This window comes from Paracoccus acridae (assembly GCF_014642735.1).
Lineage (GTDB): Bacteria > Pseudomonadota > Alphaproteobacteria > Rhodobacterales > Rhodobacteraceae > Paracoccus > Paracoccus acridae.
Window position 1 is genome coordinate 1 of record NZ_BMIV01000018.1, and the last position, 41,333, is coordinate 41,333.

The window sequence follows — 41,333 nt, forward strand, 5'->3', positions numbered from 1 at the left end:
CGATAAAGGTCCGCCCCGCGCAGAGCAGCACCACCGCCTGCACGGCATCGTCCGCGTCCAGCGAGGCCACCGCGTCCCACAAGCCCTGCCGCAGCGCCTGCGACAAGGCATTCACCGGCGGATTGTCCACCGTGACAAGGGCAACCGCGCCGTCCCGAGTGATGCTGATGACCGACATGCTATATCCCCAAGTAAGCCGCACGGATGCGGGGGTCGGCGATCAGGTCCGCCGCCGCGCCCGACATGGTGATGCGCCCGGTTTCCATGACATAGCCCCGGTCCGCGATCTTCAGCGCGCCGAAGGCGTTCTGTTCGACCAGCAGCACGGTGACGCCAAGCGCCTTCAGCCCGCTGACCACGTCGAAGATCTGCTGCACGATGATCGGGGCCAGGCCCATCGACGGCTCGTCCAGCAGCAGGCAGGACGGGCGCCCCATCAGCGCGCGGGCCATGGCCAGCATCTGCTGCTGCCCGCCCGACAGCCCGCCCGCCGCCAGGTTGCGTTTCTCGCGCAGGATGGGGAACATCGCGAAGGCGTCCTCCATGTCCTTTTCCACGCGGTCGTCGGTGAACAGGTATGCCCCCAGGCGCAGGTTTTCCTCGACCGTCAGGTTGGTGAAGATCTGGCGGCCTTCGGGCGACTGGGTCAGCCCGCGCGCGGGGCGGCGATGTGCCGGAACGCCGGTCAGCGTCTCGCCCCGGAAGGTGATGGTGCCGCCCGATACCGGCTGGGTGCCCGACAGGCATTTCAGAAGCGTCGTCTTGCCCGCGCCATTGGCGCCGACGACTGTGACGATCTCCCCGGAATCCACCGTCAGGTCGATGCCGTGCAGAACCTCGATCCGGCCATAGCGCGACCGCAGCCCTTCAACCGTCAGCATGGGCGGCCTCCGTTTCTGCATCCGTGCCCAGATAGGCGGCGATCACCGCCGGGTTGCGGCTGACGCTGGCAGGATCGCCCTCGGCGATCTTTTCGCCATGGTCCAGCACGACGATGTGGTTCGAGATGCGCATGACCATCTTCATGTCGTGTTCGACCAGCAGGATCGCCACGCCCGATTTCGCGACCTCGGCGATCAGGTGGTCGATCTCCTCGGTTTCCACCGCGTTGCAGCCTGCGGCGGGTTCGTCCAGCAGCAGGATCTTGGGCGACAGGGCCAGGGCGCGGGCGATCTCCAGCCGTTTCAGCGCGCCATAGGACAGGTTCCCGGCCTCTCGCTCGGCCGCGCGGTCCAGGCCCACGCGGGCCAGCAATTCGCGCGCGCCCGCCTGCGCGGCGGCTGCGCGGCGGCGGGACGAGGGCAGGTTGAACAGGTCCGCCAGCACCGGCCCGCGTTCCTTGAGGTGATAGCCCGAAATCGCGTTTTCCAGCACGGTCATGGACTGGAAGATCTGCAGGTTCTGGAAGGTCCGCGACATGCCGCGCCGGGCCAGCAGATGCGGGGCCATGCCGGTCACATCCTCGCCGTTCAGGACCACGCGGCCCCTGCCGGGCTGATAGACGCCCGAGATCATGTTGAACAGCGTCGTCTTGCCCGCGCCGTTCGGCCCGATCACGGACACGATCTCTCCAGGGCGGACGGTGAAGCTGACATCGTTCACGGCCTTGAGGCCGCCGAAGGTGATGCCCAGGCCTTCGACTGACAAAAGCGCGGTCATTCGTCTTTCCCCCGGACCTTGCGCAGGATGGACGGCAAAAGCCCCTGCGGCAGGAAGATCATCACCAGCATCATCACCAGGCCCAGCACAAGCTGTTCGTATTCGGCGAAGACCGTCAGCACCTGCGGCAGAAGCGTCAGCACCGCCGCGCCGAAGATCGCGCCCAGGACCGATCCCACGCCGCCCAGGACGGCCATGGTCACCATCTCGATCGAGTGCATGAAGCCCGCGACATCCGGCGTGATGAACTTGTTCTGCAGCGCCAGCAGCGACCCCGAGACCGAGGCATAGACGGCCGAGATCACGAAGGCCTGCAGCTTCAGCCGGGCCACGTCCACGCCCACGGTGCGGGCCGCGACCTCGGACCCGTGCAGCGCGCGCAGGGCGCGACCGGTGGGGCTGTTGAACAGGTTCAGCGCCAGCCATGCGGCCGCGATCAGGACGATGCCGCAGAAGAAATACCAGAACTGGCCGTTCGTCAGGTCAAGCCCCGCATCCCGCAGCAGCCCGCGCAGGCCCAGGTCCGGCACCTCCATCCCGTCGGGGCCGCCGGTCAGTTGGCGTTCGTTGTTCAGGATCATCGAGATCAGGATGCCGAAGCCCAGGGTGGCGACGCCCAGGTAATAGCCCTTGAGCCGCAGGATCGGACGGCCGACCAGCCAGGCCAGCACGGCGGAAATCGCCGCGCCCAGCACAAGCGCCAGCGAGGGATGCAGCCCCAGATGCACGGGCGCAAGCGCGCAGGCATAGGCGCCGATTCCGGCGAAACCGGCATGGCCCAGGCTGATCTGGCCCGCATATCCGGTCAGGATCACGATGCCGGTGACGGCGATGGCGTTGACGAAGATCAGCGCGCCCACGCGGTAGTAATAGCCCGAGGGGAACAGCACCGGCGATAGCAGGATCAGGACGACCAGGACCAGCAGGGTCGAGGATTTGGCGGAAAGCTTCATCGTCACACCCGATCCACGGACTTGTGGCCGAACAGGCCCTGCGGCATGAAGAACAGCACCAGCAGGATCACCACAAAGGCCGCCGCGTCCTTGTATTGCGACGACAGGTATCCCGCGGTCAGCGCCTCGATCAGGCCCAGCAGGAAGCCGCCCACAAGCGCGCCCTTGGGGTTGCCCATCCCGCCCAGCATGGCGGCGGCAAAGCCTTTCAGCGCGAAGGCCAGCCCCACGTCATAGGAGGTCAGCGTGATTGGCGTCACCAGCACGCCCGCAAGCGCGCCGATGCCTGCCGACAGGGCAAAGGACAGCGTCATCACGAAATTGGTGTTGATCCCCACCAGTTGCGCGGCCAGGCGGTTGTTGGATGTCGCCAGCACCGCGCGGCCCGTCAGGGTCCGGGTGAAGAACAGCCACAGGCCCACGAAGACGACCACCGCGCCACCGATCACCCACAGGCTTTGCGGCAGGATCGTCGCACCGCCGATGCGCAGGGGCGTGTCGCCGGAAAAGGCCGGGAAGCTGTGGATCTGCTTGCCGAACAGCAGTTGCGCGCCGCCCCGGATGAAGATCGACGCGCCGATGGTGATGATGATCAGCGACACCACGGGCGCGCCACGCGCGGGCTCGATCGCCAGCTTGTTCATGGCGACGCCGATGGCCGAGGTGACGACGATCGCGATCAGCGCCGCCAGCGGCAGGGGCAGGCCCGCCGCGTGGCAGACAAAGGTCAGCATACCGCCCAGCATGACGAATTCGCCCTGGGCAAAGTTCACCACGTCGGATGCGTTGTAGATGATCGTGAAGCCAAGCGCGACAAGCGCATAAACCGCGCCCACCGTCACGCCCGAGAAAATGAACTGCAGCAATTCCGGCATGATGACCCCCAAGGCTGGCAGGTGGTGCCGCGCCCCCGCAAGGGCGCGGCGGTCAGCGGATCATTCCACCACGGTCCATTCGCCGCCCTTGATCTCCAGCATGCGGAAGGCGGAGAGGTCGAGGCCCAGGTGGTTGTCGGCGCTCATGGTATAGACGCCGGTGGTGCCGGCCAGGCCCGAGGTCGTCTCGATGGCGTCGCGGATCGCCTGCGGCTCGGCGCTGCCGGCGCGGGTGATGGCGTCGGTCAGGATCAGGAAGGCGTCATGGGCATAGCCGCCGAAGGTGCCGACCGAGGTGCCGGTCTTTTCCTCGAAGGCGGTCTTGTAGGCATCGACGACGGGCTTCTGGGGATCGCCCTCGGGCAGCTGGTCCGCGATCAGCAGGGCGGTGCCGGGCAGGCGCACGCCCTCGGCGGCCTCGGCCCCGGCCAGTTCGATGAAGCCGTCGGACGCCACGCCATGCGACTGATACAGCGGCAGGTCGATGGCAAGCTGGCGATAGTTGCGCGTCACAATGGACGGGCCCTGGCCGAAGCCGGGGTTCAGCACGGCCTGCACGCCTTCGGTGTTGCGGATCTTGGTCAGCTGCGTGGTCATGTCCGCGTCGGTCGGGTTGTAGGTCTCGTCCGCGGCGACGGTGATGCCGTATTCGCCGACCACGTCCTTGCACTGGGCCTGCATCGACGCGCCGAAGCCGTCGGTGCCCGAGATCATGCCGATGGTGGTGATCTGGCGCTTCTGCATGTCCTCGAAGATCTTCTGGCAGGCCATGCGGTCGGTATGGGGCGTCTTGAAGGTGAAGGGCTTGACCGGGTCGATGATCTCGATGGCGCCGGCAAGCGAGATGAAGGGGATCTCGTTGTCCTCGGCGACCGACAGGATCGACATGGAAGTGCCGGTGGTGGACCCGCCGATGATCGCCACGACCTCGTCATCCTCAATCAGGCGGGTGGCGAAGGTGCGCGCCTTGTTCGGGTCGCCGCCGTCGTCGTAAAGCGTCAGAGCGATTTCCTCGCCGTTGATGCCGCCGTTCTCGTTGATCTGCTCGACCAGCATTTCCAGGGTCTTGGCCTCGGGATCGCCCAGGAAGGCGGCGGGGCCGGTGGCGGATACCGATGCGCCGATGCGGATCTCGGCGGATGCGGCGGTGGCGCCCAAGGCCAGCAGCGTGGCAAGGGCCGTGGTGGTCAGGGTCTTCTGCATTGTCGTCTCCTCCCCAGAGAACTTGGTCAAACGGTAACAGCGGCGGGCCTGCGCCACATCACGCGGCGAAAGCGGGTCGCGACAAAGGCGGTGTCGGTCAGGCTGGCATTTCCGGCAGGGTTGGCCCCCGTCACGTGGAAATCGCTGAAGGCCGCCGACTGGTTGACGAAGATGTTGCCGGTCAGGTTGACCGACAGGTTCACGCCCGCGCGGGCAAAGGCGCGAACGGCGCGCCCGATGCGGGCATCGTCGGTGTCGTAGAGCGCGGCTGTGATGGCACCCTTGCGGACGGCCAGGTCGGCTGCGCGGGCGATGCCGTCATCGGCGTCCCGGCAGGGGATGACGAAACCCACCGGGCCGAAGCATTCGTCCTGCGCCACGGGGGCATCGGCATCCACCGCCAGCAGCAGCGGCGTGCCGTCGCGGAGGACGCGGCCCTGCGCGCGGGCCTGTTCCACCCGGTCGCGCGTGGCGGGATTGGCGATGGCACCGCAGATGCCCGCTGCCTGCTTGGGATCGGCCAGCAAGGTGTCGATGGCTGCGGCGAGGCCTTCGGCCACCTGATCGAAGGACTTGTGCCCCTGATCCGTCGCGATCCCGCCTTGCGCCACATAGATGTTCTGCGGCGCGGTGCACATCTGCCCGGAATAGAGCGACAGCGAGAAGGCCAGGTTCGCGCACATTCCGTCGAAATCGTCGGTCGCGGCGATGACGATGCTGTTGACGCCGGTTTCCTCGGTGAACAACTGCGCCTGCCTGGCATTCTCGCGCAGCCAGGTGCCGAAGGTGGACGACCCGGTATAGTCGATCAGCCGAACGGCGGGATCGATGGCAAGCTGCTTGGTGATCTCGGCCCCCGGTTCGTCCACGGCCAGCAGGATCGCGTCGGCGGGCAGACCCGCTTCGGCCAGGACGTCGCGCGCGACCTGCACGGTCAGGGCCAGCGGCAGGATCGCCGCCGGGTGCGGCTTCACGATGACCGGGTTGCCGGTCGCAAGGCTTGCGAAGATGCCGGGATAGCTGTTCCAGGTGGGGAAGGTGTTGCAGCCGATCGCCAGCGCGACACCGGCAGGCACCAGCGTCCACTGCTTGTCGATCACCAGGGCCGGGGCCTTGCCCTGCGGCTTTTCCCAGCGGGCGGAATCGGCGAAGCGGGTCATTTCCGTCCAGGCCACGGCGACCGCCTCGAGCCCGCGATCCTGCGCGTGGGGCCCGCCCGCCTGGAAGGCCATGGCAAAGGCCTGGCCCGTGGTGTGCATCGTCGCATGGCCCAGCAGGAAGCTGATCCGGTTCAGCCGCGACAGGATCTCCAGGCAGGCACCCACGCGCTGTTCCACGCTGGCCGCCGCCAGATCGTCCGCTGCCGCCTGGGCCGCCGTGATCAGCGCGGGCGCATCCGCCGCCGGATAGGTGATGCCCAGCGAATCGCCCCAGGGCGAAACCTCGGCCCCCAGGCGGCGCTGTTCGGGATGGCCGGGCAGGGGGAAGGGCTGCCCCATCAACGCCGCGTAAGCCGCCTCGCCATCCGCCTTGGCCGTTTCGCCATAGATTTTCCCGCTGGGAATCTCGGGGAAGGGGGTCCAGAAAGCGCGCGTGTGAAGCGCCTGAACGGCGTCCTCCAGCATCTGGCGATGGCGGGCAAAGAAATCGGTCATGGGCTCCTCCGCCGGTTCCTCCTCCGGCTTGCAAATATCATTGACCGGCCGGTCGGTTTATGCAACAGATTTCTTCGAGGAGCCCGAGAAATCGTGGCGAAAGGGAGAAGACCATGACCGCATCCCCGACGGTGCTGTCGGCCTTGGCCGATGGCGTTCTGACGCTGACGTTGAACCGCCCCGACAAGCTGAATTCCTTCAACGAGGACATGCACCTTGCCTTTCGCGAAGGCATCCAGCGGGCGCATGACGATCCGGCGGTCCGGGCGGTGCTGCTGACCGGGGCGGGACGCGGCTTCTGCGCCGGGCAGGATCTGGGCGACCGCGATCCCCGCAAGGGCGGGCCTGCGCCCGACCTGGGCAGGACGCTGGAAACCTTCTACAACCCGACGCTGCGGCTGATCCGGTCGCTGGAAAAGCCGGTCGTCTGCGCCGTCAACGGCGTGGCGGCGGGTGCGGGGGCCAATATCGCCTTCGCCTGCGACATCGTGCTGGCGGCGAAATCGGCGAAGTTCATCCAGGCCTTTGCCAGGATCGGCCTTGTCCCCGACGCGGGCGGCACCTGGTCGCTGGCCCGCACCCTGGGCGAACCCCGCGCCAAGGCGCTTGCCCTGACGGCCGAGCCGCTGATGGCCGAAAAGGCCGCCGACTGGGGCCTGATCTGGAAGGCGGTCGAGGATGCCGACCTGATGACCGAGGCGGAAGCCCTGGCCCGGTCGCTGGCAGCAGGCCCGACCCTGGGCCTTGGCCTGACCAAGCGGCTGATCCAGCAGGCCGCGACCAACAGCCTCGACCAGCAGCTTGACGCCGAACGCGACTGCCAGCAGCAGGCGGGCCGCAGCGCCGATTACGCCGAGGGCGTCACCGCCTTCCTGGAAAAGCGCCCCGCGCGGTTCAGCGGCAAATGAAACCCGTCGGCGACATGACCCCGCAGGAGATCGCCGAAGCCTCGGCGCGCGCCATGTGGAACGACGATTCGGCCAGCCAGCGGCTTGGCATGACCCTGGACCACATCGCGCCCGGCCGGGCCACGCTGTCCATGACCATCACGGACGCCATGTCGAACGGGCATGGCAACTGCCACGGCGGCTATATCTTCACGCTGGCCGACAGCGCCTTCGCATTCGCCTGCAACAGCTACAACCAGATGGCCGTGGCGCAGCATTGTTCCGTCACCTACCTGATCCCCGGCCGCATCGGGGATCGCCTGACGGCCACCGCGACCGAGGTGTCGCGCCGGGGCCGGTCGGGCATCTACGACATCCGCATCACCAACCAGGACGGTGACCACGTGGCCGAGTTCCGCGGCCATTCGCGCACCGTCAAGGGCACGCACTTGCCTGCCTGACCGCACCGAGAGGGAGGAGACCCATGGAAGACCTGACCCCGAACCCCAAGGATCTCGACCCGATCGAGACCGCCTCGCGCGACGAAATCGAGGCGCTGCAGTTCCACCGCATGAAGCGGTCGCTGAAGCACGCCTTCGAGAACTCGCCCTTCTACCGCAAGAAGTTCATCGAGGCCGATGTCCACCCCGAGGACCTGAAGACCCTGAAGGACATCGCGAAATTTCCCTTCACGGTGAAGCAGGATCTGCGCGATTGCTATCCCTTCGGCATGTTCGCCGTGCCGCAGTCGAAGCTGGTGCGGATCCACGGATCGTCCGGCACCACCGGCAAGCCGACCGTGGTGGGCTATACCCAGGCCGATATCGACCATTGGGCGAACCTGATCGCGCGGTCGATCCGGGCGGCGGGCGGGCGGCCCGGCGACATGCTGCACAACGCCTATGGATACGGGCTGTTCACTGGCGGGCTTGGCGCGCATTACGGCGCCGAGAAGCTGGGCTGCACGGTCGTTCCCATGTCGGGCGGCATGACCGAACGGCAGGTGACGCTGATCAACGACTTCAAGCCGCGCATCATCATGGTGACGCCGTCGTATATGCTGTCGATCCTGGACGAGTTCCGGCGTCAGGGCCTGGACCCGCGCGAATCCTCGCTGCAGGTGGGCATCTTCGGCGCCGAGCCCTGGACCAATGCCATGCGCCAGGAAATCGAGGAAGCCTTCGACATGCACGCCGTCGACATCTATGGCCTGTCCGAGGTGATGGGGCCGGGCGTCGCCATGGAATGCGTCGAAACCAAGGACGGGCTGCATGTCTGGGAAGACCACTTCTACCCGGAAATCATCGACCCGGTGACCGGCGAAGTCCTGCCCGACGGCGAGATGGGCGAACTGGTCTTCACCACGCTGACCAAGGAAGGCCTGCCGATGGTGCGATACCGCACCCGCGACCTGACCCGCCTGCTGCCCGGCACCGCCCGGTCCATGCGCCGGATCGAGAAGATCACCGGCCGGTCCGACGACATGATCATCCTGCGCGGCGTCAACGTCTTCCCGACCCAGATCGAGGAGCAGATCCTGAAATGCGCCGGCCTCGCCCCGCATTTCCAGATCGAACTGTCCCGGTCGGGCCGCATGGACACGATGACCGTCTGTGTCGAATGCGCCGAGGATCATGCGGCGGCCGATGCCCGCGCCCTGTCGGCCAAGGAACTGGCCCATCACATCAAGTCGGTGGTGGGCGTCTCCACCCGGATCGAGGTGCGCGATCCCGGCGGCATCGCCCGGTCGGAAGGCAAGGCCAAGCGGGTGATCGACAACCGCCCAAAGGAATGACCGCGTTCGGGGGTGATGGTGACTTTGCCGCAACCCCCAGTTAAAGCGGCGGATGATTGTCCAGCAGGAAAGTGACCCCATGGCGCGAACACGGGCACAGGACTTCGAGGAAAAGAGCCGCATCATCCTGGATCATGCGGCGCTTGTCTTTGCCGAACAGGGCATGGACAAGGCGTCCATGTCGCAGATCGCCCAGCAGGCCCAGGTCAGCAAGGCCCTGCTGTATCATTACTATCCGTCCAAGGACGCGCTGATCTTCGCGATCATCATGACGCATCTTGAGGAACTGCAAGGGGCCATCGAGGCCGCCGACGACCCCGAACTGCCGCCGCAGCAGCGTCTGCGCAGCCTGGTCGGCGCGGTGCTGGAAAGCTATCGCGGGGCGGACAACCAGCACAAGGTGCAGTTGAACGCCACCGCCGCGCTGACCGACGACCAGAAGGCCCGGATCATGGAGGTCGAGCGCGACATCGTGAAACGGTTTTCCGCCGTGCTGGACCAGATCAACCCCGACCTGAACACCCGCGAGCGCCCGCTGCTGATGCCCGTCACCATGTCGCTGTTCGGGATGATGAACTGGGTCTATATGTGGTTCAAGGACGGCGGGCGGATCAGCCGGGAAGACTATGCGGATGTGGCGACCACGCTAATCCTGGAAGGGATCAAGGCGGTGCGGTGACAAGGCGCGGCGGCTGTGGTATGAATTCCCCATACCTGCCCGGAGAGACCCATGGCCACCGTCGAAAAGCGCACCGTCAGCCTGCCCCCCGAACATGCGGCCTTCATTGACGACCTTGTCGCCTCGGGCAGCTATGCCTCGGCCAGCGAGGTTGTCCGCGCGGGCTTGCGCGCCTTGCAGGAACGCAACGCCGCCGTGGACCGCTGGCTGCGCGAGGAAGTCGCGCCCGTCTATGACGCGATGGAGGCCGATCCCGCGCGTGGTCTGCCCGCCGACTGGGTGTTCGAGGCCATTCGTGCCCGTCACGCCAAGGCGCTTGCAGGCCGTTCGTGAAGGAACGCCGGGTCGTCTTCGCGCCCGAGGCGGCCGAGGATCTTGCCGCGCTTTACGACTGGATCGCCGACGCGGCATCGCCCCAAACAGCCATCGCCTATCTTGCGCGGGTCGAGGGGTTTTGCAGGCGGCTGAGCATCGGTTCCGAACGCGGGCATCTTCGCGCCGACATACGCCCGAACCTGCGGATCATCGGCTTCGAGCGCCGGTTGACCGTGGCCTTCACCGTGGGCGACGAAGCGGTGACGATCCTGCGGATTTTTACGGCGGGCCGGGATTGGGAAGGCGTGCTGTAGGGTGCGTGCTTGCACGCACCATCCTTACGCCTTGCAAAGCGGTGCGTGCAAGCACGCACCCTACCGATCAAACCCCTTCCGCGCCGTCACCAGCGGATCATAGCGCGGCGCCTCGGCCCGCCGCCGATCCGGTTCCACCTGGGTCAGCGGGACCGCCGGGGCCAGCTTCACCTTCGCCTCGATGGCAAGCTGCTGATAGACGCCGGTGCCCTGGCGTTTCCAGGCGATCTCATCCGCCGACAGTTCGCGCATGACCTTCGCGGGCGAGCCCACCGCCAGCGAGTTCGGCGGGATCCGCGCGCCGGCCTTCACGAAGGCCATGGCGGCGATGATGCTGTTCTCGCCCACCACGGCCTCGTCCATGATGACGGCGTTCATGCCGACCATGGCGTTGCGGCCGATATGGCAGCCGTGCAGCACCGCCCCGTGGCCGACATGGCCGGATTCCTCGACCACGACGTCCTTGCCGGGAAAGGAATGGATCACGCAGGTTTCCTGCACGTTCGATCCTTCGTGCAGCAGGATGCGCCCGAAATCGCCGCGCAGGACAGCGCAGGGACCGACATAGACGCCGGGTCCCACGATCACGTCGCCGATCACCACGGCCTCGGGGTGAACGAAGGCCGAGGGGTCGATCACCGGCACGATGCCGTCCCAGGAATAGATCCTGGCCATCACGTCCCCGGCGTTTCGACAGGCGGCCATTGCTTGGCGACCATGGTCAGCACGTCATATTGCGCGACCACGGCGCCGTTCTGGTTCGTGACCTGGCAGTCCCAGCGGACCTCTCCGTGGCCGGCGTTTTCGCGCGGGTTGATCTCCTTGCAGGTCAGGCGGACCTGCAGCGTGTCGCCGAAATAGACCGGGGTCAGGAAGCGCAGGTTATCGACGCCGTAATTCGCCAGCACCGGGCCGGGATTGGGTTCCACGAACAGCCCCGCCGCGAAGCTGGCGATCAGATAGCCATGGGCCACGCGGTCGTCGAAGAAGGGGTTGGCCTTGGCGGCATCGCTGTCCATGTGGGCATAGAAGGTGTCGCCGGTGAAATGGGCGAAATGCTCGACATCCTCCTGCGTCACCTGGCGCGCCGCCGTGACCAACTGGTCGCCGATGCGCAGTTCGGCCAGCGACTTGCGGAAGGGATGGTCGCCCGCCTGGGTATCCGCGCCTTCGATCCAGCGGCCCGTGACCGCCGACAGCAGGCGGGGCGTACCCTGGACAGCGGTGCGCTGCATGAAATGCTTGACGCCCCGGATGCCGCCCATCTCCTCGCCCCCGCCGGCGCGGCCGGGGCCGCCATGGACCAGCGGCGCCAGGGGCGAGCCATGCCCGGTGGACGACTTGGCCGAGGCGCGGTTCCCGATCAGCACCCGCCCATGGAAGGGCGCCACGCCCAGGACCACGCGTTCGGCCACATCCTTGTCGTCGGTGAAGACCGAGGACACCAGCGATCCCCGCCCGCGTGCGGCAAGCGCCACCGCTTCGTCAAGGTCGTCATAGGCCATGACGGTGGACACCGGGCCGAAAGCCTCGCAATCATGGACCGGCGCGGCCTCGAAGGGCTTGTCCGCGTAAAGCAGGACCGGGTTCAGGAAGGCGCCCTTTTCGGCGTCGCCCGATCCGATACGCACGTCGTCGGGGTTGCCCGCCACGATTTCCGCCACCGCCTGCAATTCGCGGATGCGCGCCCGAACCTCGTCCCGCTGGCCCAGGCTGGCAAGCGGGCCCATGCGCGTGCCTTCCTCGCCGGGCAGGCCAAGCGCGGTCTTGTCCAGGCGGTCGCGCAGGGCGGCGATCAGCGCGTCAACCTGCCCGCGCGGCGCGATGACGCGGCGGATGGCGGTGCATTTCTGGCCCGCCTTGCTGGTCATCTCGCGCGCGACCTCGCGCACGAACAAGTCGAACTCGGGCGTGCCCGCCACCGCGTCGGGGCCCAGGATGGTGGCGTTCAGGCTGTCGGCCTCCATCGTGAAGCGGACGGAATGGTTGACGATCGCGGGATGCGTCTTCAGCTTGCGGCCCGTGTGGGCGGACCCGGTGAAGGTCACGGCGTCCTGTTCGGTCACATGGTCCAGCAGGTCGCCCACCGATCCGCAGACCAGTTGCAGCGCGCCTTCGGGCAGGATGCCGGTGTCGATGATGCGGCGCACCACCAGTTCGGTCAGATAGGCGGTCTGGCTGGCGGGTTTGACCAGGCAGGGCACGCCCGCCAGCAGCGTGGGCGCGATCTTTTCCAGCATCCCCCAGACGGGGAAGTTGAAGGCGTTGATGTGGATCGCCACGCCATGCAGCGGCGACAGGATATGCTGGGCGCTGAAGCTGTTGTCCTTGGACAGGGGCTCCACGTCGCCATCGGTCAGCACGCGGGTGTTGGGCAACTCGCGCCGGCCCTTCGATGCGAAGGTCAGCATGGTGCCGATGCCCCCCTCGATATCCACCCAGCCGTCGGAACGGGTCGCGCCGGTATGCAGGCTTTCGGCGTAGAAGTCTTCCTTCTGCGCCATCAGCGCCAGGCCAAGCGCCTTCAGCATTCCCGCGCGTTCGTGGAAGGTCATGGCCCGCAGCCTTGGCCCCGCCTTGGCGCGGCCATGGTCGAGCGCCGCCCGGAAATCCAGGCCGGTCGAGTCGATGGTCGCCACCGGATCGCCGGTGGCCGCGTCCAGCAGCACCTGGCCTTCCTTCGCGCCGGGCACCCATTCCCCGCAGAGATAGCTTTCCAGCCGGCGCGGCGCGCGAAGCGTGATGGTCATGGCTTGTCCTTCCAGTGATCGAAAGCCGCCGGGTCAAAGACCCAAGGCAGCCAGATGTTCGTTCGTCAGCTGTTCCCAGCGGGCCAGCAGCGTTTCATTCGGGGTGCGGCGGATGCCAAGGCGCGCCTGCGTCTGATAGCGGGCCGAGTTGGCGACCCCAAAACCCGCCGCGACACGGGGCCGCCAATAGGCGATGCTCGTTTGTGCCTGCGCGCGGCCCGCATCGCTTTCCACGATCCGCGTCAGCCCCTTCAGGCCCAGTTCGGCATGGCGCGCCTCGCGCGGGGCGATCTCGCGAAACACCTCGGCCAGGGGGGCATAGGAGATGCGGGTCAGTTCCTGCATCTGCACGCCGGTCGCCAGGCCCTGCAGCACGTTCATCACGACCGCGTCGGTCCAGCCGTTGATCGGGTAATGGAACACCGACAGCCGCATGTCGCCTTCGCGGCGGGTCGCGCCCAGGTCGGTGTCGCGGTCCACGCGGGCGGCCCAGTCGTGCTGCGTCTGATAGCGGCCCGTGTCGGTGCCGAAATCGCCCATCACCGCCAGGACGCGTTCCGCATGGTCGGCCTTTTCCAGCGTGATCCGGCTGGCGGCAATGCGTTCGCGGATGCCGGGCGCGAAGTTGATGGACGACGCGAAGCCGGCCGATGCCGCCAGTTCGCTGTCCACGAAGGACGACATCAGCCGCATCAACTCGCCGCGATAGCGGGCGGGCACGTTGCCGGGCGCGGTCAGGACACCGCCCTGGGCCAGATAGTCCTCGATGTTCATCGTGTCAGACATGAGCCACCCTCATTCGTCATAGGTCACGACCACGCGGTCGGTCAGCGGATAGGACTGGCAGGACAGGACATAGCCCGCGCGCACCTCGTAATCCTCAAGCGCGTGGTTCACGGCCATCTCGACCTCGCCTTCCAGCACCTTGCAGCGGCAGGTGGAACAGACGCCCGCCTTGCAGGAATAGGGCGCGTCCATGTTGCTGGCGATGGCGGCGTCCAGGATCGTCTGGCCTTCGCGCGGCATGGTGAAGCTGCGGGTGGCGCCGTCCAGCGTCACCGTGGCCTGCGTTCCCTCGCCCGCTTCGGTGGCCTTGGACACCGGGCGGGCCTTGGCGCGGCCCGGCTGGCTGGAGGCGAAGAGTTCGAACCGGATCTGGTCGTCGCGCAGCCCGTGGTCGCGCAGGGACTGCGCCACGGTCAGCATCATCGGTTCCGGCCCGCAGATGAAGGCGGCATCCACCGATGTCGGGTCGATCCAGCGCTGGAACAGCTGGGTCATCTTGTCCGCGTCGATGCGGCCGGTGAACAGGTCGATCTCCTGCGCCTCGGATTCCAGCACATGCAGGACCGAGAAGCGGCCGAGGTAAAGGTTCTTCAGATCCTCCAGTTCCTCGCGGAACATGATGCTGCTGATCTGGCGGTTGGCATAGACCAGCGTGAAGCGCGACCGGGGTTCCCGCCGCAGCACCGTCTTGACGATCGACAGGACCGGCGTGATCCCCGATCCTGCGGCGAAACCCACGTAATGGCGCGCGGCATCCGGGTCCAAGGGCAGGGAAAACTTGCCCATCGGCGGCATCGCCTCGATCTCGTCGCCCGGTGCCAGGTTCTCATTGGCCCAGGTCGAGAAGGCGCCCCCATCGACACGCTTGATGCCCACCTGCAGGCAGCCGTCGTCGACGCCCGCGCAGATAGAATAGGACCGGCGCAATTCCTCGCCATCGAAATCACGGCGGAAGGTCAGGTATTGCCCTTGGGTGAAGTCGAACAGGGCGCGATCCTCGTCGCGGGGGGCCAGGGTCACGACGACCGCATCGCGGGTTTCGCGGCGTACATCGGTGACCTTCAGGGGCAGAAAGCGTGCCATCGGGGTGTCTTTCCTTGGGCGTGCAGTCAGATGCACTTGAAATAGTCGAAGGGTTCCAGGCAGTCGGTGCAGCGATAGCTGGCCTTGCAGGGGGTCGAGCCGAACTGGCTGACCTTTTGCGTATGGGTCGATCCGCAGCGCGGGCACTGGATGGTCAGGTTGTTGCCCATCAGCCGCGACACCCGGCCCGCCAGAACGCCATCCGCCGCCGTGCCATCGACAGGGGGGGCAATGCCATAGGCGCGCAGCTTCTCGCGGCCCTCGGCGGTGATCCAGTCGGTCGTCCAAGCGGGGGCAAGCTGGCGCTTCAGTTCCAACTTCTCGATGCCGTGGCTGCGCAGCGCGGTCTCGATGTCCAGGTTGATGACGCCCGTCGCGGGACAGCCGGAATAGGTCGGCGTGACCGTGACGACCAAGGTGTCGCCCTGCCATTGCACGTCGCGGATGATGCCCAGGTCGGTCAGGCTGATGACGGGGATTTCCGGGTCCGGCACCTGCGACAGCCATTCCCAGATCTGGTCGGTATGGGGCAGCGTGGTGACGGACATGGCATCACCACCTGGCGCCGGGATAGGCGCGCTGCAGGAACTGCATCTCGGCCAGGATATAGCCCAGATGTTCCGTGTGGACGCCCTTCTTGCCGCCGGGATTCCTGACCCCGTGCTGCCAGGCCTCGGCCGGCGCGGCCAGCGTCGCCTCGTCCAGGACCGCCGCCACGGTCTTGTCCCAGGCGGCTTTCAGCGAGGACGGCAGCGGCGCGATGCCCGCGTCGGACATGGCCTGATCGACGGCGTCGTCCACGAACATCTCGCCCGTATAGGACCACAGCTTCGTCAGCGCGGCCTGCATCCGGCGGCGGCTTTCGTCCGAGCCGTCGCCCAGCCGGATCACCAGGTCGGCAGACCGTTCCAGATGATAGGCGACCTCTTTTTCCGCCTTGGCGGCGATATCGGCCACGCGGCTGTCGGCCGAAGCCTTCAACGCCCGCAGCAGTTCGATATGGAAGGCGTCGAACAGGAACTGACGCATCAGCGTGACGCCGAAATCGCCGTTCGGAAGCTCGACCAGCAGCAGGTTGCGGAATGCCCCCGCGTCGCGCAGATAGGCCAATGCGTCGGCGTCGCGGCCCCGGCCCTCGACCTCGCCGGCAAGGCCCAGCCAAAGCTGGCATTGGCCGATCAGGTCAAGCGCCTGGTTGGCAAGGGCGATGTCTTCTTCGAGGGCCGGGGCGTGGCCGCACCATTCCGACACGCGATGGCCCAGGATCAGGCAGTTGTCGCCCAGCCGTTGCAGGAATTCCACGAATTCGGGCTGCCCGGCATCGGGGGCGGGCACCGCCACATGGCCGCTGTCGGCCAGGGCCTGACTGGCAAGCGCGGTCAGGTTCGGGGTGGTCATGTCGGGAAGGGACGGCATCACATATGCCCCACTTCATCGGGAATGTCGAAGAAGGTCGGGTGGCGATAAACCTTGCTGTTGGACGGATCGAACAGCGGGCCCTTTTCCGAAGGCGAGGACGCGGTGATGTCATTGGCCTTCACGACCCAGATCGACACGCCCTCGTTGCGGCGGGTATAGACGTCGCGGGCGTTGCGGATCGCCATTTCCGCGTCGGGGGCATGCAGGCTGCCGACATGGCGGTGGTTCAGGCCGTGCTGGCCCCGGATGAAGATTTCCCAAAGCGGCCATTCGCTGGACATGATGACTCCTCCCAAAGCTGCGGGGATGTGGCGGGCAGGGCGGGCGCGATTGCGCCCGTCGTTATTCGGCGGCGTGGCGGGCGGCGCGGGCGCGTTCGTCGGCCTTGGCGGCATGGGCCATCAGCCCGTCGCGGAACCAGGCGCCGTCTTCCCAGGCCTTGACGCGGGCGCCCAGGCGTTCGGCGTTGCAGGGGCCGTTCCCGGCGATCACGGCGAAGAACTCCGTCCAGTCGGGCTCGCTGAAATCATAGCCGCCCTTTTCCTCGTTCCATTTCAGGTCCGGGTCGGGGATGGTCAGGCCCAGGTATTCGGCCTGCGGCACGGTCTGGTCCACGAATTTCTGGCGCAGTTCATCGTTCGTGTTCATCTTGATCTTCCACGCCATCGACTGCGCGGAATGGACCGAGTCCTTGTCGGACGGTCCGAACATCATCAGCGCCGGATACCAGAAGCGGTTCAGCGCGTCCTGCGCCATGGCCTTCTGTTCCGGGGTGCCCGCGCACATCTTCATCATGATGTCGTAGCCCTGCCGCTGGTGGAACGACTCCTCCTTGCAGATGCGGATCATCGCGCGGGAATAGGGACCGTATGACGTGCGCTGCAGCGGCACCTGGTTCATGATCGCCGCACCATCGACCAGCCAGCCGACCGCGCCCATGTCGGCCCAGGTCAGGGTGGGATAGTTGAAGATCGACGAATACTTCATGTTGCCGCTGTGCAGCTTTTCCAGAAGCTCGTCGCGCGACACGCCCAGGGTTTCGGCGGCGCAATACAGGTACAGGCCGTGGCCCGCCTCGTCCTGGACCTTGGCCAGCAGGATCGCCTTGCGTTCAAGGGTGGGCGCGCGGGTGATCCAGTTGCCTTCGGGAAGCTGGCCCACAATTTCCGAATGCGCGTGCTGACCGATCTGGCGGATCAGCGTCTTGCGATAGCCTTCGGGCATCCATTCCTTCGGCTCGATCTTCTCGTTCCGGTCGATGCGGTCCTGGAAGGCAATCTCCTCGGGCGTCATGTCCTCGCGGGATTTCGACCCTTCGGATTTGACCAGCTGTGCATACATGGCAGTCTCTCCTTCTCAGACGCGTTCGATGATGATGGCGATGCCCTGACCCACGCCGACGCACATGGTGCAAAGGGCGTATTTCCCGCCGGTTCGGATCAGCTGGTACATCGCGGTGGTGACAAGCCGGGCGCCGGACATGCCCAAGGGGTGCCCGATGGCGATGGCGCCGCCATTCGGGTTCACGCGCGGATCGTCGTCGGCAAGTCCCAGGTCACGAAGCACGGCCAATCCCTGCGCGGCAAAGGCTTCGTTCAATTCTATCACATCCATCTGGTCCAGCGACAGGCCCGCGCGGGCCAGGACCTTGCGAACCGCAGGCACCGGGCCGATGCCCATGATGCGCGGTTCCACGCCCGCCGCAGCCATGGCGATGATCCGCGCCCTGGGCGTCAGGCCTTGGGCCTTAGCCGCGTCTTCGGACAGGATGGCAAGGGCCGCCGCGCCGTCGTTCACGCCAGAGGCGTTGCCCGCCGTCACCGTCAGGTCGGGGCCGTTCACGCCGCGCAGCTTGGCCAGCGTCTCGACCGTGGTGCCGGGGCGGGGATGTTCGTCGGTATCGACCGTGATGGGGTCGCCCTTCTTCTGGGGCACATGCACCGGCACGATCTCGTCGCGGAAGATGCCCGCGGCCTGGGCTGCGGCCCAGCGTTCCTGGCTGCGCGCGGCGAAGGCGTCCTGGTCTGCGCGGCTGATGCCGTAATCCGCCGCCACATTGTCGGCGGTTTCGGGCATCGAGTCGGTGCCATGGGCCTTCTTCAGCGCCGGGTTCGGGAAGCGCCAGCCGATGGTGGTGTCATAGACAGCATTCTGGCGCGAAAAGGCGGTTTCCGCCTTGGGCATCACGAAGGGGGCGCGGGTCATCGACTCGACCCCGCCCGCGACCATGAAGTCGCAATCGCCCGCCCGGATCGCCCGCGCGGCCATGCCGATGGCGTCCATGCCCGACCCGCACAGCCGGTTGACCGTGGTGCCCGGCACGCCGATGGGCATTCCCGACAGCAGCACGGCCATGCGGGCCACGTTGCGGTTATCCTCGCCCGCCTGGTTGGCGCAGCCCAGGATCACGTCGTCCACGGCTGACCAGTCCGCATCCGGGTTGCGCTCCATCAGCGCCTTCAGCGGCAGGGCGGCAAGATCATCGGCGCGCACCGTGGCAAGCGCCCCGCCATAGCGGCCGACCGGCGTGCGGATCGCGTCGCAGATGAAGGCTTCGGACATACGGACCCCCAGTCATTTCCAGATGAGGCCGATGATTCTCCCAATTCATCGACCGATTGGTCAGCTTATAGCAGCCGACACATTACATCGTAAACAGAAATGTGCATTATGCTGTAATGTTTCAAGCAAGCGCCGAAAGCCGCGCCTGCGTGCGGGATGTGGCTTCGGGCAGGGGGCCATCCTCGCCCTCCATCACGCGGGCGACATGTGCTTCTGCCAGCGGGGTCAGGGCGGTATAAAGGTCGTGGAACAGGGCCTGCGCATCCGTTCCCGGCCAGCCGGGAGGCAGGGCCTCGGGCGGAAGGCCGGGATCGCGCAGCAGGACGCCGCGATACAGATGCACCAGCAGCAGCCGCGCGATCAACGCGTCCTCGGCCGACAGGTCGGCGGCTGCAAGGGGTCCGAAGCGGTCCAGCACCATGCGATAGCCCTGGGCAAGCGCCTCCAGATCCCAGAACCCTGCCAGCCGGGGCAACTGGTCCGTCCCCGCCACGGGAACCGCGCGCAGGACCAGCCCATTCCCATCCGGCAGATCGTCCCGCGCCGGGCAGATCCACAGATCGCCCCCCATGCGCGCCATGCGGTGGCGGCGGGCCAGCCCCTCGGGCATGTCGGGATGCAGCATCACCAGCCAGTCGCCCGAAGGCCGGGGCCGCGCGTAAAGCAGCCGCGCGGCATCCGCGAATTCGGCGCGGGCAGCAGGGGCCAGGCGATAGAAGCTGCGCCGCCCGACCCGTTCGCCTTCCAGCCGCCCTGCGGCGACCAGGCGCGACACGGCCGTGCGCACCAGGTTCTCGCTGATGCCGATGCGGGCGCAGATGTCGATCAGGCTGCCGATCCACAGGACCTCGCCGCGCGGCACCACCACGTCGCCATAGACGGTGACGATGAAGGAACCGGCGGTGATCGGCAGTCCCGCCGTCAAGCGCTGGATCAGGTCGGTCTGGGTCATCGGCGCATCCGGTAGGGGGGTCGCAGTCCGGGGCCTAGGGGCAGGGCGGCGGGATGTCAAACCGGGTCGGTAGGGCAGATGCCCGCGGTGAACAGAACCTCGCGGGCGATGGCGCGCAGGTGGCCGCGCATGATGATGCCCGCCTGGGCTTCGTCGCGGGCGCAGATCGCCTCGACCAGGGCGCGGTGTTCGTGCCTGGACCGCCGCCAATACTCTGCATGGTCCAGCCAAAGGGGCCAGATCGGCGCCAGCCGCCACCGCAGGTCGCCGCAGACCCGGCCCAGTTCGGCGTTCCTCGTCATCCGGCAGATCCGGTCATGCAGGTCCAGGCCCATCCGCCGATAGGCGTCGGGATCCACATCCTGCATCCTGCCAACCAGTTCCTCGATGGCGATCATGTCGGAGGGGGATGCCCGGCGGGCCGCAAGGCTGGCGCACAGGCCCGAGATTTCGCCCAGGGCCTCGAAGCGGTCCAGCAGCAGCACGGGGTCGGGAACCGTGACCCGCACCCCCAGGTCGGGATGGCGTTCCGCCATGCCGCAGGCGCAGACCTGATCGAGGGCCTTGTCCATCAGGGCATCGGCCGGGCCCGTGCCCTGCCGGCCAAGGCGCGTGCCGGCGGGAAGGCTGCCCCCCAGGATCGCCCGAATGATCTGTTCTGCAAGCCGGGTCGCATCAAGGGACATCATCCCCTTTTGGATCGCAGCGGCCCGGCTTATACAAGCCACGGATCCGCGAAGTCCGAAGGAGTGGTTAATGTCCCTGCGCAGGGCCGAGGCCGTGCTGGCCCGTTTCGGCTTCGACCGCTACATGCTGATGCTGGTGCTGACGGTTGTGCTGGCGACGGTGCTGCCCGCGCGCGGCGTCGGGGCGACGATCCTGTCCCATGTGACCTATTGGGTGATCGCGCTCCTGTTCTTTCTTTACGGCGCCAAGCTGTCGACGGCGACGATCGTGGCGGGGCTTGCGAACTGGCGGCTGCAGCTTTCGGTGCTGGCGCTGACCTTTCTGCTGTTTCCGATCCTTGCCCTGGCGTTGAAGCCGCTGTCGCTGATCTGGCTGCCCACGGCCATCGGGGTGGGGTTCCTTTACATCGGCTGCCTGCCCTCGACGGTGCAAAGCTCGGTCGCGTTCACGGCCGTGTCGGGCGGCAATGTCGCCGGGGCGGTTTGCGCGGCGTCCATTTCGAACCTGATCGGGGTGGTTCTGTCGCCCTTGCTGTTCGCGCTACTGATCCCCCAGGGCACCGGCTATGGGGTCGAGCCTTCGGCGATCTGGAAGATCGTCCAGCAGATCCTGCTGCCCTTCGCGGCAGGGCAGTTGTGCCGCCCGCTTCTGGCAGGCTGGCTGGCGCGATATCGCAAGCCCACGATGATCGTGGACCGCGGGTCGATCCTGCTGATCGTCTATGCGGCCTTTTCGGCCGGCGTGGTGAACGGCATCTGGCAGGTGATCTCGGCCCCGTCGCTGGGCGTGCTGGTGGTCTTGTGCCTGGTCCTTCTGGCCATGGTGATGGGCGCGGCGGTTCTGGTTGCGCGCCTGACGGGCATGGATCATGCCGATCTGATGGCGGTCCTGTATTGCGGATCGACGAAAAGCCTGGCGACCGGGCTGCCGATGGCGGGGATCCTGTTCGCGGGGCAGGACATATCGCTGGTCATCCTGCCCTTGATGGTGTTCCACCTGCTGCAACTGGCGGTCTGCGCGGTGATATCGCAGCGCATGGCAGGGCGGCTGGACCTGAGGGCGGCGGAATGACCCCAAGCATCACCCTGATCACCACCGGCGGCACCATCGCCAGCCAGCAGAATGCCGATGGATCCAGCACCCCCAGCCTGGACGGGCAGGCGCTGCTGTCCCGGCTGGGCGATCTGCCGCCGGTTCGGCTGCGCGTGGCCGATCTGATGGCGCGGGATTCGTCCACCCTGACGCTGGCGGACATGCAGGCGATCAGCGACGCAAGCGAGGCCGAACTTGCCGGCGGGGCTGCGGGCGTGGTGATCCTGCACGGCACCGACGCGATGGAGGAAACCGCCCTGCTGCTGGCCTTGCAGCATCCCGGCGCGCCCGTGGTGCTGACCGGGGCGCAGTTCACCGACGACCACCCGCAGGCCGACGGTCCCGCCAATATGGCCGCCGCGATCCGGGCGGTTCTGGAGGGCGGGGGCGTGCGGCTGGCCTTCGGCGGGCGGGTTCTGCCCGCCTGGGGCCTGGTCAAGCACGCGACCGACAGCGCAGACGCCTTCCGCCTGGCGGCCGAGGCCGTGGCGCCGGACGTGACGCTTCGCGCCCCGGTGGACGCGGTGCGTGTGGATGTGGTGGCGATCCATCCCGGCGCAGATGCCACGCATCTGGATGCCAGCCTGGCGGCGGGGGCGCAGGGGATCGTGCTGGCGGCGCTTGGATCCGGGAACGCGTCCCCTGCGATCAGGGACGGGGTGGCGTGCGCCCATGCGGCGGGGGTGCCGGTGGTGATCTCCAGCCGGGTGCCGATGGGGCGGCTGACCGCAAGCTATGGCGGGGGCGGAGGCGGGCATGACCTGGTCCGCGCCGGGGCGGTCCTGTCGCGCGTGCTGCGGCCCGGTCAGGCGCGGGTGCTGCTGGCCGCGCTGATCGCTGGGGGACAGGTGGACCGGGCGGCGGAACTGTTCGGTTAGGCCTCCGCTGACGGGGGCGCCATGCCGAACCACAGGCGCTGCAAAATGCCTATTCTTTCGCCATTTGCCCGCGCCGACCCATTGCCGCCCCTTGCCCGGCATTGCGCCCGGCCTGTGGCGTGTGCAAGCAGAACCCATGTCGAAGCGCCTTCTGATCGTTGTCGTCGAACCCGACCCGGACCGGGCGCAGCCCATCGCCGACGGGTTGCGGGATACGGGCGACCACGACATCCGCATCATCGCCGAACAGTCCGGCCTGGCCCGCCAGGTGGCCGATCTGCGCCCCGACGTGGTGCTGATCGACATCGCCAACCCTTCGCGCGATATCCTCGAGGAACTGGCCCTGGCATCCGGCCCCTCGGAACGGCCCGTGGCGATGTTCGTGGACCGGTCGGACGAGGGGCTGACCCGCGCCGCGATCGAGGCCGGGATTTCCGCCTATGTCGTGGACGGGCTGCGCCCCGAACGGCTGAAGCCCGTCCTGGACGCGGCCATCGCGCGGTTCCACATCTTCCAGCAGATGCGCGCCGAACTGGCCGCCACCCGCGCCGCGCTTGAGGAACGCAAGATCATCGACCGCGCCAAGGCGGTGCTGATGAAGGCCCGCGGCATCGACGAGGAAGCGGCCTATGCCCTGCTGCGCAAGTCTGCGATGGACCAGGGCAAGCGCCTGGCCGACATCGCGCAGCAGCTTGTCATGGCGGCGGGGCTTCTGGGCAGATGATCACGCTGCGCCTGGGCTATGTTCCCCTGATCGACGCCGCGCCCCTGATCGTCGCGCAGGAACTGGGTTTCGCAGCCGAGGAAGGGCTGACCCTGGATCTGGTCCGCCTGGGGGCCTGGGCGCAGGCGCGCGACATGCTGGGCGCGGGGCTGATCGACGGCGCGCAGATGCTGGTGCCCATGCCTGTCGCGCAGGCGCTTGGGCTGGGACCGTCGCTGCCCGCGATGGATCTGGTGATGGTCCTGTCCCATGGCGGGCAGGCAGTGGCGGTCAACCGCGACCTGGAACGCCGCCTGCGCGACGCAGGCCATGATTTCGCCTTCGACGATGCCCGCGCCGCCGGGATGGCCTTGCGCGGTGTGGCGGCGGGGAGGCGGCTGCGGGTGGGGGTGCCGTTTCCCTTTTCCACCCAGTCCGAACTGGTGCGTCACTGGCTGACGGGCTGCGGATTCCCGCCTGCCGACCTGGACCTGATCACTGTGCCGCCGCCGATGATGGCCGATGCGGTGGCGCGCGGGGATGTGGATGCCTTCTGCGTGGGCGAACCCTGGGCCAGCTTTGCCGTGGAACGGGGCCTTGCCGCGCTACTGCTGCCCGGCATCGCCATCTGGGCCGCGCCGCCGGAAAAGGGCCTGGTCCTGCTGCGCGGCTTTGCGGAGGCGCGCCCTGCGGAAACCGGCGCCTTGATGCGGGCGGTCTGGCGGGCGGGACGGTGGCTGGACGATCCCGATCATCGCGGCACGGCGGCGGAAATCCTGTCGCGTCCGGCCTATCTGAACCTGCCCCCGGACCTGGCCGAACGGGGTCTGACGGGGCGCCTGACGATTTCCGGCCGCGGCGAGATGCGAAAGGTGCCGGGCTTTGTGGCCTTCAATGCGGGCGCGGCCAGCTTTCCCTGGAAAAGCCTGGCCGCGTTGTTCGCCGCGCGCATCGCCGACCGGCAGGGATTGGACCGGCAAGCGGCCATGGCGCGTGCCATGGATCATTTCCGCACCGACCTTTACCGCCTGCACCTGCGCCCGGCGGGCGCGCCGCTGCCCGGCGCCTCGCAACGGGTCGAGGGTGCTTTGGCCCAGGATCGGTCCGTCGCCGCCGAACGCGGCGGAATGATTCTGCGCGCCGATGCCTTCTTCGACGGCTTCAGCTTCGATCCCGCATCCGCGAACTGACCAAAAGCCGGGCATCGCGCGCAATCTTTCCGCGCCTATCGCCCGCAGCGGCCAAGGCAAGCAACCGAGGGCTTGTGATGGCCGCGCCTCATGGCGATCCTGCATCCATGGCCCGGCGCAATGGCGCGCCAGCGGCCCGCGCGCAACGATGCGGCATTTCCCCAAGCGTGACGACGACGCCGGCCCCTGAAGGCCCGGTTTCCGCGCATCGACCGCCTTCGCCGCATTGTCCCGAAAGGAACGCCCATGTCCTATGTCACCCCCACCGATTTCGCCCGAAAGATGATCGACGCCGGAGAGGCCAAGGTCTTCATGTCCACCAAGGACACGTTGATCCGCGCCTATATGGCGGGCGCGATCCTGGCCTTGGCCGCGGCCTTTGCCGTGACCGTCACCGTGAACACCGGCGATCCGCTGATCGGCGCGCTGCTGTTCCCGGTGGGCTTCTGCATGCTGTATCTTCTGGGCTTCGACCTGCTGACCGGCGTCTTTACGCTTGTCCCGCTGGCCCTGATCGACAGGCGCCGGGGTGTCACCCTGCGCGGGATGCTGCGTAACTGGGGCCTGGTCTTTGCGGGCAATTTCGCGGGCGCCTTCACCGTGGCGATCTTCATGGCGATCATCGTGACCTTCGGCTGGTCCGAGGCCCCGAACGCCGTGGGCGAGAAGATCGGCCATATCGGCGAAGGGCGCACCGTCGGCTATGCGGCCCATGGCGCGGCGGGGATGCTGACGCTGTTCGTGCGTGCGGTCATGTGCAACTGGATGGTATCCACCGGCGTGGTCGCCGCGATGATGTCCACCAGCGTGTCGGGCAAGATCATGGCGATGTGGATGCCGATCCTGATCTTCTTCTACATGGGGTTCGAACATTCCATCGTGAACATGTTCCTGTTCCCGGCGGGCCTGCTGCTGGGCGGCAACTTCACCATCATAGACTACATGATCTGGAACGAGATCCCCACGGTGATCGGCAACCTGGTCGGCGGGCTGACCTTCGTGGGCGCGATGATCTATGCCACGCATCACAAGACCTCGCCCGAACTGGACCGCGACCCGGCGCCTGCGCCCGTGGCCGTTCCGGCGGAATGAACGCGTTCAGGGCGGCGAAAGCTGGATCCGCCACCCGCCCGAGGCATTGACCTGAACGCGATAGGTGCCGGGCGTCTCGATCAGGAAATGCCCGGTTCCCGCGCCGCCGTGATGCAGGTTCTGGGCCACCGCGTCGGTGGCGTCGTCCAGAAGATAGGCCACCAGGATCGCGTCGTCGCTGGCAAAGCCCAGAACCTGCGGCGCGGCGATGGTGAACGGCCCGGCCATGCCGCTGCCCTTGCCCTGGAAGGCCGTGGCGGGTGCCAGGGGCAGGGCGTCGTAACAGGCAAGCCGCGCCCCGTCATCGGGCAGGGCGCGGCAACCGGCCAGATCGGCATGGGCGGGGACCGCCAGCAGCCCCGCGAGGATCACCAATCGACGGGGCACCCGGTGCAGTTCTCCATGTGGACGCCTTCCCAGATGGTGAAGCGGTTGGTGTTGTCGCCCAAGGTCGCATCGGCCAGATCGGCGTTATAGAATTTCGCCTCGGACAGGTTGGCGGCGACGATGGTCGTGCCGACGAAGCGCCCCTTGCTGGCCCAGACGGCCTCCATCGACACGGCGGTCAGGTTCGATGCGCTGAAGTCGATCCCGGCCATGCGGGAATAATCCAGATTCGCCCCGGTCAGGTCGGCGTCGCGGATTGTGGCGCCCTGCAGATAGGTTTCCGACAGATCGGCCCCGCGCAGGTCCGCCCCCGTCAGCGTGGCGCCCTTCAGTTGGGCACCGCGCAGGTTCGCGCGCACCAGCCGCGCGCCTGTCAGGTCCGCCCCGTTCAGCGACATCCCCGACAGATCCTGGTGGGACAGGTCCACGCCGGGGCAGGACGCGCCGGGCTTCAATTCGCAGCCGTCGATGGTCTGCGGGCCTTCGGGCCGGTCGTCGGTATCGGTGATGACCGGATAGCCCGCGCCCGACAGCGGGTCGGCCATGGCTGCATGGGCGCAAGGGGCCGCCAGCATCAGGGCCAGGGCGATGGAATGGCGATACATGGTTCCTCCCACGGGAAAGGGGCGGGGGCAAACCCCCGCCCGCGTGATCACTGGGCCGAGGCCAGCAGTTCGTTCGGGATCTCGAAGACCCAGAACGACCCACCCTGGCTGACCTGCGTCGTCAGTTGCGCCATGTCCCCGCCCCACAGCGGCACAGCCCCGCCATAGCCCGAGGCGATGCCCAGGTACTGCTTGCCGTCCATTTCCCAGGTGATCGGGCTGCTGACGATCCCCGACCCGGTCTGGAACTTCCACAACTCCTCGCCGGTCTGGGCGTTGAACGCCTTGACATAGCCGTCCGAGGTGCCGGTGAAGACCAGGTTGCCCCCGGTGGCCAGCGTGCCCGCCCACAGCGGGAATTCCTCCTTGTGTTCCCAGACCTTCTCGCCGGTGGCGGGGTCGAAGGCGCGCAGGGTGCCGATGTGGTCGTCATACAGCCGCTTGATGCGGAAGCCCTGGCCCAGATAGGCGGCGCCCGCCTGGTAGGTCACGTTTTCCGTCCAGTAATCCTCGGTCCAGTTGTTGGCGGGGACATAGAACAGGCCGGTGTCCTTGGAATAGGCCATCGGGTTCCAGTTCTTGCCGCCCAGGAACGGCGGCGTGACCTGGATGGTGGCGCCCTTCGTCTCGCCTTCCTCGGGCAGGGGCGGACGCTGGCCCTCGACCTCGATCGGGCGGCCGGTTTCCAGGTCGATGCCCTTGGCCCAGGTGATCTGGTCCACGAAGGGGAAGGCGTTCAGCAGCGCGGTGGGCTTGTTGATCTCGGTGCCGCGCTCGGCCAGCTTGTCGGTGTCGGTCACATAGAAGAAGCCGTTGCGGTCGGCATGCGCCCCCGCGCGGTGGGTGTTGCCGTCCTTGTCTGTATAGTCGAACAGGATGATCTCGTTGTTGCCGGAAAAATCCCAGGCGTCGTTCGGCGTGTGCTGATAGAAGCCCACGACCTCGCCATTGGTCGGGTTCACATAGGCCTGACCCGAGGTATAGAGGCTGTCGTAATCCTTGAAGTTGCCGTCCTGCGACCGCGCCCAGGTGTTCCAGGGGGCCGGGTTGCCGGTGCCTACGACGATGGTGTTGGTGGCCACGTCGAAGGCCGCCGACTGCCAGGGGGCGCCGCCCCCGTGGCTCCAGGCCTCGACCTTCGACCCGTCGGGATTGACCGGCCAGCTTGGCGCGTCGGGGTTGCCGGTGGGGGTGCTTTCGGCGCCCGCCAGCGTGCCCTTGTGTCCTTCGACAAAGGGGCGCATCCACAATTCCTCGCCCGTGTCGGGGTCGCGGGCGTAAAGGCGGCCGATGACGCCGAATTCGTCGCCCGAGCTGCCGTGGATCAGCATCACCTTGCCGGATTGCGCGTCCTTGATGATGGTGGGCGCGCCGGTCAGGGTATAGCCGACCTTGTGGTCCGCGAACTTCTCGCGCCACTCGACCTTGCCGGTTTCCTTGTTCAGCGCATAGACGCTGGCATCCAGCGCGCCGAAGAACACCTTGTCGCCATAGATCGCCGCGCCCCGGTTGATGACGTCGCAGCAGGGGCGGATGTCGTCGGGCAGCCGAGCCTCGAACTTCCATTTCCGTTCGCCGGTCTTGGCGTCAAGCGCCCACATGCGGCTGTAGCTGCCGGTGATGTAGATCGTGCCGTCATGGACGATGGCCTGGGTTTCCTGGCCACGCTGCTTTTCGTCCCCGAAGGAAAAGGCCCAGGCCGGGCGCAGGTGCCGGACGGTTTCGGTGTTGATCTGGTTCAGGCTGGAATACCGCTGGGCGTTGTTGCCCATGCCGTACATCAGCACGTCGCTGGTCGTTTCGTGGTCGTTCAGGATGTCTTCCCAGGTGACATCCTTGGCCACGGCGGCCGACAGGCCCCCCGCGACCAGCAGCGCAAGGGCGCTGACGGACGGGATGGTGAAAGATTTGCGCATACTCTCCTCCTTGATGGCAAACTTCGTTTCTGGTCGTCTGTCAGACGCTGCCGCCGATGACGGGCAGGGCGCTGATTTCGTGCGCGCGCCATTGCTGGACGGTGGCGCGTCGGTATTCGGCGGGGTTGGCGGCAAGCGCCGCGAAGGCGGGCATGGGGCCTGCGGCAAGCGCCTCGATCGGGGACAGGCCCAGGTTGGCGGCGGCGTCCATGCGGGCGGCGAAGGCGTCAAGATAGGCCAGCGTCTGCGCGACCGCGCGGCTGTCGCGGTGAAAAGGGCCGTGGCCGGGGATGGTGCCCGTGACGGGCAGCGCCCCAAGGGTGGACAGGGCCGCGCGCCAAACCGCGACGTCGGCATCGGGAAAGCTGGGCGCGCGGTCCAGGAACAGCAGGTCGCCCGCGATCAGGATGCCGGACCGCCGGTCGATCAGCGCCAGATCGGCGGGGGTGTGCCCCGACAGCGCCAGCAAGGTCAAGCCGCGCCCGCCAAGGGTCAGGTCGCCCCCTTCGACGGCTGCCGTGGCGGGCAGGGGCGCGGTGCCCTGCATCCACGACCCAAGGATCCGGTACAGCCCGTCCGACAGGGCCTGCGCCCCGGCCTTCTGCGCTGCGATGCAACCGGGCAGCGCATGGATCGGACGATCCGCAAAGGCCCCGTTGCCGAACCAATGATCCGGGTGATGGTGGGTGTTCAGCGCCGCGACGACCCCGCCAAGCCGTTGGTCCGCGAAGGCCCGCAGCGCCGTGCCGTGCCGCAGGGTGCCGCCGGTCTCCACGACGATGGCGCCCTGCGGCGTTTCCAGCATCGCCACATTGCAGATCGCCCCGCCATTGCCGCGCGCGATGCTGTCCTGCGCCCCTTCGAACAGCCAGACGCCATCCGCCACCTGCCGGGGGTCCAGCCGGTATTCCGGCGCGGCACGTGCGGCGACCGGCAGCAGCGCCGCAGCCGCACCCAGCAGGGTCTGGCGGCGGGTCAGGGTCACGGCGCCACCTTTCCCGAAAAGCGGAAGCCGCTGGTATCCCGCGCCGTGATGCCGACCGGGCCTTGCGCCAGGTCGCGGGGCAGCAGGAATGTCAGGACCGGGTTTTCCTCCAAGGGCTCGTGGATCTCCAGCCGGGCGATCTCGCCCCCTTGCGCATCCGTCAGGGTCAGGTCGGTCAGGTGATGGGCGGGGATGCCGTCGGCCAGGCCCGTGTCCATCGGGTGACGAATACCGACCCGCAGCCGTCCGGTATCGGGCCACAGGCGGGCGCGCATTTCACCAAAGCCGTCCTGCCAGTCGGGGCGGGCATGGGTCGCGGCAGGCGCGGAACAGCCGCCGCCCATGGCGTCGATGAAGGCGCCGCCCATGATCCATTCCGCCCCCGTCCGCGCGGATGCCCGGATCGGGCCTGCGATCTCGTATTTCACGCCGAAGCCCAGCAACGGCAGGGCGCGGCCGGGGTGAAAGACCAGGGCCAGCGGAAAGGGGCTGTAGTCGATGGTGACGACCATGCGGTCCACGGGGCCAAGCCCGGTCGCGTCCGCAAGGATCGGGACATGGCGCGCATCCTCGGCATTCGCGGGGGCCAGCAGGCGCAGGCCGGGATCGCCGCGCCAGGCATCGGGCGCGCCCAGCAGGTCGGCGCGGTGCAGGTCCCACATGCCGCGGTCCAGATCGGGCGGGGTCAGGCCGCCGCCAAAGGCTGCAAGCCCCGCGCCGCCCCCCGGCAGCTTGTGGGACAGGATCGCCGTCACCGCCCCGCGCCCTGTCAGTTCCGCACGGCGGCGGACAGGGTTTCGATGGCCGCCTTGATATGGGGCGGGTTCGACGACAACTGCCAGGCCGCCTCGTCGAAGGGCGTCACGGCGCGGGGGGCGCCCGACAGCGTCTCGAACCCTTCGCCCGCGGCGGAGAGTTCGAGGGCAAGCGCCGTGGCGGTGGCGGGATCGTACGCGACGGCGGCCAGCTTGTCGCGCAGTTCGGTCAACTTTTCCTTCTGCTCGGCGATTGCCGTCTCGTCCGCGCGGGTTTCCACATAGGTACGGATGGCCCAGATCGCCTGCTGGTTCAGGATCCCCTCGAAGGGGGGCATCTTCACGGCGCCGTTCTGTTCATAGCCGTGCAGGATCCGGTCCAGATACCATTCGTCGCCGAACGCGTTGGCCTCGAGATAGCGCAGGTCCGGCGCCAGCCCGCCCGAGATCGCGCCAAGCCCGTGGCAGCGCGCGCAGTTGCTGTTGAAGCCCTTGGCGCCCACCTCGACCGCCTTGAACAGGACGGCGGGATCGGCCTCGCGCCAGGGGTTCTCGGAGGCCATGTCCTGCGGCAGTTCGGGCAGGCCGGTGGTGTCCACCGATTGCGGCGCGGTGTCCCCATGGCCAAGCGCCGCCGCCGCCCCCAGGATGATGCCGAAGCCGGCCCAGATCGTTGCCTTGCGCATTGCGTTGTCCCCCATCTCCGTCGTTCGGCACAGGATCGGGGCAGGGGGCGGTTCCGGGCAATTCTCCAATGGTCCATCCGGCAGGGGGGGTCTTACGCCGAAGGTCGAATTGGTGGGGGCGGGGTGTTGTGAAAGGCTGGGCGCATGAGCCTGCCGCGCCTGATCCCCGCCGCGCTGATCGCGCTGATGCCACCCGCCGCCGGGGCCGAACAGGTGTTCGACGCCGCGACCGGGCTGCGCATCGCGGCCTATCGCGCGCCGGTTCCCGACAGCGTGCCGGGGGGCCGCGTCGTGGATGCCCGGACGGTCGCGGACATGGCCGCCGGGGGCGCGATCCTGATCGACGCGATGGCCACGCCCGGACATTCCATCACCCCCGACGGCACTTGGATCATTGCCGCGCCGCACCAGACGATCCCTGGCGCCCATTGGCTGCCCGAGATCGGGCGCGGCCATCCCGACCCGCGCATAGCCGACGGATTGCGCAAGTCGCTGGAGGGATGCGCCGACCGCCCCGTGGTCCTGTTCTGCAAGACCGACTGCTGGATGAGCTGGAATGCCGTCCAGCATGTCGCGGCTCTGGGGCGACGGGACATCGGCTGGTATCCGGGCGGCGTGGACGACTGGGCCGATGCGGGGCGCGCCTTGCAGCCGGTGGACCCCTTGCCCATCGGCGCCAGCCTGTGCGGCATGGACGCCAGCCCCCAACAAGCCCTAGACTGACCGAAACCGCGAAGGGCATCCGCCATGACCCAGACCCACCGCCCCATCGCCTCGGTCCTGATCGTCGAGGATCATCCGCTGTTCTCGGACGCGCTGTCGATCACGCTCCAGATCGTGGGCGGCATCAGCAGCGTGCGCACCACAAGTTCCATCGCGGACTGCCTGCGCCAACTGGCTGTGGGGCCGCAGCCCGACGCGGTGTTCCTGGACCTGAACCTGCCCGATGCCGATGGATTGGACGGTCTTCTGAAGGTGCGCAAGGCCGCGCCCCAGGCGGCGCTTCTGATCGTGTCGTCGCTGACCAGCCCGGCCATCGTGAATGCCGCGATCGAATTCGGGGCATCCGGCTATGTCCCCAAGCACAGCCAGCGGCAGGTGTTCCAGGAGGCACTGGCCCGGATCGGCCGGGGGGAAATCTATCTGCCGGATGGTTTCGTGGCCTCGGACACGGGCGCCAAGCCGATGGCCCTGACGCGGGACCGGCTGGAAAGCCTGACCGCGCAGCAGTCGAAGATCCTGTCGCTGATATCGGAAGGCAAGCTGAACAAGCAGATCGCGCATGACCTGGACATCGCGGAATCGACCGTCAAGGCGCATGTCACCGTGATCATGCGCAAGCTGGGCGTGCAGAACCGCACCCAGGCCGTCCTGGCCGCGCAGGCCGCGCGGTTTGACAGCCTTGCGGCGCGGTGACATCCTGCCTGCCTGAGGGGCGCGAACAGGCGATGGCAGGATGGACGGAGGGGATCCGACGGCGGCGCTGACGGGAACGGACAGGGGCGCAGGCGCCAGGGGGCGCGTTCTGCGGCGCGGCCAGGTCCCGGCGGGCGATCCGGCGGCGATGCTGCACCTGGCGGCCGATCTGGGGCCGGGTCTTGCGCTTGTGCTGGTCTTCGCCTCGGCCAGGGCGGATTTCGCGGCAACCATGGCTGCGGCCGAAGCGGCCTTTGGCGACACCCCGGTGCTGGGCTGCACCACGGCGGGAGAGATCGCGGGCGGCTATGTCGAGGATCGGATCGTCGCCGTGGGCTTTCCCGCGCGCGATTTCGCCGTCGAAACCATCGCCATCGAGGATCTGGACCGGATCGAGCCTGCCGTCTTGATCGACCGGATGATCCGCGCCCGCCAGCGGCTTGGCGCGCAGCATCCGGGTTTCGCCCATGAATTCGCCTATCTGATGGTCGATGGCAGCACCCTGCGGGAAGATGCGCTGATGGCCGTCCTGGGCCACGGGCTTGGCCCCGTGCCGCTGTTCGGCGGATCGGCGGGCGACGGGACGCGGTTCGGGCAAGGCTATGTCGCCCAGGGCGCGCAGGTGCGCACGAACGCGGCTTTCCTGACCTTCATCCGCACCCGCTGCCCGGTCAGGGTTTTCAGCTTCGACCATCTGGACGCGGGCACGGGACAGATGGTCGTGACCGGCGCCGATCCCGCGCAGCGTCGGGTCCACGAGATCAACGCGGCCCCTGCCGCCACGGAATACGCGCGCCTGCTGGGCAAACCCGGCGGGCAACTGGATCCCTTCACCTTCGCCGCGCATCCGCTGGTCGTGCGTGTCGGCGGCCGTTACCACGTCCGGTCCATCCAGCGGGTCGAGAACGGCACCGATCTGGTGTTCTTCAGCGCCATCGACGAAGGCGTCGTGCTGACGCTGGCGACGCCGCGCGACATCGCCCGGTCGCTGGAAGCCAGCCTTGCCGGGCTGGGGGCAGGGGGACCGCCCGACAGCATCCTGGCCTGCGACTGCATCCTGCGCCGGATCGAGGCGCAGCAGAAGCAGCAGTTGCGCGCCGTGTCCGAGGTTTTGGCCCGCCACAACGTCACCGGCTTTTCCACCTATGGCGAACAGTTCGGCGCCATGCATGTGAACCTGACCATGACCGGGGTGGCGATCTATGCCCCCGAGGGTGAATGATGGACAACCTTGTCGATCCTGCCGAACCCCCCGATGTGCAGATCGCGCGCCTGAAGAAGATCAGCCAGGTGCTGATGCGCCGCGTCGAAACCCAGACCGACCGCGACGGCGCCGCCTATTCCCAGTTCGAACGGGCCGTGGTGCTGGAAGACCAGGTCCGCCGCCGGACCGAGGAACTGGAACGCGCCCTGGGCCTGCTGAACGAATCGAACGCCCGCCTGTCCGCCGCCAATGTCGAGATCGAGGCCGCGCGACGCGATCTGGCAAGCGCCATCGAGGCGGTTCAGGAAGGCTTCGCCCTGTTCGGCGTCGATGACGTGCTGCTGCTGTTCAACGGCCGCTTCTGCTGGCAGATGCCCGATGTGCGGACCCGGCTGCATCCGGGCATGACCTTCGCGGACTATATCCAGGTGGTCAGCCGTTCGGCGATGCTGCGCCTGCCTGCGGGCCAGACGCCCGAGGACTGGGCCGAGACCCGGATGCGGCGGCACCGGCGCGATCATGTGATCTTCAATCTGGCGCTGACGGACGACCGCTGGATGCAGGTATCGGAACACCGGACGGCGAATTCCGGCACCGCCATCGTGCAGACCGACGTGTCGGATCTGATGCGCGCCGAACGCGAACAGCGCGAGCGCCTGCTGGACAACCAGGGCCGGATCATCCGGGCGACGCTGGATCACCTGGCGCAAGGCGTGGCGATCTTCGATGCCGAAGGCCTGCTGGCGGGCTGGAACCGCCGGTTCCGCGTCCTGACCGGGCTGCCGCCGCAGACCTTCACCCTGGGCACCCGGTTCCAGCGGGTGACCGACCAGATCCAGCAATCCTTCCGGCTGGCCGACAGCCAGTCCGCCGCCCGGATCGCCGCCTGGATGCAGGACCGGGCCGGGCGGGGGGCGTTATCCTTTGAACTGACGCAAAAGGACGGGGCGATGACGCTGGACGGGTTCGCGCAGCGTCTGCCCGATGACGGCTTCGTGCTGTCCCTGACCGATGTCACCGCCGAACGCGACGCCCTGCGCCGCCTGGCCCGCGCGAACGAGGAGCTTGAGGCCCGCGTGGCGGCGCGCACCGACGAATTGCGCGATGCCTTGGCGCGGGCGGAACGGTCCAATGCCTCCAAGTCGCGCTTCGTCGCGGCGGCCAGCCACGACCTGCTGCAACCCCTTTCGGCCGCCAAGCTGTATCTGTCCGCGGCCGATGCCGCCGGCACCAACAGCAGCGTGCAGAAGGCGGGCGAGGCGCTGACCAATGTCGAGCGCATCATCGAGGCGCTTTTGGACATATCCCGCCTGGAAACCGAGGAAGAACAGCTTTCCCAGGGCGATCTGGCGCTGAACGACATCCTGTCGTCGCTGGCATCAAGCTTTGCCCCGGCGGCCGCCGCCAAGGGGCTGCGGTTCCGCGTTCGTCCGACCGGCGCCCATGTGGTCAGCGACGGGCTTTATCTGCAGCGGATCGTGCAGAACCTGATCTCCAACGCTATCCGCTATACCGACCGGGGCGGGGTCTTCGTGGGCGCGCGCAAGCGCGGCGACAGCATCCGCATCGAGGTCTGGGACAGCGGCCCCGGCATCCGGTCCGAGGATCGGGACGTGATCTTCCAGGAATTCCGCCGGTTGCACCGCCGCGCCTCGGCCAGCGAGGGGATGGGGCTGGGCCTGGCGATCGTGGAACGCGCCTGCGCCCGGCTGGGGCATGGCCTGGACCTTCTATCCCGCCCCGGCCGGGGCAGCGTCTTTCGCGTGACCGTGCCCCTGACCGCCACGCGGCCGTGCCGCAGCGAGGACAGCGGCGATCCCCGCCGCCTGCCCTCGCTGGCGGGGACGGGGCTTCTGGTGCTGCTGGTGGATAACGACCACGAATTGCGCCGCGCCATGGTGGCGCTGCTGGAAGGCTGGGGCATCACCGTCCTGGACGCCGAAGGCCCGGAAGACGCCATCGCGCTGATCGACGAGATGGACTTCGTCCCCGACGCGATGCTGATCGACTATCAGTTGAACGACGACGTGGACGGGCTGGATCTGGTGGCGATGCTGCGCAAGCGGTTCGGCTGGCGCCCGGCGCGCATCATCTCGGCCGATCGTTCGCCGGTGCTGCGCGAACGCTGTGCGCGGATGGGCCTGTTCCCCATGTCCAAGCCCCTGGATACCGAGGCGCTGTATCATTTCCTGGCAAACGTGAATCCCGCGATTGCCTGACTTGTGATCCCCGCAGGGTGGCGTGGCCCGGAACGCTTGGCCTGCCGGGCGGTTGTGGCTTGGCACGCCAGCCGCAAAGGGCAGATCATGCAGCCAGCCGTCCGATACTCTCCTGACGTCGAAACCGTCACGCTTGACGAGCCGCAGGTGATCCGCGCCCTGTCCGACACCCTGCGCGACATCCTGGAAACCACCTCCAGGGATTACGGCCATGCCGTCCGCGCGGTCCACGCCAAAAGCCACGGCATCCTGCGCGGCGAACTGGAGGTTCTGCCGGACCTGCCCGCCGAACTGGCCCAAGGCATCTTCGCCAAGGCAGGACGATATGGTGCGATCATCCGCATCTCGACCAATCCCGGCGATCTGCTGCACGATTCCATCTCGGTCCCGCGCGGGCTGGCGCTGAAGGTCATCGGGGTCGAGGGCAAACGCCTGGACGGGGCCGAGGGGCGAAACCAGGATTTCATCTTCGTCAACGGCCCTGCCTTTCCCGCGCCCGATCCGGCGGCCTTCCTGAAGAACCTCAAGCTGCTGGCCAAGACCACCGACCGCGCCGAATGGGCCAAGCGCGGGCTGGCGGCGGTGCTGCGCGGCGCGGAAAAGGCGCTTGAGACGGTAGGGGGCGCAAGTGCGACCCTGCAGACCTTGGGCGGCGCGCCGAACGTGCATCCGCTGGGGGAAACCTATTACACGCAGACGGCTTTCCGGTTCGGCGACCATATCGCCAAGCTGTCGCTGGAACCCGCCTCCGACAGCCTGACACGACATGCCGGGCGGATCATCGACACCAGGGGCCGCCCCGACGCGATCCGCGAAACGGTCGCCGCCGACATGCAGACGGGTGACGCAGTCTGGAACCTGCGTGCGCAGCTTTGCCGCGACCTGGACCGGATGCCGGTCGAGGATCCGTCGGTCCTGTGGGACGAAAGCCTGTCCCCCTTCGTCACGGTGGCGCGCTTGCACGTCCTGGCCCAGACCGGCTGGACCGAGGATTCCGCCGAACTGGTCGATGAACACATGCGCTTTTCCGTCTGGACCGGCGTCCAGGCGCATCGCCCGCTGGGCGCCATCAACCGCGCCCGGCGCGAGCCTTACCGGATGTCGGCCGATTTCCGGTCCGCATTCAACGGCTGTCCCATCCACGAACCCGCCCGACAGGATACGACATGACCCAGGAACGCGATCAGGATCCGACCACGCCTTATTACGACCGGCCGACTGGGGGATGGGGGTCGCTGAAAAGCGTGCTGAAACATGCCGCGAAGGATCGGATCGGCCTGGGCACCCTGGACACGCTGCGCCGCCAGAACAAGCCGGGCGGTCACATGTGCACCTCCTGCGCCTGGGCCAAGCCGCCGTCCCCCCACCTGGCCGAGTTCTGCGAGAACGGCGCCAAGGCCACCATCTGGGACCTGACCCGCAGCCGCTGCGGTCCCGACTTCTTCGCCCGCCATACCCTGACCGAACTGCGGACTTGGTGCGACCACGATCTCGAGGCGGCGGGCCGGCTGACCCATCCGATGCGCTATGATCCGGCGTCCGACCGCTATGTTCGCACGACCTGGGGGCAGGCCTTCACGGCGATCGGCCAGGCGCTGAGGGATCTGGACCCGAAATCCACCGTCTTCTATGCCTCGGGGCGCGCCAGCCTGGAAACCTCCTATCTGTATCAGCTTTTCGCGCGGCTTTACGGGCATAACAACCTGCCCGACAGTTCCAACATGTGCCACGAGACGACCAGTGTCGCGCTGAAGCGGACCATCGGCGCGCCGGTCGGCACCTGTGTCCTGGACGATTTCGACCATTGCGACCTGATGCTGTTCTTCGGCCAGAACACCGGGTCGAACAGCCCGCGCTTCCTGCACCCCATCCAGCAGGCGGTCAGGCGCGGCTGCAAGATCGTCACCTTCAACCCTGTGCGGGAACGCGGCCTGGTGGAGTTCATGAACCCGCAAAGCCCGACCGAGATGCTGTCGGGCCGAGGGACGCCGGTCTCGGACATCTATCTGCAACTGCGTCCCGGCGGCGACATCGCGGCCATTGCGGGCATCTGCAAGCACCTGTTCGACAAGGGCGCCCTGGACCGCGACTTCATCGCCAAGCATTGCCACGGTTTCGATGCCTTCGAGGCCTGGATCCGCGCCCAGACCTGGGACGGGATCGAGGCGACCTCGGGCCTACCCCGGCAGGATCTGATCGAGGTGGCGGAGCTTTACGCCAAGGCGAAACGGGTGATCGGCGTCTATGGCATGGGTCTAACCCAGCACGTCCATGGCGGCGACAGCGTGGGGATGCTGGTGAACCTGCTGCTGATGGGCGGCAATATCGGGCGCGAGGGGACCGGCATCTGCCCGGTGCGCGGCCATTCGAACGTCCAGGGCCAGCGGACGGTGGGCATCGCGGAAAAGCCCGAACTGGTGCCCCTGGACAAGCTGGCCGACCTGTTCGGCTTCGATCCCCCGCGCGACACCGGCATGACGACGGTCGAGGCGGTCGAGGGCATGATCGACGGCACTGTCCGGGGGTTCATCAGCCTGGGTGGTAATTTCGGCCGGGCGATTCCGGACCTGGCACGGACCGAGCCTGCCTGGGCGGGGCTGGATCTGAACGTGCAGATCGCCACCCGCCTGAACCGCACGCATGTCTTGGCCGGGCCGGGCGCCTGGCTGCTGCCCTGCCTGGTACGGGCCGAACGCGACAAGCAGAAATCCGGGCCGCAGATGGTCACGATGGAAGACAGTCTCAGCCATATCCATGGATCCATGGGCAGGCGGCCGCCGGCATCACGGTATCTTCTGTCGGAACCCGCCATTATTGCTGGCATCGCCAAGGCGACGCTGCCGCCAAATCCGCAGGTCAAATGGGATGACTGGGTCGCGGATTACGGCCGCATCCGCGACCTGATCGAGGCGACCTATCCCGACCAGTTCGCCGATTTCAACGCCCGCATGACCCAGCCCGGCGGCTTCTACCGTGGCAATTCGGCGCGCGAACGGGACTGGCAGACCGAAAGCGGCAAGGCGGAACTGACCATCCCCGCCAGCCTGTCCGCGCTCGGCGGCGATCCCGCGCCCGATGCCTTCACCCTGGTCACGCTGCGGTCGAACGATCAGTTCAACACCACCGTCTATGGCTTCTCGGACAGGTTGCGGGGACTGTCGGGGGACCGGATGATCGTCCTGATCTCTCGGGAGGACATGGCTCGGGCAGGGCTTGCAGATGGTCAGCGCATTGCCCTGGTTTCGGCAGCGGATGACGGCATCCCCCGCCGGGTCGAGGGGCTGAGCGTCGTTCCCTATGACCTGCCGCGCGGCTGCATCGCCGCCTATTACCCCGAGACGAACCCCCTGGTGCCGCTGTCCCTTTATGACCAGGCATCCAAGACCCCGGCCTACAAGAGCGCCCCGGTGCGGATCGAGACCTGAACACCCGATCAACGATCGGAAGCGGTCGATTAAAGGAATCCGTGAGGTCCTTTCGGCCCATCACAGTTGCGGCCGGAACATGGGCTGCTTCTATCGATTGAAGGTCGTTTTCGATCTGTTCGGCAGTATGGACCTCATTCCAAAAAACTCCAAGATTGTCATTTATGTCATTGAGCTAAAACTTATAAGCAAGTTCGGAGAGACTTCGTGCATTGCTGTCCTTCGGAACAAGATTTACCTTAGGTTAAGCATGTTCCAAGAAAGCCTCTCCTCGGCTCTTAGAAACTGTGCTTAGGTTGCTATGCAGACGGTCACTGCGCTTTCCTTTTTACTGACACCTGGTGAAGCTCTAGCTCTACCCCTGTAACCACCCTCGGTGCTGCATGTCCGGTTCTCACCGAGGGGGTTCGCTGTCTGCTAGTGCGTTTTCTCCTTGCTTCTGCTCCTGCAAAGCCATGCAGTGCCTCCTTTTACCTTCTTCATGTCCGCCGCAACAAGCTTCTCCCTCGATTACAGTTCGGCGGCCTCGCGTAGGGCATGGTGCATCCGGATCTGCCAACCAGGGCCGCTGGCCTTGAACCGGACCACGACATGCTGGTCAGGCGCAGGGACACGGCGACCTTCGGGTTGTCTGCTTTTGACGCCCCCCGACGTTCTTGCGCATGGCCTCGGCGAGGGCGGGAAATGCCTCGCGGGACGGCCTTGCTGGGCAAATTGCTCTCCGCCTTGGGTGTGCAAGTTGTGGCTCCAGCCACCTGGATCTGCGCTGAAGGTGCGATTTCCAAGAAATAGCCTTACAAGATTCGGGCATAGGCGCATGTGTGCAGCCTTATGCCGTATCGGCAGTCAAGCGCGGCCGTTCAACCGATCGCGCAACAGCTTTCCCGTCTTGAAGAAAGGGACATGTTTTTGGTCCACGTCGATCGCTTCCCCCGTTCTGGGATTGCGGCCGTTCCGCGCATCACGCTTTTTTACCGAAAAAGCCCCGAAGCCGCGCAGTTCGACCCTGTTGCCGCGCGCCATGGCCTCGATGATCTCCTGGAAAACTGTGTCTATGATCCGCTCGACGTCATGATGAAACAGATGCGGGTTTTCGTCAGCAAGAAGCTCAATCAATTCGGAACGGGTCATCATTCCCCCAGACGGTGTAACGGCTTCATGACGTCGTTCACCGGACTTTTGACAAAAATCGACTTAGGAAAAGGCTCCAGGTTCTATTGCGATGCCAGTTTTGAGATCGCCGCGCAAGAGACGGGTAAATCTATTGCGCTGCTCCCCAACCTTGGACCGCCGGATTCTGGAGTTTTCCGGCTCGGTCATGGCGACGGGCTGGCTGCGCCGCCGGGATAATGCAGGGCGATCGGGACGTTATATCCAATCGCACTGTGGGGTCGGTCTTCGTTGTAGTGCCTACGCCAATCCTCCAGCTTTTCCTGTGCATCTGCAAGGCTCATGAACCAGTGCGCGTTCAGGCACTCTGAGCGCAGCTTGCTGTTGAACGCCTCAATGAAGCCGTTATCCGTTGGTTTGCCAGGTCGTGAGAAGTCGAGGGTGACGTCATTGGCATAGGCCCACAGATCGAGATCGCGGGAGATGAATTCGCTGCCGTTGTCGACCCGGATGGTTCTGGGATAGCCGACTTGGGCACAGACTTGTTCCAGTGTCCGAACCACATCTTCGCCGCGGTAGGTAAAGCGGGGATCGGCAACCGGGCAAAAGCGGGAATGGATATCGACGATGGTCAGAATGCGTAGCTTGTTACCCAAGGCCAGCTGATCGTGAACAAAATCCATAGCCCAGACATCATTTGGACCGACAGCCTCCTGACGATCATCGCGCAACTTCGCCTTCACCCGCCGCTTCGGGTGCTTGTTCCTGAGCTGCAGACCCAACTCATTGTAAATCTGGCGCGTCTTCTTGATGTTCACCTGCCACCCCTCCCGTCGCAGCAAGAGATGGATGCGCCGATAGCCGTAACGCACGCGCGTCTCGCAGATTTCCTTGATCCGTCGTGAGACGGCCGCCTGGTCGGTGCGCCGGACTTGTAGTGGAACGTGGAGGTGTCGAACTGCAGGGCCCCACAAGCCCCCGCGGATCGACACACTGAACCGCCCCGGGTTTACCGGAGAGTTTGTGGTTCAATGATTAGGCTGCTTTTTCGGCTGCGTTCAAGCTTGCGTAGAAGGCCTCCTCTGCTTCGTTCGGC

Annotated in this window: 44 protein-coding genes and 1 pseudogene; 18 read left to right on the top strand and 27 right to left on the bottom strand. The window is 66.8% G+C overall.

Annotated elements, in window-relative coordinates:
* From IEX25_RS16725 to paaN, 7 genes are all read right to left on the bottom strand, one after another.
* A partial coding sequence (locus IEX25_RS16725) for an enoyl-CoA hydratase/isomerase family protein (RefSeq protein ID WP_188716561.1) occupies nt 1-178 on the bottom strand: 178 nt, incomplete at its 3' end.
* A gap of 1 nt (nt 179) precedes the next feature.
* Nucleotides 180-881, bottom strand: a complete 702-nt coding sequence (locus IEX25_RS16730; protein ID WP_188716562.1) for an ABC transporter ATP-binding protein — start codon at nt 879-881, stop codon at nt 180-182.
* Nucleotides 868-1,659 (bottom strand): ABC transporter ATP-binding protein, encoded by a 792-nt coding sequence (locus IEX25_RS16735; protein WP_188716563.1) that lies wholly within the window; start codon nt 1,657-1,659, stop codon nt 868-870. Before IEX25_RS16735 ends, IEX25_RS16730 begins: the two co-directional genes overlap by 14 nt.
* On the bottom strand, nt 1,656-2,612 hold the full coding sequence (locus tag IEX25_RS16740; RefSeq protein WP_188716564.1) for a branched-chain amino acid ABC transporter permease: 957 nt from the start codon (nt 2,610-2,612) through the stop codon (nt 1,656-1,658). The genes IEX25_RS16735 and IEX25_RS16740 overlap by 4 nt, the downstream gene beginning before the upstream one ends.
* A gap of 2 nt (nt 2,613-2,614) precedes the next feature.
* On the bottom strand, nt 2,615-3,487 hold the full coding sequence (locus IEX25_RS16745; protein WP_103174208.1) for a branched-chain amino acid ABC transporter permease: 873 nt from the start codon (nt 3,485-3,487) through the stop codon (nt 2,615-2,617).
* A 60-nt stretch (nt 3,488-3,547) separates the two neighbouring features.
* Nucleotides 3,548-4,690 carry an ABC transporter substrate-binding protein gene (locus IEX25_RS16750; protein ID WP_188716565.1) on the bottom strand — a complete coding sequence of 381 codons (1,143 nt, stop codon included), beginning with the start codon at nt 4,688-4,690 and terminating at the stop codon, nt 3,548-3,550.
* Nucleotides 4,691-4,716: 26 nt separating this feature from the next.
* Entirely contained in the window at nt 4,717-6,345 is a 1,629-nt protein-coding gene (paaN, locus tag IEX25_RS16755; protein ID WP_188716566.1) for a phenylacetic acid degradation protein PaaN, read from the bottom strand.
* A 113-nt stretch (nt 6,346-6,458) separates the two neighbouring features.
* Here paaN and paaG point away from each other — a divergent pair, with 113 nt between their 5' ends.
* From paaG to IEX25_RS16785, 6 genes are all read left to right on the top strand, one after another.
* Nucleotides 6,459-7,253, top strand: a complete 795-nt coding sequence (gene paaG, locus IEX25_RS16760) for a 2-(1,2-epoxy-1,2-dihydrophenyl)acetyl-CoA isomerase PaaG (protein ID WP_188716568.1) — start codon at nt 6,459-6,461, stop codon at nt 7,251-7,253.
* Between the two features lie 14 nt (nt 7,254-7,267).
* Entirely contained in the window at nt 7,268-7,693 is a 426-nt protein-coding gene (paaI, locus tag IEX25_RS16765; RefSeq protein ID WP_229665368.1) for a hydroxyphenylacetyl-CoA thioesterase PaaI, read from the top strand.
* Between the two features lie 23 nt (nt 7,694-7,716).
* Nucleotides 7,717-9,027 (top strand): phenylacetate--CoA ligase PaaK, encoded by a 1,311-nt coding sequence (gene paaK, locus IEX25_RS16770; protein ID WP_188716572.1) that lies wholly within the window; start codon nt 7,717-7,719, stop codon nt 9,025-9,027.
* Nucleotides 9,028-9,106: 79 nt separating this feature from the next.
* On the top strand, nt 9,107-9,706 hold the full coding sequence (locus IEX25_RS16775) for a TetR/AcrR family transcriptional regulator (protein WP_188716574.1): 600 nt from the start codon (nt 9,107-9,109) through the stop codon (nt 9,704-9,706).
* Nucleotides 9,707-9,757: 51 nt separating this feature from the next.
* The gene (locus IEX25_RS16780) at nt 9,758-10,039 is read left to right on the top strand and encodes a type II toxin-antitoxin system ParD family antitoxin (protein WP_188716576.1); all 282 of its coding nucleotides are present in this window, start codon (nt 9,758-9,760) and stop codon (nt 10,037-10,039) included.
* Nucleotides 10,036-10,335: a type II toxin-antitoxin system RelE/ParE family toxin gene (locus tag IEX25_RS16785; protein ID WP_188716578.1), complete on the top strand. Its 300-nt coding sequence runs from the start codon at nt 10,036-10,038 to the stop codon at nt 10,333-10,335. Before IEX25_RS16780 ends, IEX25_RS16785 begins: the two co-directional genes overlap by 4 nt.
* A gap of 60 nt (nt 10,336-10,395) precedes the next feature.
* Here the strand turns inward: IEX25_RS16785 and IEX25_RS16790 are convergent, their stop codons facing one another.
* The 11 genes from IEX25_RS16790 to IEX25_RS16840 all read right to left on the bottom strand — a co-directional run bounded on the left by IEX25_RS16790 (nt 10,396) and on the right by IEX25_RS16840 (nt 20,573).
* Complete coding sequence (locus IEX25_RS16790; protein WP_188716580.1) at nt 10,396-11,010, bottom strand: acyltransferase; 615 nt, start codon at nt 11,008-11,010, stop codon at nt 10,396-10,398.
* Entirely contained in the window at nt 11,010-13,085 is a 2,076-nt protein-coding gene (paaZ, locus tag IEX25_RS16795; protein WP_188716581.1) for a phenylacetic acid degradation bifunctional protein PaaZ, read from the bottom strand. The genes IEX25_RS16790 and paaZ overlap by 1 nt, the downstream gene beginning before the upstream one ends.
* Before the next feature lie 33 nt (nt 13,086-13,118).
* A complete protein-coding gene (locus IEX25_RS16800; RefSeq protein ID WP_188716583.1) occupies nt 13,119-13,871 on the bottom strand; it encodes a Phenylacetic acid catabolic protein in 753 nt (250 codons plus the stop codon).
* A 9-nt stretch (nt 13,872-13,880) separates the two neighbouring features.
* The gene (gene paaE, locus IEX25_RS16805) at nt 13,881-14,954 is read right to left on the bottom strand and encodes a 1,2-phenylacetyl-CoA epoxidase subunit PaaE (protein WP_188716585.1); all 1,074 of its coding nucleotides are present in this window, start codon (nt 14,952-14,954) and stop codon (nt 13,881-13,883) included.
* A 26-nt stretch (nt 14,955-14,980) separates the two neighbouring features.
* Complete coding sequence (gene paaD / locus IEX25_RS16810; protein ID WP_188716586.1) at nt 14,981-15,502, bottom strand: 1,2-phenylacetyl-CoA epoxidase subunit PaaD; 522 nt, start codon at nt 15,500-15,502, stop codon at nt 14,981-14,983.
* Nucleotides 15,503-15,506: 4 nt separating this feature from the next.
* Complete coding sequence (paaC, locus tag IEX25_RS16815) at nt 15,507-16,370, bottom strand: 1,2-phenylacetyl-CoA epoxidase subunit PaaC (protein WP_188716588.1); 864 nt, start codon at nt 16,368-16,370, stop codon at nt 15,507-15,509.
* Entirely contained in the window at nt 16,370-16,654 is a 285-nt protein-coding gene (paaB, locus tag IEX25_RS16820) for a 1,2-phenylacetyl-CoA epoxidase subunit PaaB (RefSeq protein ID WP_103174222.1), read from the bottom strand. Before paaB ends, paaC begins: the two co-directional genes overlap by 1 nt.
* A 61-nt stretch (nt 16,655-16,715) precedes the next feature.
* The gene (gene paaA, locus IEX25_RS16825) at nt 16,716-17,714 is read right to left on the bottom strand and encodes a 1,2-phenylacetyl-CoA epoxidase subunit PaaA (protein WP_103174223.1); all 999 of its coding nucleotides are present in this window, start codon (nt 17,712-17,714) and stop codon (nt 16,716-16,718) included.
* A gap of 15 nt (nt 17,715-17,729) precedes the next feature.
* Entirely contained in the window at nt 17,730-18,935 is a 1,206-nt protein-coding gene (gene pcaF, locus IEX25_RS16830; RefSeq protein ID WP_188716591.1) for a 3-oxoadipyl-CoA thiolase, read from the bottom strand.
* 121 nt (nt 18,936-19,056) lie between these two features.
* The gene (locus tag IEX25_RS16835) at nt 19,057-19,887 is read right to left on the bottom strand and encodes a PaaX family transcriptional regulator (RefSeq protein WP_188716592.1); all 831 of its coding nucleotides are present in this window, start codon (nt 19,885-19,887) and stop codon (nt 19,057-19,059) included.
* A gap of 56 nt (nt 19,888-19,943) precedes the next feature.
* Nucleotides 19,944-20,573, bottom strand: coding sequence for a GntR family transcriptional regulator (locus IEX25_RS16840; protein ID WP_188716594.1), 630 nt, complete (start codon nt 20,571-20,573; stop codon nt 19,944-19,946).
* 70 nt (nt 20,574-20,643) lie between these two features.
* On the opposite strand from IEX25_RS16840, the gene IEX25_RS16845 reads away from it, so the two are divergent.
* From IEX25_RS16845 to IEX25_RS16865, 5 genes are all read left to right on the top strand, one after another.
* Nucleotides 20,644-21,645: a bile acid:sodium symporter family protein gene (locus IEX25_RS16845; RefSeq protein WP_188716597.1), complete on the top strand. Its 1,002-nt coding sequence runs from the start codon at nt 20,644-20,646 to the stop codon at nt 21,643-21,645.
* Nucleotides 21,642-22,544, top strand: a complete 903-nt coding sequence (locus IEX25_RS16850) for an asparaginase (RefSeq protein WP_188716599.1) — start codon at nt 21,642-21,644, stop codon at nt 22,542-22,544. Before IEX25_RS16845 ends, IEX25_RS16850 begins: the two co-directional genes overlap by 4 nt.
* Before the next feature lie 136 nt (nt 22,545-22,680).
* Entirely contained in the window at nt 22,681-23,268 is a 588-nt protein-coding gene (locus tag IEX25_RS16855) for an ANTAR domain-containing response regulator (protein WP_188716601.1), read from the top strand.
* The gene (locus IEX25_RS16860; protein ID WP_188716603.1) at nt 23,265-24,437 is read left to right on the top strand and encodes an ABC transporter substrate-binding protein; all 1,173 of its coding nucleotides are present in this window, start codon (nt 23,265-23,267) and stop codon (nt 24,435-24,437) included. The genes IEX25_RS16855 and IEX25_RS16860 overlap by 4 nt, the downstream gene beginning before the upstream one ends.
* A 246-nt stretch (nt 24,438-24,683) precedes the next feature.
* Entirely contained in the window at nt 24,684-25,529 is an 846-nt protein-coding gene (locus IEX25_RS16865) for a formate/nitrite transporter family protein (protein ID WP_188716605.1), read from the top strand.
* Nucleotides 25,530-25,535: 6 nt separating this feature from the next.
* Here the strand turns inward: IEX25_RS16865 and IEX25_RS16870 are convergent, their stop codons facing one another.
* The 6 genes from IEX25_RS16870 to pedF are packed head-to-tail and all read right to left on the bottom strand — an operon-like array spanning nt 25,536 to nt 30,863.
* Nucleotides 25,536-25,916: a hypothetical protein gene (locus IEX25_RS16870; protein ID WP_146038688.1), complete on the bottom strand. Its 381-nt coding sequence runs from the start codon at nt 25,914-25,916 to the stop codon at nt 25,536-25,538.
* Nucleotides 25,898-26,521 carry a pentapeptide repeat-containing protein gene (locus IEX25_RS16875; protein ID WP_229665365.1) on the bottom strand — a complete coding sequence of 208 codons (624 nt, stop codon included), beginning with the start codon at nt 26,519-26,521 and terminating at the stop codon, nt 25,898-25,900. Before IEX25_RS16875 ends, IEX25_RS16870 begins: the two co-directional genes overlap by 19 nt.
* A gap of 47 nt (nt 26,522-26,568) precedes the next feature.
* Complete coding sequence (locus IEX25_RS16880) at nt 26,569-28,437, bottom strand: PQQ-dependent methanol/ethanol family dehydrogenase (RefSeq protein WP_188716606.1); 1,869 nt, start codon at nt 28,435-28,437, stop codon at nt 26,569-26,571.
* 40 nt (nt 28,438-28,477) lie between these two features.
* Complete coding sequence (locus IEX25_RS16885) at nt 28,478-29,422, bottom strand: quinoprotein relay system zinc metallohydrolase 1 (RefSeq protein ID WP_188716608.1); 945 nt, start codon at nt 29,420-29,422, stop codon at nt 28,478-28,480.
* Complete coding sequence (locus IEX25_RS16890) at nt 29,419-30,177, bottom strand: quinoprotein dehydrogenase-associated SoxYZ-like carrier (protein ID WP_188716610.1); 759 nt, start codon at nt 30,175-30,177, stop codon at nt 29,419-29,421. The genes IEX25_RS16885 and IEX25_RS16890 overlap by 4 nt, the downstream gene beginning before the upstream one ends.
* Before the next feature lie 14 nt (nt 30,178-30,191).
* On the bottom strand, nt 30,192-30,863 hold the full coding sequence (pedF, locus tag IEX25_RS16895; protein WP_188716612.1) for a cytochrome c-550 PedF: 672 nt from the start codon (nt 30,861-30,863) through the stop codon (nt 30,192-30,194).
* Between the two features lie 144 nt (nt 30,864-31,007).
* Here pedF and IEX25_RS16900 point away from each other — a divergent pair, with 144 nt between their 5' ends.
* From IEX25_RS16900 to IEX25_RS16925, 6 genes are all read left to right on the top strand, one after another.
* The gene (locus IEX25_RS16900; protein WP_188716614.1) at nt 31,008-31,586 is read left to right on the top strand and encodes a rhodanese-like domain-containing protein; all 579 of its coding nucleotides are present in this window, start codon (nt 31,008-31,010) and stop codon (nt 31,584-31,586) included.
* Nucleotides 31,587-31,610: 24 nt separating this feature from the next.
* Entirely contained in the window at nt 31,611-32,279 is a 669-nt protein-coding gene (locus IEX25_RS16905) for a LuxR C-terminal-related transcriptional regulator (protein WP_188716616.1), read from the top strand.
* A 40-nt stretch (nt 32,280-32,319) separates the two neighbouring features.
* A complete protein-coding gene (locus IEX25_RS16910) occupies nt 32,320-33,501 on the top strand; it encodes an FIST N-terminal domain-containing protein (protein WP_229665366.1) in 1,182 nt (393 codons plus the stop codon).
* Entirely contained in the window at nt 33,498-35,702 is a 2,205-nt protein-coding gene (locus IEX25_RS16915) for a hybrid sensor histidine kinase/response regulator (protein ID WP_188716618.1), read from the top strand. Before IEX25_RS16910 ends, IEX25_RS16915 begins: the two co-directional genes overlap by 4 nt.
* Nucleotides 35,703-35,789: 87 nt before the next feature.
* Nucleotides 35,790-36,872, top strand: coding sequence for a catalase family protein (locus IEX25_RS16920; RefSeq protein WP_188716620.1), 1,083 nt, complete (start codon nt 35,790-35,792; stop codon nt 36,870-36,872).
* A complete protein-coding gene (locus IEX25_RS16925; RefSeq protein WP_188716621.1) occupies nt 36,869-39,127 on the top strand; it encodes an FdhF/YdeP family oxidoreductase in 2,259 nt (752 codons plus the stop codon). Before IEX25_RS16920 ends, IEX25_RS16925 begins: the two co-directional genes overlap by 4 nt.
* Nucleotides 39,128-39,637: 510 nt before the next feature.
* Here the strand turns inward: IEX25_RS16925 and IEX25_RS20450 are convergent.
* Nucleotides 39,638-39,946: a BrnA antitoxin family protein gene (locus tag IEX25_RS20450; RefSeq protein WP_368856830.1), complete on the bottom strand. Its 309-nt coding sequence runs from the start codon at nt 39,944-39,946 to the stop codon at nt 39,638-39,640.
* Nucleotides 39,947-39,973: 27 nt separating this feature from the next.
* A complete protein-coding gene (gene ihfB, locus IEX25_RS16935; RefSeq protein ID WP_229665367.1) occupies nt 39,974-40,258 on the bottom strand; it encodes an integration host factor subunit beta in 285 nt (94 codons plus the stop codon).
* Nucleotides 40,259-40,285: 27 nt separating this feature from the next.
* Between ihfB and IEX25_RS16940 the strand changes: the two genes are divergently transcribed.
* Complete coding sequence (locus tag IEX25_RS16940; RefSeq protein WP_188716625.1) at nt 40,286-40,477, top strand: hypothetical protein; 192 nt, start codon at nt 40,286-40,288, stop codon at nt 40,475-40,477.
* Here IEX25_RS16940 and IEX25_RS16945 read toward each other — a convergent pair.
* Nucleotides 40,444-41,213 (bottom strand): annotated as a pseudogene (locus IEX25_RS16945) (IS3 family transposase); the annotation flags it as partial. The gene IEX25_RS16940 and the pseudogene IEX25_RS16945 overlap by 34 nt on opposite strands.
* Nucleotides 41,214-41,333: the final 120 nt, after the last annotated feature.

Bases quoted from the DNA above. Each gene is read 5' to 3' on its own strand.
- IEX25_RS16730 (WP_188716562.1), bottom strand. From the start codon at position 881: ATGCTGACGGTTGAAGGGCTGCGGTCGCGCTATGGCCGGATCGAGGTT.
- IEX25_RS16735 (WP_188716563.1), bottom strand. From the start codon at position 1,659: ATGACCGCGCTTTTGTCAGTCGAAGGCCTGGGCATCACCTTCGGCGGC.
- IEX25_RS16740 (WP_188716564.1), bottom strand. From the start codon at position 2,612: ATGAAGCTTTCCGCCAAATCCTCGACCCTGCTGGTCCTGGTCGTCCTG.
- IEX25_RS16745 (WP_103174208.1), bottom strand. From the start codon at position 3,487: ATGCCGGAATTGCTGCAGTTCATTTTCTCGGGCGTGACGGTGGGCGCG.
- IEX25_RS16750 (WP_188716565.1), bottom strand. From the start codon at position 4,690: ATGCAGAAGACCCTGACCACCACGGCCCTTGCCACGCTGCTGGCCTTG.
- paaN (WP_188716566.1), bottom strand. From the start codon at position 6,345: ATGACCGATTTCTTTGCCCGCCATCGCCAGATGCTGGAGGACGCCGTT.
- paaG (WP_188716568.1), top strand. From the start codon at position 6,459: ATGACCGCATCCCCGACGGTGCTGTCGGCCTTGGCCGATGGCGTTCTG.
- paaI (WP_229665368.1), top strand. From the start codon at position 7,268: ATGACCCCGCAGGAGATCGCCGAAGCCTCGGCGCGCGCCATGTGGAAC.
- paaK (WP_188716572.1), top strand. From the start codon at position 7,717: ATGGAAGACCTGACCCCGAACCCCAAGGATCTCGACCCGATCGAGACC.
- IEX25_RS16775 (WP_188716574.1), top strand. From the start codon at position 9,107: ATGGCGCGAACACGGGCACAGGACTTCGAGGAAAAGAGCCGCATCATC.
- IEX25_RS16780 (WP_188716576.1), top strand. From the start codon at position 9,758: ATGGCCACCGTCGAAAAGCGCACCGTCAGCCTGCCCCCCGAACATGCG.
- IEX25_RS16790 (WP_188716580.1), bottom strand. From the start codon at position 11,010: ATGGCCAGGATCTATTCCTGGGACGGCATCGTGCCGGTGATCGACCCC.
- paaZ (WP_188716581.1), bottom strand. From the start codon at position 13,085: ATGACCATCACGCTTCGCGCGCCGCGCCGGCTGGAAAGCTATCTCTGC.
- IEX25_RS16800 (WP_188716583.1), bottom strand. From the start codon at position 13,871: ATGTCTGACACGATGAACATCGAGGACTATCTGGCCCAGGGCGGTGTC.
- paaE (WP_188716585.1), bottom strand. From the start codon at position 14,954: ATGGCACGCTTTCTGCCCCTGAAGGTCACCGATGTACGCCGCGAAACC.
- paaD (WP_188716586.1), bottom strand. From the start codon at position 15,502: ATGTCCGTCACCACGCTGCCCCATACCGACCAGATCTGGGAATGGCTG.
- paaC (WP_188716588.1), bottom strand. From the start codon at position 16,370: ATGCCGTCCCTTCCCGACATGACCACCCCGAACCTGACCGCGCTTGCC.
- paaB (WP_103174222.1), bottom strand. From the start codon at position 16,654: ATGTCCAGCGAATGGCCGCTTTGGGAAATCTTCATCCGGGGCCAGCAC.
- paaA (WP_103174223.1), bottom strand. From the start codon at position 17,714: ATGTATGCACAGCTGGTCAAATCCGAAGGGTCGAAATCCCGCGAGGAC.
- pcaF (WP_188716591.1), bottom strand. From the start codon at position 18,935: ATGTCCGAAGCCTTCATCTGCGACGCGATCCGCACGCCGGTCGGCCGC.
- IEX25_RS16835 (WP_188716592.1), bottom strand. From the start codon at position 19,887: ATGACCCAGACCGACCTGATCCAGCGCTTGACGGCGGGACTGCCGATC.
- IEX25_RS16840 (WP_188716594.1), bottom strand. From the start codon at position 20,573: ATGTCCCTTGATGCGACCCGGCTTGCAGAACAGATCATTCGGGCGATC.
- IEX25_RS16845 (WP_188716597.1), top strand. From the start codon at position 20,644: ATGTCCCTGCGCAGGGCCGAGGCCGTGCTGGCCCGTTTCGGCTTCGAC.
- IEX25_RS16850 (WP_188716599.1), top strand. From the start codon at position 21,642: ATGACCCCAAGCATCACCCTGATCACCACCGGCGGCACCATCGCCAGC.
- IEX25_RS16855 (WP_188716601.1), top strand. From the start codon at position 22,681: ATGTCGAAGCGCCTTCTGATCGTTGTCGTCGAACCCGACCCGGACCGG.
- IEX25_RS16860 (WP_188716603.1), top strand. From the start codon at position 23,265: ATGATCACGCTGCGCCTGGGCTATGTTCCCCTGATCGACGCCGCGCCC.
- IEX25_RS16865 (WP_188716605.1), top strand. From the start codon at position 24,684: ATGTCCTATGTCACCCCCACCGATTTCGCCCGAAAGATGATCGACGCC.
- IEX25_RS16875 (WP_229665365.1), bottom strand. From the start codon at position 26,521: ATGTATCGCCATTCCATCGCCCTGGCCCTGATGCTGGCGGCCCCTTGC.
- IEX25_RS16880 (WP_188716606.1), bottom strand. From the start codon at position 28,437: ATGCGCAAATCTTTCACCATCCCGTCCGTCAGCGCCCTTGCGCTGCTG.
- pedF (WP_188716612.1), bottom strand. From the start codon at position 30,863: ATGCGCAAGGCAACGATCTGGGCCGGCTTCGGCATCATCCTGGGGGCG.
- IEX25_RS16900 (WP_188716614.1), top strand. From the start codon at position 31,008: ATGAGCCTGCCGCGCCTGATCCCCGCCGCGCTGATCGCGCTGATGCCA.
- IEX25_RS16905 (WP_188716616.1), top strand. From the start codon at position 31,611: ATGACCCAGACCCACCGCCCCATCGCCTCGGTCCTGATCGTCGAGGAT.
- IEX25_RS16910 (WP_229665366.1), top strand. From the start codon at position 32,320: ATGGACGGAGGGGATCCGACGGCGGCGCTGACGGGAACGGACAGGGGC.
- IEX25_RS16915 (WP_188716618.1), top strand. From the start codon at position 33,498: ATGATGGACAACCTTGTCGATCCTGCCGAACCCCCCGATGTGCAGATC.
- IEX25_RS16920 (WP_188716620.1), top strand. From the start codon at position 35,790: ATGCAGCCAGCCGTCCGATACTCTCCTGACGTCGAAACCGTCACGCTT.
- IEX25_RS16925 (WP_188716621.1), top strand. From the start codon at position 36,869: ATGACCCAGGAACGCGATCAGGATCCGACCACGCCTTATTACGACCGG.
- IEX25_RS20450 (WP_368856830.1), bottom strand. From the start codon at position 39,946: ATGCGCCTATGCCCGAATCTTGTAAGGCTATTTCTTGGAAATCGCACC.
- ihfB (WP_229665367.1), bottom strand. From the start codon at position 40,258: ATGACCCGTTCCGAATTGATTGAGCTTCTTGCTGACGAAAACCCGCAT.
- IEX25_RS16940 (WP_188716625.1), top strand. From the start codon at position 40,286: ATGACGTCGTTCACCGGACTTTTGACAAAAATCGACTTAGGAAAAGGC.